The sequence below is a fragment of the Butyrivibrio sp. VCB2006 genome (assembly GCF_000420945.1).
In the GTDB taxonomy this organism is placed as follows: Bacteria; Bacillota; Clostridia; order Lachnospirales; family Lachnospiraceae; genus Butyrivibrio.
The window spans coordinates 1-57,671 of sequence record NZ_ATVX01000011.1 but is presented as its reverse complement, the minus strand read 5'-3'; the positions used below and the strand labels follow the sequence as shown (position 1 = coordinate 57,671).

Annotated in this window: 48 protein-coding genes, 2 tRNA genes, 1 rRNA gene and 1 riboswitch (1 of these 52 running past the window's edge); of the genes, 49 read left to right on the top strand and 2 right to left on the bottom strand. The window is 42.4% G+C overall.

What is annotated here, in order from left to right:
- On the bottom strand, positions 1 to 94 hold the beginning of the coding sequence (locus G613_RS0111585; protein WP_029232796.1) for an SGNH/GDSL hydrolase family protein. It extends 1,166 nt beyond the left edge of the window; 94 of the gene's 1,260 nt are visible here — the first part of the coding sequence; the start codon lies at positions 92 to 94; its stop codon lies off the left edge, out of view.
- A gap of 238 nt (positions 95 to 332) precedes the next feature.
- Between G613_RS0111585 and G613_RS0111580 the strand changes: the two genes are divergently transcribed.
- From G613_RS0111580 to G613_RS0111400, 37 genes are all read left to right on the top strand, one after another.
- On the top strand, positions 333 to 1,922 hold the full coding sequence (locus G613_RS0111580) for an NAD(P)/FAD-dependent oxidoreductase (RefSeq protein WP_035774666.1): 1,590 nt from the start codon (positions 333 to 335) through the stop codon (positions 1,920 to 1,922).
- Between the two features lie 100 nt (positions 1,923 to 2,022).
- Positions 2,023 to 2,961 (top strand): glycosyltransferase family 2 protein, encoded by a 939-nt coding sequence (locus tag G613_RS0111575; RefSeq protein WP_029232794.1) that lies wholly within the window; start codon positions 2,023 to 2,025, stop codon positions 2,959 to 2,961.
- Between the two features lie 16 nt (positions 2,962 to 2,977).
- The gene (locus G613_RS0111570) at positions 2,978 to 4,450 is read left to right on the top strand and encodes an MBOAT family O-acyltransferase (RefSeq protein ID WP_029232793.1); all 1,473 of its coding nucleotides are present in this window, start codon (positions 2,978 to 2,980) and stop codon (positions 4,448 to 4,450) included.
- Between the two features lie 10 nt (positions 4,451 to 4,460).
- Entirely contained in the window at positions 4,461 to 5,954 is a 1,494-nt protein-coding gene (locus G613_RS0111565; protein ID WP_029232792.1) for a hypothetical protein, read from the top strand.
- 105 nt (positions 5,955 to 6,059) lie between these two features.
- Positions 6,060 to 6,686 carry a uridine kinase gene (udk, locus tag G613_RS0111560; protein ID WP_029232791.1) on the top strand — a complete coding sequence of 209 codons (627 nt, stop codon included), beginning with the start codon at positions 6,060 to 6,062 and terminating at the stop codon, positions 6,684 to 6,686.
- A gap of 21 nt (positions 6,687 to 6,707) precedes the next feature.
- Positions 6,708 to 7,916: a DUF6077 domain-containing protein gene (locus G613_RS0111555; protein WP_029232790.1), complete on the top strand. Its 1,209-nt coding sequence runs from the start codon at positions 6,708 to 6,710 to the stop codon at positions 7,914 to 7,916.
- A 46-nt stretch (positions 7,917 to 7,962) separates the two neighbouring features.
- Positions 7,963 to 8,754, top strand: a complete 792-nt coding sequence (locus tag G613_RS0111550; protein WP_029232789.1) for a hypothetical protein — start codon at positions 7,963 to 7,965, stop codon at positions 8,752 to 8,754.
- An 86-nt stretch (positions 8,755 to 8,840) separates the two neighbouring features.
- Positions 8,841 to 9,632 carry a LicD family protein gene (locus tag G613_RS0111545; protein WP_029232788.1) on the top strand — a complete coding sequence of 264 codons (792 nt, stop codon included), beginning with the start codon at positions 8,841 to 8,843 and terminating at the stop codon, positions 9,630 to 9,632.
- Positions 9,632 to 11,440, top strand: coding sequence for an aminotransferase class I/II-fold pyridoxal phosphate-dependent enzyme (locus G613_RS0111540; RefSeq protein WP_029232787.1), 1,809 nt, complete (start codon positions 9,632 to 9,634; stop codon positions 11,438 to 11,440). Before G613_RS0111545 ends, G613_RS0111540 begins: the two co-directional genes overlap by 1 nt.
- A 49-nt stretch (positions 11,441 to 11,489) precedes the next feature.
- The gene (locus G613_RS0111535; protein ID WP_029232786.1) at positions 11,490 to 12,455 is read left to right on the top strand and encodes an ornithine cyclodeaminase; all 966 of its coding nucleotides are present in this window, start codon (positions 11,490 to 11,492) and stop codon (positions 12,453 to 12,455) included.
- 62 nt (positions 12,456 to 12,517) lie between these two features.
- Positions 12,518 to 14,005 carry an MBOAT family O-acyltransferase gene (locus tag G613_RS0111530; RefSeq protein ID WP_029232785.1) on the top strand — a complete coding sequence of 496 codons (1,488 nt, stop codon included), beginning with the start codon at positions 12,518 to 12,520 and terminating at the stop codon, positions 14,003 to 14,005.
- A gap of 36 nt (positions 14,006 to 14,041) precedes the next feature.
- The gene (locus G613_RS0111525; protein WP_029232784.1) at positions 14,042 to 15,166 is read left to right on the top strand and encodes a hypothetical protein; all 1,125 of its coding nucleotides are present in this window, start codon (positions 14,042 to 14,044) and stop codon (positions 15,164 to 15,166) included.
- Positions 15,167 to 15,186: 20 nt separating this feature from the next.
- On the top strand, positions 15,187 to 16,161 hold the full coding sequence (locus G613_RS0111520; protein ID WP_029232783.1) for an SGNH/GDSL hydrolase family protein: 975 nt from the start codon (positions 15,187 to 15,189) through the stop codon (positions 16,159 to 16,161).
- A gap of 70 nt (positions 16,162 to 16,231) precedes the next feature.
- Positions 16,232 to 16,702 carry a hypothetical protein gene (locus G613_RS0111515; protein ID WP_029232782.1) on the top strand — a complete coding sequence of 157 codons (471 nt, stop codon included), beginning with the start codon at positions 16,232 to 16,234 and terminating at the stop codon, positions 16,700 to 16,702.
- Positions 16,695 to 17,039: a hypothetical protein gene (locus tag G613_RS0111510; RefSeq protein WP_029232781.1), complete on the top strand. Its 345-nt coding sequence runs from the start codon at positions 16,695 to 16,697 to the stop codon at positions 17,037 to 17,039. The genes G613_RS0111515 and G613_RS0111510 overlap by 8 nt, the downstream gene beginning before the upstream one ends.
- Before the next feature lie 66 nt (positions 17,040 to 17,105).
- Positions 17,106 to 17,786: a DUF4230 domain-containing protein gene (locus G613_RS0111505; protein ID WP_196805056.1), complete on the top strand. Its 681-nt coding sequence runs from the start codon at positions 17,106 to 17,108 to the stop codon at positions 17,784 to 17,786.
- The gene (locus tag G613_RS0111500; RefSeq protein WP_029232779.1) at positions 17,776 to 18,549 is read left to right on the top strand and encodes a hypothetical protein; all 774 of its coding nucleotides are present in this window, start codon (positions 17,776 to 17,778) and stop codon (positions 18,547 to 18,549) included. The genes G613_RS0111505 and G613_RS0111500 overlap by 11 nt, the downstream gene beginning before the upstream one ends.
- 338 nt (positions 18,550 to 18,887) lie before the next feature.
- Positions 18,888 to 22,454 (top strand): GH25 family lysozyme, encoded by a 3,567-nt coding sequence (locus G613_RS18715; protein WP_029232778.1) that lies wholly within the window; start codon positions 18,888 to 18,890, stop codon positions 22,452 to 22,454.
- A 136-nt stretch (positions 22,455 to 22,590) separates the two neighbouring features.
- Complete coding sequence (rfbB, locus tag G613_RS0111490) at positions 22,591 to 23,676, top strand: dTDP-glucose 4,6-dehydratase (RefSeq protein WP_029232777.1); 1,086 nt, start codon at positions 22,591 to 22,593, stop codon at positions 23,674 to 23,676.
- Between the two features lie 168 nt (positions 23,677 to 23,844).
- Positions 23,845 to 24,714 (top strand): glucose-1-phosphate thymidylyltransferase RfbA, encoded by an 870-nt coding sequence (rfbA, locus tag G613_RS0111485; RefSeq protein ID WP_029232776.1) that lies wholly within the window; start codon positions 23,845 to 23,847, stop codon positions 24,712 to 24,714.
- Positions 24,715 to 24,783: 69 nt separating this feature from the next.
- On the top strand, positions 24,784 to 25,269 hold the full coding sequence (locus G613_RS0111480) for a hypothetical protein (RefSeq protein ID WP_029232775.1): 486 nt from the start codon (positions 24,784 to 24,786) through the stop codon (positions 25,267 to 25,269).
- A gap of 77 nt (positions 25,270 to 25,346) precedes the next feature.
- The gene (gene rfbC / locus G613_RS0111475; RefSeq protein WP_029232774.1) at positions 25,347 to 25,892 is read left to right on the top strand and encodes a dTDP-4-dehydrorhamnose 3,5-epimerase; all 546 of its coding nucleotides are present in this window, start codon (positions 25,347 to 25,349) and stop codon (positions 25,890 to 25,892) included.
- On the top strand, positions 25,889 to 26,890 hold the full coding sequence (locus G613_RS0111470) for an ABC transporter permease (protein ID WP_029232773.1): 1,002 nt from the start codon (positions 25,889 to 25,891) through the stop codon (positions 26,888 to 26,890). Before rfbC ends, G613_RS0111470 begins: the two co-directional genes overlap by 4 nt.
- A gap of 20 nt (positions 26,891 to 26,910) precedes the next feature.
- Positions 26,911 to 28,272, top strand: coding sequence for an ABC transporter ATP-binding protein (locus G613_RS0111465; protein WP_029232772.1), 1,362 nt, complete (start codon positions 26,911 to 26,913; stop codon positions 28,270 to 28,272).
- Positions 28,273 to 28,291: 19 nt separating this feature from the next.
- Positions 28,292 to 30,451, top strand: coding sequence for an SAM-dependent methyltransferase (locus tag G613_RS19210; RefSeq protein WP_029232771.1), 2,160 nt, complete (start codon positions 28,292 to 28,294; stop codon positions 30,449 to 30,451).
- Positions 30,452 to 30,462: 11 nt separating this feature from the next.
- Positions 30,463 to 32,574 carry a glycosyltransferase family 2 protein gene (locus G613_RS0111455; protein ID WP_029232770.1) on the top strand — a complete coding sequence of 704 codons (2,112 nt, stop codon included), beginning with the start codon at positions 30,463 to 30,465 and terminating at the stop codon, positions 32,572 to 32,574.
- Between the two features lie 170 nt (positions 32,575 to 32,744).
- Positions 32,745 to 34,820, top strand: coding sequence for a glycosyltransferase family 2 protein (locus tag G613_RS0111450; RefSeq protein ID WP_029232769.1), 2,076 nt, complete (start codon positions 32,745 to 32,747; stop codon positions 34,818 to 34,820).
- A 194-nt stretch (positions 34,821 to 35,014) separates the two neighbouring features.
- Complete coding sequence (locus G613_RS0111445) at positions 35,015 to 36,754, top strand: phospho-sugar mutase (protein ID WP_029232768.1); 1,740 nt, start codon at positions 35,015 to 35,017, stop codon at positions 36,752 to 36,754.
- Between the two features lie 70 nt (positions 36,755 to 36,824).
- On the top strand, positions 36,825 to 38,270 hold the full coding sequence (locus G613_RS0111440) for a glycosyltransferase family 2 protein (RefSeq protein WP_029232767.1): 1,446 nt from the start codon (positions 36,825 to 36,827) through the stop codon (positions 38,268 to 38,270).
- Entirely contained in the window at positions 38,270 to 39,229 is a 960-nt protein-coding gene (locus tag G613_RS0111435) for a glycosyltransferase family 2 protein (RefSeq protein ID WP_029232766.1), read from the top strand. The genes G613_RS0111440 and G613_RS0111435 overlap by 1 nt, the downstream gene beginning before the upstream one ends.
- 24 nt (positions 39,230 to 39,253) lie before the next feature.
- A complete protein-coding gene (locus tag G613_RS0111430) occupies positions 39,254 to 40,660 on the top strand; it encodes an undecaprenyl-phosphate glucose phosphotransferase (RefSeq protein WP_029232765.1) in 1,407 nt (468 codons plus the stop codon).
- Between the two features lie 103 nt (positions 40,661 to 40,763).
- Positions 40,764 to 42,149: an LCP family protein gene (locus G613_RS0111425; RefSeq protein ID WP_029232764.1), complete on the top strand. Its 1,386-nt coding sequence runs from the start codon at positions 40,764 to 40,766 to the stop codon at positions 42,147 to 42,149.
- A 100-nt stretch (positions 42,150 to 42,249) separates the two neighbouring features.
- Positions 42,250 to 43,179, top strand: a complete 930-nt coding sequence (locus G613_RS0111420) for a glycosyltransferase family 2 protein (protein WP_029232763.1) — start codon at positions 42,250 to 42,252, stop codon at positions 43,177 to 43,179.
- A gap of 57 nt (positions 43,180 to 43,236) precedes the next feature.
- On the top strand, positions 43,237 to 43,890 hold the full coding sequence (locus tag G613_RS0111415; RefSeq protein ID WP_029232762.1) for a GTP pyrophosphokinase: 654 nt from the start codon (positions 43,237 to 43,239) through the stop codon (positions 43,888 to 43,890).
- A gap of 277 nt (positions 43,891 to 44,167) precedes the next feature.
- On the top strand, positions 44,168 to 44,665 hold the full coding sequence (locus tag G613_RS0111410) for a hypothetical protein (protein ID WP_155828080.1): 498 nt from the start codon (positions 44,168 to 44,170) through the stop codon (positions 44,663 to 44,665).
- Between the two features lie 136 nt (positions 44,666 to 44,801).
- Positions 44,802 to 46,301 carry a M23 family metallopeptidase gene (locus G613_RS0111405; protein WP_242826142.1) on the top strand — a complete coding sequence of 500 codons (1,500 nt, stop codon included), beginning with the start codon at positions 44,802 to 44,804 and terminating at the stop codon, positions 46,299 to 46,301.
- A 122-nt stretch (positions 46,302 to 46,423) separates the two neighbouring features.
- Positions 46,424 to 47,713, top strand: coding sequence for a UDP-N-acetylglucosamine 1-carboxyvinyltransferase (locus G613_RS0111400; RefSeq protein WP_029232759.1), 1,290 nt, complete (start codon positions 46,424 to 46,426; stop codon positions 47,711 to 47,713).
- A gap of 50 nt (positions 47,714 to 47,763) precedes the next feature.
- On the opposite strand, the gene G613_RS0111395 is transcribed toward G613_RS0111400, so the two are convergent.
- Positions 47,764 to 48,846, bottom strand: coding sequence for an HD-GYP domain-containing protein (locus G613_RS0111395; RefSeq protein WP_029232758.1), 1,083 nt, complete (start codon positions 48,844 to 48,846; stop codon positions 47,764 to 47,766).
- Positions 48,847 to 48,958: 112 nt separating this feature from the next.
- Positions 48,959 to 49,076: riboswitch (FMN riboswitch) on the top strand.
- A 101-nt stretch (positions 49,077 to 49,177) separates the two neighbouring features.
- Here G613_RS0111395 and G613_RS0111390 point away from each other — a divergent pair.
- From G613_RS0111390 to G613_RS0111335, 12 genes are all read left to right on the top strand, one after another.
- On the top strand, positions 49,178 to 49,954 hold the full coding sequence (locus G613_RS0111390; protein WP_029232757.1) for an ECF transporter S component: 777 nt from the start codon (positions 49,178 to 49,180) through the stop codon (positions 49,952 to 49,954).
- A 232-nt stretch (positions 49,955 to 50,186) separates the two neighbouring features.
- Positions 50,187 to 50,624: a tRNA (adenosine(37)-N6)-threonylcarbamoyltransferase complex ATPase subunit type 1 TsaE gene (gene tsaE / locus G613_RS0111385; protein WP_029232756.1), complete on the top strand. Its 438-nt coding sequence runs from the start codon at positions 50,187 to 50,189 to the stop codon at positions 50,622 to 50,624.
- A 5-nt stretch (positions 50,625 to 50,629) separates the two neighbouring features.
- Complete coding sequence (gene tsaB, locus G613_RS19205; protein ID WP_029232755.1) at positions 50,630 to 51,874, top strand: tRNA (adenosine(37)-N6)-threonylcarbamoyltransferase complex dimerization subunit type 1 TsaB; 1,245 nt, start codon at positions 50,630 to 50,632, stop codon at positions 51,872 to 51,874.
- A 62-nt stretch (positions 51,875 to 51,936) separates the two neighbouring features.
- Complete coding sequence (locus G613_RS0111375) at positions 51,937 to 52,857, top strand: ribonuclease Z (RefSeq protein ID WP_029232754.1); 921 nt, start codon at positions 51,937 to 51,939, stop codon at positions 52,855 to 52,857.
- 65 nt (positions 52,858 to 52,922) lie between these two features.
- Positions 52,923 to 53,489, top strand: a complete 567-nt coding sequence (locus tag G613_RS0111370; protein ID WP_029232753.1) for a DUF6715 family protein — start codon at positions 52,923 to 52,925, stop codon at positions 53,487 to 53,489.
- A 44-nt stretch (positions 53,490 to 53,533) separates the two neighbouring features.
- Entirely contained in the window at positions 53,534 to 54,634 is a 1,101-nt protein-coding gene (gene tsaD / locus G613_RS0111365) for a tRNA (adenosine(37)-N6)-threonylcarbamoyltransferase complex transferase subunit TsaD (RefSeq protein ID WP_051151072.1), read from the top strand.
- A complete protein-coding gene (ispD, locus tag G613_RS0111360; RefSeq protein WP_029232751.1) occupies positions 54,631 to 55,341 on the top strand; it encodes a 2-C-methyl-D-erythritol 4-phosphate cytidylyltransferase in 711 nt (236 codons plus the stop codon). The genes tsaD and ispD overlap by 4 nt, the downstream gene beginning before the upstream one ends.
- A 90-nt stretch (positions 55,342 to 55,431) precedes the next feature.
- Positions 55,432 to 56,499: a glycosyltransferase family 4 protein gene (locus tag G613_RS0111355; RefSeq protein ID WP_242826141.1), complete on the top strand. Its 1,068-nt coding sequence runs from the start codon at positions 55,432 to 55,434 to the stop codon at positions 56,497 to 56,499.
- Complete coding sequence (locus G613_RS18705) at positions 56,492 to 57,016, top strand: acyltransferase (protein ID WP_029232749.1); 525 nt, start codon at positions 56,492 to 56,494, stop codon at positions 57,014 to 57,016. The genes G613_RS0111355 and G613_RS18705 overlap by 8 nt, the downstream gene beginning before the upstream one ends.
- Before the next feature lie 140 nt (positions 57,017 to 57,156).
- Positions 57,157 to 57,242 (top strand) — tRNA-Ser (locus G613_RS0111345).
- 56 nt (positions 57,243 to 57,298) lie between these two features.
- Positions 57,299 to 57,387 (top strand) — tRNA-Ser (locus G613_RS0111340).
- 158 nt (positions 57,388 to 57,545) lie between these two features.
- Positions 57,546 to 57,671, top strand: a 16S ribosomal RNA gene (locus tag G613_RS0111335); the annotation flags it as partial.

Below are 57,671 nucleotides of genomic sequence, written 5' to 3'. Positions count from 1 at the left end.
CCTCTTTGGAGTCGTCCTTGTTAAGACTACAACCTGTTATCATCATGGAAAAGGCCATGGTGACTGCGGTCATCATTATTAGTTTTTTATTCATATAATCAAATCCTCACTTTTCTAAACTACTTGCCATTATAAACACGTATTTTTACAATGTGAAGACTTTGGGGGCAATCTTAAGAAAGTCTTAAAGAATTAACGATATTTCGTCTACGCTACTTGTATTGAAGAAATAGGCCATATAGGATATACTACTATTGTTGTTTATTTGACAAACAAATATGATGCAGATATTAGATGTCTGCACAGAATAATAACAAATCGAGGGAATGAGTATGAAAAAGGCGTTGATAATCGGAGCAGGCCCTGCAGGTCTTACTGCAGCCTATGAATTATTGACCAAGTCTGATGATTATCAGGTTATAGTTTTTGAGGAAACACAGCAGTTTGGTGGTATTTCCAGAACTGTTAATTACAAGGGAAACCGTATGGATATGGGTGGCCACAGATTCTTTTCCAAGGTACCTGAGGTCAACGATTGGTGGCAGAAGATGCTTCCTCTCCAGGGTTCTCCAACATATGATGATATAGTTCTTAATCGCCCTATGAAGATGGCTGAGGGTGGCCCTGATCCTGAGAAGGAAGACAGAGTTATGCTTCGTCGTAACAGGGTTTCAAGAATTTTCTTTGATCGTAAATTCTATGATTATCCTATTTCTCTCAAGGTTGAGACCTTCAAGAACATGGGTCTTGCCAAGACCATAGCATGTGGATTTTCTTACATGGGTGCTATGATCCACAAGAGAGAAGAGAAGTCTCTCGAAGATTTCTACGTTAATAGATTTGGTAAGAAGCTCTACTCCATGTTCTTTGAGTATTACACAGAGAACCTTTGGGGAAGACATCCTTCTGAGATTGATCCTAGCTGGGGTGCTCAGAGAGTTAAGGGTGTTTCCATTATGGAAGTTCTTCGTAATGCTTTCCGCAAGAAGACAGGTAAGCAGGGCGGCAAGGTAGAGACTTCTCTTATCGAGGAGTTCAGCTATCCTAAGCTTGGCCCGGGTCAGCTTTGGGAAGTTACAGCGGAAGAAATCAAGAAGCTTGGCGGAACAATTATTATGAATGCCAAGGTTACCAAGGTCCGCAAGGAAGGCAACCACATTAAGGGTGTTACTTATCTTCAGGATGGCAAGGAGATCGACATTGACGGCGATGTAGTTATCAGCTCAATGCCTGTTAAGGATCTCGTAGCAGGAATGAACGATGTGCCTGCAGATCCTGCAAGAATCGCAGCAGGTCTTCCTTACCGTGATTACATGACTCTTGGAGTTCTTGTTCCTAAGCTTAATCTTCAGAACAAGACAAACATCAAGACTATCGGCAATATCGTTCCTGATAACTGGGTATATGTTCAGGACAGAACAGTTAAGATGGGACGTTTCCAGATTTACAACAACTGGTCACCATACCTTGTTAAGGATCTTGAGCACACTGTATGGGTTGGCCTTGAGTACTTCTGCTTTGAAGGTGACAACATGTGGAACATGACCGAGGATGAGTTTGCCAAGATGGCAATCGATGAGATGGTTACACTTAAGCTCATCAGCGATCCTAAGGAAGTTATTGATTACCACATGGAGCGAGTTAAGAAGGCATATCCTGCTTACTTTGATACCTATGATGAGATGGATAAGCTTGTTGACTATCTCAATACTATTGATAATTTGTACTGCGTTGGACGTAATGGTCAGCACAGATACAACAACATCGACCACTCAATGTGCACATCTTTCGAGGCTGTTAAGAATATCGTAAGCGGCAGCACAGACCGTACTAACGTATGGAATGTTAATACAGAAAAAGAGTATCACGAGAGCGATGAGAACAAATCTGCCGAGACAAATGATGAGGTTGAGGTAGACTAATAATTTGCACGTAATTTTTGAAGCACGCATTCTTTGCGTGCTTCTGTTATGAATAACATTTAGTTCATATATCTAAATGTACAGTTTTGAAAGGTTTTATATGAAAAAAATTAGTATTTTGATTCCATGTTTTAACGAGGTAGAGAACGTTGAGCCTATCTCAGCAGCAGTTGAGAAAGTTCTCAAAGAAAAGCTTTCTGCCTACGACTATGAGATTGTCTTTATCGACAACGCATCAACAGACGGCACAAGAGATAAGATTGAAAATATCTGCGCCGGCAATCCCAAGATTAAGGCAATCTTCAATGTGACCAACTTTGGCCAGTTTAACTCTCCTTTCCACGGAATGTGTAGCCTTGACGGCGACTGCGTAATTCCTATCTGCGCAGACTTCCAGGATCCGGTTGAGCTGATTCCTGTCTTTGTACAGAAATGGGAGCAGGGCCACAAGATTGTAAGTGGAATCAAGTCTTCCAGTAAGGAAAACGGATTTATCTATTTCCTTAGAACCATGTATTACAAGATAATCAAGAACATGTCTAATGTCCGCATGATTGAGCACTTCACAGGCTTTGGACTTTACGACAAGACTTTTATTCAGCTTCTTAGAAAACTTAATGATCCGGTTCCATTCATCAGAGGAATCGTTGCGGAGTACGGCGAAGGCTTCAACATGACAACTGTTGAATATGAGCAGCCACAGCGCCGCGCAGGAAAGACTCACAACAACTTCTACACACTGTACGATGCAGCAATGCTGAGTATTACCTCTTACACTAAGGTGGGATTAAGGCTTTGCACAATTGCAGGTTTTGTATGTGCTCTGATTGATGTTATTGTGGCTTTCGTTTACCTGGTTCTGAAGCTCACACACTGGTACAGCTTCCACGCAGGCTACGCTCCAATGATCATTGGTATGTTCCTTATCGGTGCTATACAGCTCTTTTTCATAGGACTTATGGGTGAGTATATTCTCAACATCAACACCCGTGTAATCGGAAGACCTCTAGTCGTAGAGGAAAAGAGAATCAATTTCTAAGATAAATGGGGGAATTATGCAGGTTACATCATTTGCATTTCTGATTTTTATATTTGCAGTTGCAGCGCTTAACTACTGCCTGCCGCGTAAATTTAGATACATACTGCTTCTTATCGCCAGTTTGGGATTTTACGCAAGTTTGGATATCAAGGGACTGATTGTTCTTGTGATTTCCATACTGACGACCTACGGCGCAGGACTTCTCATGGATAAAGGCACCGCAAATGGTTCAGAATCAGGCAATGGCAAGTCAGGTAATAATCTGATCTTTGTTCTGTGCATCATTGTTAACGTAGGCATGCTTGCAGTTTTCAAATACCTGGGCTTTTTTGCAGGCACTGTATTTGGAATTATGGGAAAAGAAGCGCCGGCTATCAGTATCCTTGCTCCAATCGGTATTTCTTTTTACATTCTTAAGGCTCTGTCCTATCTGATTGATGTAAAAAGAGGCACCATAAAGGCTGAGAGAAACATCGCCAAGTATGCGCTTTACGTATCATTCTTTACCCAGATTATTTCAGGTCCTATCGACAGAGCGGATAACCTGATCCCGCAGTTCAACTATCCTGTAACTGTGGACATGGAGATGCTCAAGGACGGATTTTTACAGATTCTCTGGGGCTATTTCATGAAGCTGGTTCTGGCTGACAGAATGGCGATCTTCGTAGGAAATGTCTATGACAATCCTGTAACAGGCACTATTACCTTCATCGGAACACTTCTTTATACTCTTGAAATATACTGCGATTTTGCAGGTTATTCACATATTGTTATAGGCTCTGCAAGGCTTCTTGGAATCGATGTTATGAACAACTTCGATGCGCCTTACCTTTCAAAATCTATTGCTGAGTTCTGGCGCAGATGGCATATCTCACTTTCAAGCTGGCTCAAGGATTACATCTACATTCCTCTTGGCGGCAACAGAAAGGGAGTAGCCCGTAAGTACCTGAACATCATTATTGTCTTTGCTGTAAGCGGACTGTGGCACGGTGCCAACTGGACCTTTGTGGTTTGGGGACTTCTCCACGGCCTATACCAGATTGTTGGCTTCCTGTTAAAGCCAGTAAGAGATTTTCTTGTTAAGACCTTCAAGGTGGACAGAGAATCCTTTGCCCATGGACTTGTTAAGACAGTTATCACCTTCCTTCTGGTAAATCTTGCATGGGTGTTTTTTAGAGCAGATACCCTGGCTGCAGCCTTCGATGTTATCGGCAAGAGCTTGTCTTTTACCCCTTGGGTTCTGACAAACGGAGAGTTGTTTAAGCACGGCCTTGATCAGGCAAATATGCTGCTTCTTGCAATCGGAGTAGTTATTGTATTTGTTGTGGACCTTATGAGCGTTCGCGGAATCGTAGTAAGGGAAAAGATATTAAGGCAACCCTGGTGGCTTAGATGGATCATTATGATCGTTGCGATTCTGGTTATCGCAGTTTGCGGAATCTGGGGCCCGGGCTACGATGCTTCAAGCTTTATATATCAGCAGTTCTAAAGGGTGAGATATGAAAAAGAAGATTTTAAATCTATTGGTAATAGCACTATTTGTTGCGGTGGTTTCAGGGTGCCTGTATGCTGCGGCAACAGTAGTTCGAAGAAAAGAAAGTAACAATAAATATGCAGACTTTTTTACCCAGGCAGAAAAAGGAAATATTGACGTTCTGTTCATGGGATCATCACACGTCATAAACGGAGTGAATCCTGCAAGCTTGTACAAGGACTACGGCTTTACTTCCTACAACATGGGTGGACACGGCTCTGTAATGCAGGCAACCTACTGGGAGCTGATTGAGGCTCTCGATTATTGCACACCTAAGTGGGTTGTGGTGGATGCCTACATGCTTGAAAAGAACTATCAGTACCTGGATGTGATGAATGAGAACACACCTCAGGAGGATATTGATTCTTCTATAGATCAGCTTCACCTTAATATGGACTGCTGGCCACTTAACAGACTCAAGCTTGCTGCCATTTCAGACCTTATTCAGGATAAAGAGATCAGAAAAGAATTCCTCTTTGACTTTATGGTTTATCACGACAGATGGAACGAACTTACAAGAGAGGACTACGATGTTCTTGCGGGCAAAAACGGCGGCGAAGGCCTCTTTGGCGGAGAGCTTAGATATGAGGTTGAGCTTAAACCTTCAACAAGCCCTGACCCTGCAGAGGGAGAAGTCCTTGCGGAGCACACAGTCGGCCAGGAATATCTTATGAAGATAATTGATGAGTGCCAAAGACGTGGAATTGGCGTTCTTGTTACTTACCTTCCGTTTTGTCCTACCACTGAGGACAAGATTGCGGCTAACAGCGCAGGCGTCACAGCAGGAATGTACGGCGTTCCCTATATTAATATGCTAGATTTGGATATAATAGATGTATATACAGATTTGAACGATACAGGTCATCTCAATGCTCTGGGAGCCAAGAAGGTTACAGACTTTCTGGGCAACTGGCTTTTGGAAAACGCAGATCTTACAGATCACAGAGGGCAGGCCGGATACGAGTACTACGATGAGTGTGCGGCAAGATATGCTGACAACATGAAGAGCGGAGCGGTAAATGCTGATGAGCTCTACACACAGCTTGAGATGCTGTCCTTTGGAGATGTGGGCTCAGTAGTGTACTTTAACCAGGGCTCCAATGCTTTTTCAGATGACGGGGTAAAAGAGCTGGTATCCAAGATGTCAGGCACTGACAAGATTGTGAACACTCAGGGCCCATACATTATGATCAATGATGCGGGTTCAGGAAATGTTTATGAGGCCTGCGGCGAAGAGATGCTGGACGGAGTAGCAACAGCCATGGGCAGCATGGTTTATCAGCCTGTGGAGCAGCGCTTCAGACTTCTTTATGCCAAGGAAAATGAAGAGGTGAATTACCTTTATGATGATGATCATATCTGGTATGACGTTCAGGTAATCACTTATGACAAGAACTCAGGAGAGGTTTTATCACACAAGTATTACAGGTCCTACGGCAGCAAGTACAGACAGGACTAAACATGGAAGACGGCAGCCTATCAATGGGGTATAATGCCAAGGTTGCATATAGGCTGACAAGGATATAGAATAAGAACTTGAATTTTTTGATGAAAGGAAATAGATATGAGCGATAAGGTTTGTATTGTAGGAATTGCAGGAGGAACAGCGTCAGGTAAGACTACCATCGTACGCAGAATCAAGGAGAAGTTTGGAGATGACATTGTAGTAATCAACCATGATTCATACTACAAGGCTCATGATGATCTTTCCTACGAGGACAGATCAAGACTTAACTATGACCATCCGGCATCTTTTGATACAGATCTGATGATTTCTGATGTTATGAAGCTCAAGAACAACCAGGAAATCGATATGCCTGTTTACGACTACACAGTTCACAACAGGTCTGATGCTACAGTTCATGTAGTTCCCAAGAAGGTAATCATCGTTGAGGGTATCCTTATTCTTGAGAATAAAGAGCTTCGTGACCTTATGGATATCAAGGTTTTCGTTGAGACTGATGCAGATGAGAGACTTATGCGTCGTATCCGCCGTGATATGGTAGAAAGAGCAAGATCCATCGATTCAATTCTTACTCAGTATGCTGAGACTGTTAAGCCCATGCATGAGCAGTTTGTAGAGCCAAGTAAGAAGTATGCGGATATCATCATCCCAAGAGGTGGTGAGAACCTTACAGGTATCAGCATCCTTCAGGAGCACCTGAATCTGGTTCTTAATACAGAGAGATAATCAGGAAGGACGGAATTATTATTGCTGGCTGGAATATTAGCGGTATTTAAAATCATATTTTTCATGTTGGTGGTTCCCTTCTGCATAGGAGTGTTGTGTAACAGCATACTTCCTGTAGTCAGAAGAACAATAGGAATCACCTTCATCTTTGGCTACATGGTATATTTTGCTGTGTTTGAAGTCATAGCTATACCATGTATGCTTCACTATGTCTATAATGCCTTCACCTACTGCACCAGGTTCTATTTGGGTATCAGCCTGGCTCTGGCAGTGGCAGGTATAGTCAAAGCTGTAATTTTGCTTAAGAAAGAAGGCTTTGATTATCTGACTCTTTTCCCAGGTGAGACCCATGCAACAGCTCATGAACTCTTAAGCCCAAGGTCAGACCCAAGAATGTTAAAGCTAAGTTATTCTTTGGAGAGCCGCATTTATTGGGGGATTTTCTTTGTGCTCTTAGTTGTTCAGATGATTCTGGCTGTGGTAATGTCAAGTTTTGACGGAGATGACGCTTATTTTGTTGTGGAATCGCTCCTTGCGCAGCAGGCAGATGTTATGAATACGATCCTGCCCTATACCGGAACTTCCACATCTCTTGATATAAGGCATGCCCTTGCAGTTATCACCATGTGGATTGCCTATATGGCAAGAGTATGCGGCGTTCATGCCACAATAATGTCCCATTCTGTAATGCCTCTTCTCATCATTCCATTTGTTTATCTGGTTTATGTTGAGATTGCAAGAGTATTGTTCAGAAGAAGACAGGAAGTTATCCCTGTATTCATGATCATTGTTTCATTCCTTATGATGTTCGGAAATATCTCAATCTATACTCCGGCTACGTTCTTTTTGACCAGAACCTGGCAGGGTAAGGCTATTGTGAACAGCCTGGTATTTCCGCTTATTATGTGGGTCTTTTTATGGATGCTGGAAGACAGCAGGAAAAGACCTATCTTCGGACCTAAGGTTGATAACAACACTGAGTCCTATGAAGAGTACAAGGAACACAAGCTTATCTACAAGATTTCTCCTTGGATTTTCCTGACACTGGTTAATATGTTGTCCGGAGTATGTACTTCCCTGGGAGTTATTTTTGGAACAGGGCTTGTAGCTCTTTTTACACTGGTTCTTTTGTTATTTGAGAGGAATATTCGTGTGATATTGGGGGCTATATGCTGTGTGATTCCAAATGCGCTGTATCTGCTGGTGTATTTGGGACTGTTTCATAGTTGATAAAGCATGTTGATCTGGTTCATATATTAGATTTCGAGAGGTTTGTATGTACGGAATTTTCATGGAGTGCTGGGTTGCCCTTAAGCTCTATGGCGGAAATGGTGCGCTTTTAATAATGCTGATCGCATCCGCTATTTATTTGGTGGCAACAGAAAAAAGCATCAAAAAGAAAATAGTTCTGGGGATAATTCCACTTTTGATCTTGGTGGGATTTCTTTTACCTGTTACAAAGATTGCGTATGTGGCTGCCTTTGACGAGGGGAGTGATACATACTACAGACTTTTGTGGCTGATTCCTACCTATGTTACTATTGCCTTTGCGGCCTGCAAGCTGATCTTTTCACTGAAAAAGAGTATATATCAGAGGATTGCCTTTGTGGCAGTGCTGGCTGTTATCGCGATTTCAGGGTCTCTTGTGTACGCAAACAACAATGTGAAGGTTGCTGAGAATCTGTATCACATTCCTCAGCATGTAATAGATATCTGTGATGAGATTGCTCCGGATGAAGGGGAGGAAAGAGTTCGTGCGGCTATGCCTTCTGAGCTTGTTCACTTTGTAAGACAGTACAGCACAGATATTCTGCTTCCTTTCGGAAGAGAGATGGTTGTTACTCAGTGGGATTACTACAATCCTGTTTATGAGGTAATGGAAAAGCCTGAGATTATTGAGGCTAAGGCTCTTTTGGAAGCAACAAGAGAGACAAAGTGCAGCTATATTGTCCTTTCTGAGGACAGGAAGATTGATGCAGAGTTGTCGGATTTGGGACTTGAGCTTGTAAATACAATCCACGGATATAAGATTTATCGTGACCCTGTGGTGTATTCTGAGGTTGGATAAAAGAATATATCTTGGATAAAAAAGAAGCATACATTGATTAAATCTTTAGAATGAATGCGAACTAAAATAGAAACGAGAAGTAAGTTATGAGAAAAGCAGAATCAATAGAAGAGTTACACGGTATTCTGTACGATATGCTTTTAGAAGTAGATCGGATTTGTAAAGAAAACAATATTAGATATTTCCTGGCCTTTGGCACAGAGATTGGCGCGGTCAGGGATCATGGATTTATTCCATGGGATGATGACATAGACCTTAAGGTTATGAGAGAGGACTATGAAAGCTTCAAGGCAGCCATGAAAAAGAATTTGAAGGCGCCCCTGGAGTTTGTAGAGCCCATCGACAATAAGCCTTATTTTTTTGATTTTGTTCCTAGACTTATCAATACAGAAGTTACACTTAGCGGTGAGGACAAGCTTCAGAATCACCCTGCAGTCGATATCTTTCTGGTGGACCATGTTCCGGCAGATAAGAAGCTTCAGAAGAACATGTATCGCAAACTCAAGATGATACATGCTCTAACTATTTCCAAGAGACGAAGGATTGATTACAAGGATTACAAGGGTATTCAGAAGCTTGGTATCTTTGTGATCAGCACAGTTGGAAAGCTCTTTTCCCTGGAAAAGCTGATAGAGATGTATGACAGGCAGCAGAGGAAATATGAGAAGGAGAAGACACCTTTCCGTTTCACCAGCAATTTTGCCTTCGGAATACAGGCCTTTTACGACTTTGATATTTATGAAAGCGCTACAGAAGTACTTATGGAAAAAGATAAGTTCCCATGCCCGGCAAGGTACGATGAGGAACTTAGGCTTGTTTACGGCGATTACATGACACCCAAGAAGATGGGAATTGTTCATTTTGAGGAGAATGAGTAATGCAGGCGATTATTTTAGCGGCAGGAATGGGCAAGCGCTTAAAAGAGCTTACTCAGAACAATACAAAGTGCATGGTTAAGGTAAATGGAGTTGCCCTTATAGACAGGATGCTCCATCAGATAGAAAAAAAGAACATGTCCAGAATTGTGATTGTTGTGGGCTACGAAGGGGATAAGCTTAAAAGTTATATTAAGACCCTTGGCATTACTACTCCAATCGAGTATATCGACAATCCAATTTATGATAAGACCAACAATATCTATTCACTGTCACTTGCCAGTGACTATCTGGTAAAAGAGGATACGATTCTTTTTGAGTCAGACCTGATTTTTGAAGACGAGGTTTTGGACGTGCTTATAGAAGATCCAAGGGATACCCTTGCTCTTGTTGATAAGTATGAGTCCTGGATGGACGGAACCTGCGTTAAGCTTTCCGAGGACGATAGCATCGAAGCCTTTGTTCCCGGCAAGAAGTTTAAGTTTGATGAGATCAAAGACTACTACAAGACAGTAAATATCTACAAATTCAGCAAGCACTTCTCTGAGACACACTATGTGCCTTTCCTTAAGGCATATCAGTCTGCTCTTGGACAGAATGAGTATTATGAGCAGGTTCTGAGAGTTATCACTATGCTTGATGAGCCTGAGATTAGAGCCAAGAGGCTTGATGGACAGCGCTGGTATGAGATCGATGATATTCAGGATCTTGATATCGCAGAGTCTATTTTTACTCCGGATGAGGATGAGAAGGTAAGACTTCTTCAGAGCAGATACGGCGGATATTGGAGATATCCTAAGCTCATTGATTTCTGCTATCTGGTTAATCCTTATTTTCCTCCTGAGAAGATGAAGGATGAGATAAGGGCTAACTTTGATACGCTTCTTACCGAGTATCCTTCAGGTATGAGGGTAAATAGTCTTCTTGCTGCCAAGAATTTTGGCGTGCATGCTGAGAATATTATTGTAGGAAATGGCGCAGCGGAGCTGATTAAGAGCCTTATGGAGAACTTTGAAGGGAAGGTTGGTTTTATCCGTCCTACCTTTGATGAGTATCCAAACCGTTATGACAGGGCTACTTCTGTGGACTTTGTTCCGGATAATGCGGATTATTCCTACACTGCAGATGATATCATGAACTTCTTTGCGGATAAGGATATCAGCAATCTGGTTGTGGTTAATCCTGACAATCCAAGTGGTAACTATATTCCTAAAAAAGATCTGCTTCGCATTATAGACTGGTGCGGTGACAGGAACATTAAGCTTGTAATAGATGAGTCTTTTGTAGACTTTGCAGATGAGCCTGATAATACGTTGATTTCACAGGCTCTTTTGACAGAGAATAGGCACCTGTATGTTATGAAGAGTATTTCCAAGTCCTACGGTGTTCCGGGACTTCGCCTAGGAATTCTGGCTTCCGGAGACGTAGATGCAATTGCAGCCATGAAAAAAGATGTGGCTATATGGAACATCAACTCTTTTGCAGAGTTCTACATGCAGATTGAGGAGAAGTATAAAAAGGACTATGTGGTTGCTCTTGAGAGATTTAGGAAAGAAAGAGCAAGGTTTGAAAAGGAGCTTTCCGGCATTAAGGGGCTTAGGGTTATTCCATCCCAGGCTAACTTTGTCATGGCAGAGCTTGATGCTGACATTTCTCCCAAGGAGCTTCTTAAAAAGCTCCTGATTAAGCATAATCTTTTGATAAAAGAGCTTACGACCAAGACAAACGGACGTAATTACTTAAGGCTTGCAGTGAGAAATACGGAAGATAATGATGTTCTGATAAAGGCTCTGAGACAAGAACTGCAGTGATTTGGAGTTTCTTGGATTAAATAAGCATTGGTTTAGGGACTGATTGTGGATGAAAATAGTAAGTTTTGAAGATATACAGAACATGAATATTTCGCCGGTTAAGTGTTATGAGTGGGTAAGCGAGATGATTAAAGCCAAGGACAGCGCAGTCCTTCCGCCCAAAACTCATATGAACAGGCCGGGGAATGTCTTTTGCAATGTGATGCCCTCTATGATAGAGACGGCTGATGGCACCATGGGGGGCATTAAGGTTGTGACTCGTTACCCTGAAAGGAAGCCTTCTCTTGATAGTGAGATTCTCCTTATGAACGCTGAATCCGGAGAAGTTCTGGCCCTGATGGATGGTAATTGGATCACTGCCATGAGAACCGGGGCAGTAGCAGCCCATTCCGTGATTACCTTTGGTAAGAGCGGCTTTAAGACTATCGGTATGATAGGCCTTGGAAATGTGGCCCGCGGAAGCCTTCTGGTTCTTGCTTCTGTCCTTACGGATAAGAAGTTATCTGTTAAGCTTCTTCGCTACAAGGATCAGGCTGAAAGCTTCATGGATAGGTTCAAGGATTTCAATAATCTCGAGTTTGAGATTGTGGATTCTGTTCGTGAGTGCATACAAGGGTCAGATGTGGTGATTTCCTGTGCTACTTATTTTGAAAATGACATTGCAGAGGATGAGTGGTTTGACGAGGGCGTTCTTATTGTTCCTGTGCACACCAGAGGATTTACTAACTGCGATCTGTTTTTTGACAAGGTCTTTGCTGATGATACCGGACATGTGGACCACTTTGGAAACTTCTCCAAGTTCAGGTACTACGCTGAGGTCAGTGATGTTGTAAATGGAAAGGCCTGCGGTCGTGAAAGCGACAAAGAGCGTATACTTGCCTATAATATCGGGGTTTCTATCCATGACATAAACTTTGCAGCTCACATTTATAAGGAGCTAAGTGGGAATATGGAAGCTTTTAAGAATCTTTCCGATGCGGATATGAAAGCGCCCACAGATAAGTTCTGGCTGTGACTACGGCCATGAAAGAGCCTGCAGATAAGTTTTGACTGTAACAGTAGTTGGGGGATTAGGATATGGTCTTTAATTCCTATGAATTTGTTTTGATTTTTTTGCCTATATTCCTTCTTGCTTACAATGTTCTTCGCAGCATTGGCAGGAAGAAGGGAAATGCAAGGGTGCTGGTAGATCTTTGTATCATACTGGGATCTTTGTGCTTTTATGCTCTTTTTGGAATGAGAAATCTGGCAATTATATTTATCAGTATTTGTATCAATGTCTGCACAGCAATTCCCATGAGCTTCATGAGAGAGCGGGGGATAGGGATTTCTCTTTTTGGTAGAGAAATCCTGATTCATAAGCTCTGGCTCTCTATTGGCGTGATCCTCAATGTGGTTTTGCTTTTGTTCTTTAAGCTATGGGGAGTATTCCTTCCTATCGCAATCAGCTTTTATACCTTTAATCAGATTTCATACATTGTTGATCTTGAGAGGGGCGATATCGAGAAGTTTGATATTATGAACTATCTGGCTTACATTCTCTTTTTCCCTAAGCTCCTTCAGGGACCGCTTATGGGCTATGGAGATTTTGACAAAGAGGTAAAGGCGGCCTGTGAGAAATCTTTTGACTATGAGATTTTCCTTCGGGCTATGTATCTCTTTTCCATTGGTGTGTTCAAAAAGGTTATTATGGCAGACACCATCGGAAGAGCCGTGGATGCTAACTTTCAGTGGCTTGTGGGCATGGGAAGCATCGAGGCGGTTTTGACAGCGGTATTTTATTCCTTCCAGCTGTACTTTGATTTCAGTGGTTACTGTGACATGGCAGCAGCTGTTTCCATGATGCTTGGAATCGAGCTTCCAATTAACTTTGACTCACCCTACAAGGCTGTTAATATCGTTGATTTCTGGAAGAGATGGCACATTACCCTCACCAGATTTTTTACCAAGTACGTGTATATTCCTCTTGGCGGCAACAGAAAGGGCGAAGTCAGAACCTATATCAATTTCATGATCATCTTCCTTATCAGCGGCTTCTGGCACGGAACCGGCTGGACCTTCATTATATGGGGCGCCATGCACGGTGTGCTGTATGTGATTACCAGGTGGTATGGAAAACATAGAGAAAATGCAAAGATTAATGATGTGAGTGTTGGTGGAGCGATTGTAAAGGGAATCAAGATACTACTTACTTTTATTTATGTAACCGCAGCCTGGGTGTTCTTCAGAGCAGAGACTATAGAAGACGCATTGATCTTGTTCGGGCAGATATTTAAGGGCGGGGTAAGGAGCTTTAGCAATGGTTTTTCCGCAGCCTTTCAGATTGATGAGCTGTGGTACATTCTGAAGGTTACACCTCTTATGAAGCTTAGTAACGCCTGGGAACTGTGTGCCTGGATATTCTTTGCATGTTCCGCAGTTATGATTTTCTTTTTCCCAAATGCGGTTAGACGCTGCAAAGAGGTTAAGCTTGGAATTGGAACAACGCTTCTGACAGTACTTCTGCTGGTATGGAGTATTGTGAGCTTTGGCGGAGTTAGCACGTTCCTGTATATGAACTTCTAAGGTATCAGGAGATGCTTTGGATACGTGGACTTGAATATGAAAGATAATACGGATTTATCAAAAGAAAAATTGAATACTTCTAGTAATAATAGCAGAAAGTACCGTAGGCTCTTTATCTCCTTCTGGGCTATTCTTTTGGCAGCCTTTGTTCTGGTTGGAGGAGTTGTGGTGTATGTGGATCCTTTTTTCCATTATCACAAGCCAATACCGGGATTTCCTTATGTGGTGGATAATCAGCTGAGCCAGAACCCGGGAATGGCAAGGAATATGAACTACGATTCCTGCATTATTGGATCCTCAATGACTGTAAACTTTGATACAGATGATTTCAAAGAGCTGATGGGGCTTGATACCCTGAAGCTTAGCTGCAGCGGGGCCTATCCAAGAGATGACTACAACATGTTATCAATTGTATTTGATCAGACTAGCTATGCCAGAAAGTCCAATCCTGTAGAAGCAGTATTTTTTGCAATTGATATTCCTGTAATGGCGGCAGATATTGATACTGTTAAGTACGAAAGACCCGAGTATCTCTACGATAACAATATCTTCAATGATGTGAAATATGTGCTGAATAAGGATGTTATCATGCAGTACATTTTTAGGCCCATTGTGCAGAGGCAGGGCACGGATTTATCGGAAGCTTATTTTAGCTGGTGGACACCAGATTATTACAATATTCAGTGGGTTATGCATACCTATGAGGAGCCGGAAAAGGTTGAAGAGGAGCTTCCTGCGGATGCAATGCTTGAAGCTACCAAAGAGAATCTTGAGGAGAATATCCTCCCCTTTGTGGAGGAACACCCAGAGACTCAGTTTTATTTCTTTTTCCCTCCATATAGCATTTTGTACTGGCACAATGTGATACAGGAGAATTCTCTTGAAGCAACCTTTGTTCAGTATAGCTACGTGGCATACAGACTTCTTCAGTACGGAAATGTGCATCTGTTTTACTTCCAGAACATGGGTGAAGTTACTGATCTTAATAACTACGCAGACTATTCTCACTACAAGCGTGAGATCAACAGATATATGGTGGAGTGCTTTGCAAGCGGAGAGCACCAGGTTTTCACATCTGAACAGATGCAAATGGAGCTGGATAAGATGCGTGGTATAATAAATGAGTTTGATTTTGAAGATTTGTTTTCTAAGGATTGGTAATTATTGAGGAGAATAAAATTATGAGAAAAGAAGAAAAGAACTTTAGCTTTCAGGATATTCCGGTATGGGTTCACCTTGTTTTTGGTGGAATAATCATAGCAGTTATAGCATTTTCTGTGTTTAAGCTTGTTCGCTGGAACATGGGAACAGCTGAACTTGATACCACTGACACCGGAAGCCAGGAGGTTGAGATTGAGGATCAGGTTTTTCTTTTAACTGATGACAAGAAGGCCGGCCATGAATTCGACGATGAGGAGACTATTCTTTTCCTTGGTAATGATGCTCTGACATATGATTCATCTGAGACAGGAGTAGTAGCCCAGATTGGAAGCAAGCTTGGCGCAACCGTAATCAACTGCGGATTCCCAGGCTCAACTGTGGCTATGAAGAACATCCAGGTTTCTGATGATTACAAGCTGGATGCCTATAGCTTTGTGAACGTGGTTAACAGCATGGTTTCAGGGGATTACAGTTTGATGGATGCCTACTCATCATCTTTTGATGATTATGCTTATACCCAGACGACCTGGGATCTTAAAAATGTTGATATGAACAAGGTTGACACAATTGTTATCTACTATAATGCTCAGGACTATTTGAACATGCGCATTGGAATGAACCCTGACAATGAGTTTGACCCTGTTACCTATAGAGGCGCTCTTAACTCAGGAATCAAGGCTCTTCAGGATGCTTATCCATACATCAGGATTGTGTGTATGTCTTTTACCATGTGCTATGCCTATGATTCAAGCGGCTCAATCGTAAGCGGAGACATGGTGGACTTTGGAAACGGAAGGCTCACTACTTATCGACAGTTTATGCTTGATGTATCAGGTGAGCGTGGTGTAACATTCATAGACAATTACTACGGAACCATCCACGAGGACAACAGTGCAGAGTGGATGCTGGACAATATCCATGTAAATGCGGCCTGCAACGAGCATGTGGCTCAGCACTTCGTGAATGTGATCTATCCGAACGGCACCGGACATTGATAATTTGGTAAAAGAGATTCTGAATATAATACTCTGACAAAAGGAATACGATTGGAAGTAATAATAGAAAATGAGTGATTTGGAAGTTAAGAAAAAGAAAATAGGACTTGTGGATTTATTGCAGTTGCAGGGCGCAGTAGTTGTGTACTCACTTTCGACTGTAGCCGGTAAGCTTGCATCTGACTATGAGTTTTTGTCTTTTAAATACATTTTGTTTTTTGGCCTGGAATTTGTGATCCTTGCTGTGTATGCCATTATCTGGCAGCAGATGATCAAGAAGTTCCAGCTTTCCATTGCCTGTGCTAACAAGGCTCTGACACTGATGTGGTCTATGCTGTGGAATTTTATTATCTTCTCGACGGGAATTACACTGTGGAAGGTTTTGGGAGTCATTCTTGTTATCGTTGGAGTTGTTATCATGAACTCTGATGAAGCCGGGGATGAAGTTGAAAAAGAACCAGCGAATAATGCAGATGCTGATATTGAAACAGTGAATGATATGAGAAATGAGTCAGCAGGAAAGGAGAACGGTAATGTTTAATATATTCTTCTTTCTTATGATTTTGGCTGAACTGGTGGCAGCCAGCTCCCAGATGCTTCTTAAAAAGAGTGCGGGAAAAGAGTATCCATCTTTTATCAGAGAGTACCTTAATGTGCTTGTTATCAGCGGATACGGCCTGCTTGTTGTTTCGATGATCATCACAATTTTTTGCTATGGCGGCCTTGGCTACATGGGAACTGTAGTAATGGAGCCAATTAACTACATTCTTGTAATGATCATGAGCAGGATTTTCTTTAAAGAAAAATTTACAAATAAAAAGATTATTGGTGTGCTGTTTATTATTGCCGGAATCGGAGTTTTCTACGGACTTGGATGAGGTGTAGGTAGTTCATTTTTGAAATTCCATGGATGGAGATAGTATTTTGTTATGGAGGGGAAGCTTATGAAGAATCAGTTATCTCAGACTCGGAATAAAATATATCTTGGAATTATAGTGGTATCCGCCATTGCGATAATAATCCTTGGAGCAGGATACATCGGAGATAGGAAAAGAGCTGACCAGGCCGCAGCGCCTTCGAGTGTTGCCATGAAGGGCAGCAGTGACAAGGTCCTGGTGTCTGTCAGCACGGAGGTGATTGAGGACGGCCTTGAGAATATGGGAGTTCTCATAACCCAGGAGTACTATTTTACTCAGGTTGAGACCTATACCAAGGAGAAAAAGATTCTGAATCTGGTGCCCTCAACTTCGGAGCTGGTGTACAGTTATGACGGCGCGGTTATGGCGGGGATTGATTTTGAACAGATCAAGATCACCAAGGACGAGGAGTCCAAGACTTTGTCTGTGGATATACCACATTCCATAATCCAGGCGGTTACTATAGACAAGGATTCGTTTAAAGTTTTTTCGGAAAAAGATTCTCTGTGGAATCCCATGAAGCTTGAGGATTATAACGATTCTCTTTCTGAGTTTGAGGAGGCTGCCAAGGAGAAAGCCCTTGAAAATGGCATAATCGAAAGGTCTGACGAACAGGCCAGGGCTTTGGTTGAGAATTTTATCGGGAATTTCCCATCAGCAAACGGATATGAGATTAGATTTGTGTGGAGGAATAACTATGAACCTTAAGAAAATTGCCGCAGTTGCAGTACTTTTGTTAGTAGCCGTTATTTCTTTTACCAAAATAGCACCATGGGCAGCAAGCCCCTACAATCATACTCACTCTATTGAAGAGACGGATAGCAAGATCACCACGGTTATGACCCTCTCGGGAGGAGCAGCCGGAACCAGTGCAACGCTATCTCTTTTACCGGGAGATATGTGTACTCCTATCGCGGAGCAGCTTGCGGAACTATCCAAGTACTTCTTGGTGATCCTAAGTGCGCTGTATCTCATGAAGTTCATGATCAGCCTGTCCGGATACATTGCATTTTCTGTGCTGGTGCCTATTGCCTGCCTAATCTGCTGCGGAGCAATTATTTTTGACAAAAAGAACTGGTATCAGATTGCAGGAAAGATTGCTTTTATCGGACTGGTCTTTTTCCTTATTGTTCCTGCCAGTGTTAAGCTGTCCGACATGGTTTATCAGACTCAGGCAGAGAGCGTAAATGCTGCAGTTGAAGAGTACAATGAGTTGGAGATAGAAGGGGATTCCGACAGCGGATTCTTTAACGAGTTCACAACAATTACGACAGACACGGTTGATAAGGTTACTGCATTTTTGAGCAGTCTCCTTGAGTCGCTGGCAGTTATGATAGTAACTTCCTGCGTGATTCCTGTTTTGGTTTTTGTGTTCCTGGTATGGCTGGTGAAGACTATTTTTACAGCCAATGTTCTGACGCTGGATAATGGCGCTATAAATGCGCTTGTAGATAAGCTGAAAAAGAACTGAAGAATACAAATCGCAATTATTGGATGTTTCTTATTGTTTACCGAATAAGAGACATCCACTTTTTATGTGGTCAGCAGGAAAAGAGTTGGATTTAACTTGTTATATTTATTGTGCAGTTTTTAGAAATGAGAATTTGTGATGAGAAGAGGCTTAGGAAGGTTATGATGCCGAACTGAAATGGGGGATATATAGGTAGGTTGTGGATTTAGTGCCAATAGTGGTACAATAGCACTAAATATGGTGTACATTGGGGTTAGTGTGTACACCGGTAAGTTTGAAAAAAGTGTTGTGCATGAAGGAGTTCTTTTGATGGACTCCTGCTATAAAGGGGATTTAGTATGAAGAAGTTATTTGGGCTTAAGGCCAAGGATAAGAGAAACCGCGACAGGTATAGAGAAGAGGTCCTTGATTTGGATAGGGAGTACGACGAGGACGAGTACTACGAGGATGACGAGGAATATCCTGAAGAGGATTACCCTGAGAGAGATTACGCTAATGATGTGAGGGACGATCAGGAAGATGACTATCCGGAAGATGCGGATGATCGTTATGAGGATAGGTATGAAGATGATTATCCCGAGAGAGATTACGCCGACGATGTAAGGGATGATCAGGAAGATGACTATCCGGAAGAAGACGAAATAGACGACAGATACGAGGATGATTACCCGGAAGAGGATTACTCAGATGATGAGTATGGTGAGTATTACTCTGACGAAGACGATTATCCCGGTGATGATTACCCTGAGGATGAAGATGAGGACGCATATTATCCCGGGGATGCCAGATATGAGGGAAGACGCGGCCGCGGCGACAGAAAAGATCGCGGAGAATCCGTTCCTTCCAAGATAATCGGATTTATTGCAAATACATCAGCTACAGAGAGAATCGCAGCTATCTTTGCATTACTAATTTTGGCAGGTGCTATTGCCACTGGTTCGTTTTACGTAAAGGCTATGGGTAACAGGCAGCAGCTTGATTCCTTCACTGAGGTGGGCGCTGATATGGCGGAAGTAACTGTCATTGGACAGGGCGGCCTTATTGCGGTTGCAGATGCAGAGCGTGCAAAAGCTATGGCAGCAGAGCTCGTTTCTGAAGATGCAATGCTTGAGGAGGAAGAAGAGGAAGAAGTTCCGGATGATGCTGAGAATGTGACTATTAAGATGACTCTTACCAGTATCAAGAGTGATATGAAGGTTAAGTTCATCAACTCTCAGACCGGTAAGCTCGTTGCAAACCTGCCTCTTGAGATTGATGTTGAGACTCCTGACGGATCCAAGGTTACCTATAACGACCACGATCAGGACGGAATTATCTACAAAAAAGATATTACTGCCGGCGTTTACAAGATAACTCCCAAGGAGCTTCCTGCCGGCTATGAGAATTATAAGCTTGAGATCAAGACCCAGAGTCTTACTGTTAAGGATCAGGTCGAGATGAAGGCTGTCGATGTCAGCAATGAGGTTAAGAAGGAATCTCAGGTCAACGCCGCTAAGGAAGATACAGCGGTTAAGGCTGAGGTGGAATCACAGCTCAAGGATACGGTTGAGTGGGTTGAAAGTACTAAGACTGCTGTAGGCGAGAGTACTGATGGAACCTATACTTATGAAGAAGTTAAGAAGGATTCCATTCCGGATCCGGGCAGTTCAACGATGGTTGGTGTTAGACCATGGATGTTTATGATGCTTAGTAGTACTACAGATGTTTCTATTGAGGATAATGATACACCGAAATCTTCTGAACCTGGCCAGGATGCAAGCACAGGCGGAAGTTCAAGCGAAAGCTCCAGTGGAAATTCTTCTGAGAGCGGAAATAACGGAGATAACAACGGAGGCGGATCAGGCTCAGGCGATAGCGGCTCCGGATCGGGCGATACACCTAAGCCGGAAAAAGAAAAGCTGTCAATTAACGTATCAAACACAACCATGACAGTAGATGATACTCAGACAGTATCAGCAACAGGAACCTCCAAGAAGATCACTTTTTCATCTGATGATTCAAGTGTTGTATCTGTTTCAGGAGATACACTTACAGCCAAGAAGGCAGGCAGCGCAACAATTACTGCTTCTGCAGATGACTGTGAGTCAGCTGCAGTAACAATTACTGTAAAAGAAAAAGAGAAGGTTAACAGCAAATTCTCTGTTGATGGAAATACAATTACCGTAAAAGCCGGAGCAACTGCATCAATTGGTGCTTCAGCTACAAGTAAGATAACTTACACATCTAAAGACACAGCGATTGCCACAGTTTCAGCAGATGGTGTTGTGACCGGAGTAAAAGAAGGAAGCACCAGTATTTCCCTTAAAGCTGATGGTTATGATGATGCAGTGGTAAATGTTACGGTAAGCAAGGCTGATAAGAAGGACATGAAGGGCGTTTCAGCAAATCCTTCAATGAAAGTTGGAGATTCAACCAAGATTACTGTTACCGAGCCTTCAAAAGTATCATTTAAGTCTGACAATGAAAAGATTGCGACTGTTGCTTCAGACGGTACTGTTAAGGCTATAGCGGAAGGAACTGCAAATATTACTCTTTCTGCAGATGGATATAACGATGCAAAGGTTGTTGTTACCGTTGCTAAGGCCGACGCAAAGACAATGACCATAACACCTGCATCTGTAAATGTGAAGGTTAGCGATACGGTTGCACTTAAGGTAGAAGGACCCAAGAAGGTCACATTCAAGTCTGAGAATGATAAGGTGGCTACAGTATCTTCTGATGGTAAAGTTAAGGGCGTATCTGTAGGAACTACAACAATTAAGGTTACTGCTGACGGCTACGCTGAAGTAGTTGTAAACGTAACGGTTGTTGCTAAGGAAGGTAACAAGGTTCCTATGAAGATTAGCAAGATTACTCTTGTTGAAGGCCAGTCAGTTAAGGTTTCTTCATCAGAAAAGAATCTGGCTATCAAGCTTGAATCTTCCAAGACAGATGTTGCTACCGTTTCAGACACAACTATTACCGGTAAAGCAGCAGGAGAAGCTACAATTAAGGTTACTGCGACCGGTTATGCAGAAAACACAATCGCAGTTACTGTTGTAGCTAAGTCAAAGACCCTCAAGGATAAGGACGGAAATGTTCTTTGGGTTAAGAAGGAAGATGGCAGCTATAGAGAAGCTACATTGGAAGACTATTACAACAAGAACATCAAGTTCTACTTAAGAAAGGCTGCAACAAACTATAAGTACACCGGATGGCAGACTATTGAAGGAAAGACATACTTCTTTGACAAGAACGGTAATTATGTAACAGGTGAGCAGGTTATTCAGGGAGCCAAGTATTCTTTTGGCTCGGACGGAGCCCTTGCAAATAATGCCGGTGGAAGAGGAATTGATGTAAGTAAGTGGAACGGAAACATTGACTGGGCTGCAGTTAAGAATTCCGGAATCAATTTCGTTATCATCAGATGTGGTTACAGAGGATCCTCAGAGGGTGCACTTATCGAAGATCCTACATTCAGAAGAAATATCCAGGGTGCGCAGAATGCAGGCATCAGGGTTGGCGTATATTTCTTTACCCAGGCTGTCAATGAGGTTGAGGCAGTAGAAGAGGCTTCAATGGTTATCAACCTGATTAAGGGCTATAACATTTCATATCCTGTATACCTGGATGTGGAAGCAAGCCATGGCCGTGGCGATGGAATCAGCGCAGCACAGCGAACAGCTAATATCAAGGCTTTCTGTGGAACTATCCAGAATGCCGGATATAAGGCTGGTGTGTACGCTAACAAGACCTGGTTTACAAGCTATATCAACACATCACAGATTACTAATTACAAGATCTGGCTTGCTCAGTATGCTGAAGCTGTAACATACTCAGGCAGCAGATACGATATGTGGCAGTACACTTCCAAGGCAAAAGTAACCGGAATTAATGGTTATGTTGACATGAACATCTGCTACTAATAAAAATGAATCACATAAAACCCAGGAAACAAGCCGAGTAGAGCCAATTATTAAGCTGGACTTCTACTTGACTTGTTCTTGTGGTATACTATGTCAGTAAAATTTTGAAATTTTTTAAATTAACGAGGATAAAATAATGAGAACTTACTTGGTTACAGGTGGAGCTGGCTTCATCGGCTCAAATTACATTAACTATATGTTTAAAAAGTATGACAACGATATCCGTATCATCAACGTTGACGTACTTACATATGCCGGAAATCTTGAGAATCTCCGCGACGTAGAGAACAGAGATAACTACACATTTGTTAAAGCTGATATCTGCGACAGAGATGCTATCAACAAGATCTTCGAGGAGAATGACATCGACAGAGTTGTTCATTTTGCTGCAGAGAGCCATGTTGACAGATCTATCGTTAATCCAGAGGTTTTCGTTCAGACTAACGTTCTTGGAACAGCTACAATGCTTAACGCTGCCAAGAAGGCATGGGAGCTTCCTGACGGAACCTTCAAGGAGGGCAAGAAGTTCCTTCATGTTTCTACAGATGAAGTATACGGCTCACTTGATGATGATCCAAATGCATACTTCTATGAGACAACTCCATATTCACCACACAGCCCATATTCAGCTAGTAAGGCAAGCTCAGATATGCTTGTAAAGGCATACATGGACACATACAAGTTCCCTGCCAACATTACTAACTGTTCCAATAACTATGGACCTTTCCAGTTCCCAGAGAAGCTCATTCCTCTTATCATCAACAACGCTCTTGCAGGTAAGGATCTTCCTGTATACGGCGATGGTAAGAACGTACGTGACTGGCTCTTTGTTGAGGACCATGCTAAGGCTATCGATATGGTTCAGGAAAAGGGCAGACTTTTCGAGACTTACAACGTTGGTGGACACAACGAGAAGCAGAATATCGAGATAGTTAAGACAATCATTGATGTTCTTAAGGAAGAGCTTGATGATTCAGATCCAAGAAAGGCTCATCTTTCATATGACCTTATCAAGTATGTAACAGACAGAAAGGGCCATGACAGAAGATATGCCATCGCTCCAGATAAGATCAAGGCTGAGATCGGCTGGGAGCCTGAGACAATGTTCAACGAAGGTATCCGCAAGACAATCAAGTGGTACTTCGAGAACCAGGAATGGATGGAGCACGTAACAAGCGGCGATTACGAGAAATACTACGAAAAGATGTATGGTAAAAGGTAATAATACAAATTGATTGTGTTTACACAATTATCAATTTGTATTAATTACCTGAACAAACATGAGGAAAAAAGATATGCGAAGAATGAGCATATCGATTTCCGAATGTTTGCAGGATTTCGAAAGCGAAGCGGAGAAATCCGTATCATACAACAATAAGGAGATATACACATGAAGGGTATTATTTTAGCAGGCGGTTCAGGAACAAGGCTTTATCCACTTACAAGAGCAATGTCCAAGCAGATGATGCCGGTTTATGACAAGCCTATGATCTATTATCCACTTTCAACTCTTATGCTTGCAGGAATCAGAGAAGTTCTCATTATCTCTACACCAAGAGACCTTCCTGCATTTAAAGAGCTTTTTGGAAGCGGTGAACAGCTTGGTATGACCTTTGAGTATGCGGTTCAGGAGCAGCCAAGGGGTCTTGCTGATGCATTTATCATCGGAGCTAAGTTTATTGGATCTGATTCAGTTGCACTGGTTCTTGGAGATAACATCTTCTATGGCCAGAGCTTTAGTAAGCTTCTTAGAGAAGTTGCTTCAAGAGAGAGCGGGGCAACTATCTTTGGTTACTACGTAAGAGATCCAAGAGCTTACGGTGTTGTAGAGTTTGACGAGAACGGTAAGGCTATCAGCATTGAAGAAAAGCCTGAGAATCCTAAGAGTAATTACGCAGTTCCTGGTCTTTACTTCTATGACAACAAGGTTGTTGATATCGCAGCCAACGTTAAGCCTTCAGCAAGAGGTGAGATTGAGATCACCAGCATAAACAATGAATATCTTAGAAGAGGCGAGCTTTCTGTAGAGACTATGGGAAGAGGTTTCGCTTGGCTTGATACAGGTAACCACGATTCACTTCTTGATGCATCTGATTTCGTATGTGCATTCCAGAAGAGACAGGGACTTTACATTTCCTGTATCGAGGAGATTGCTTACAAGCGAGGATTCATTGATAAGGAACAGCTCCTTAAGCTGGCTGAGCCTCTCATGAAGACAGACTATGGTAAATACTTAGTAGAAGTTGCTAATGGATTATAATCATGACTTCGTTATTGCCTTGCAGTTAGCATGACAATAACAAACGGGGAGAATGATCAGGGGGTTCATATGGATAAAAAAGTATTCACAATGGCCTTAATGACCATATTTAGCGCTTTTATCCTGGTAGTTGTAATTATTTATGCAACGAATGCTGACAAGATCAACAAGATGCTTGGGAAAAAGAATAGCAGTGCTTCAGTAGAAGTTTCTACTGAGGAAATGTCTATTTCACAGGAAATCTATGGTCAGCAGATTGGCGATGACTTAAAGAGCTTTCTGTACGACGAAGACTTTTTTGATGAAACAGAAAAGGTTCCTGCTGTAGTAGTAATTCAGCAGAATACTCAGAAGGCTGGCAGCTCGGATTCATCAAGCGCGGAGGATAGCTCCGAGGGCGGCCTTGGTATGGCTGTTGTAGGACAGCTTGATAAGCCTGATGCCGCTGCTTCTTTTGGAAGCAGTATGGGACATATGCCTGACGGAGAAGTTCCTCAGGGACCGATTCCCAGTGGGGAAACAATCGGTGGAACACCTGTGGGAAATCCCAAATAAATGGCATCATGATATGCTTATATGCCTGACTCATTTTGGGTCAGGCCAAAAATATATTTATGGAGTTGTAGATTAAAATGGGTAAAATTACAGTTGAAACATGTGAAATTGAGGGACTTAAGGTTATCACACCGCAGGTTTTCGGAGATCCAAGAGGATATTTTGTAGAAACTTACAACAAGAATGATTTCGTAGAAGCAGGAATTACCTGTGAATTCGTACAGGATAATCAGTCTGCCAGCAAGAGAGGCGTTTTGAGAGGCCTTCACTTCCAGAAAGAGTTTCCTCAGGACAAGTTGGTTCGCTGTATAAACGGAGAGGTCTTCGACGTAGCTGTAGACCTTAGAAGAGATAGCAAGACATTCGGTAAGTGGTTTGGAGTTGTTTTATCAGCAGAGAATAAGAAGCAGTTCTTCATTCCAAAGGGCTTTGCTCATGGATTCCTGGTACTGTCTGATTATGCTGAATTTGCATATAAGTGCTCTGATTTTTATCATCCAAATGATGAGGGTGGCCTTATCTGGAACGATCCTGATATTGGTGTAGAATGGCCTCTTCAGGAAGGCGTTGAGCTCATCTTCTCAGACAAGGATACAAAATGGGGAGGAATCAAACAGTTTTGAATAAAGGGTTAAGAAAACTTCCCAAGCGCACTGGCTTGGGCATTTTCTATGTATTGGCGCTTGCGCTTGCGCTGGTACTGGTATTGCATAATAACCCGCTTGCAGATCCGCATACGGAGTTTCTCAAAAAGGTGTGCGGATGTGTTCTGATTGGAGTGAGTTGTATTCTGGGATTTGCCTGGTATGAAAAACTTACAGTTTTACCGGTGGAACTATTTCATTCCAGAAAGCTCATTAAGAGATTATCAATCAACGATTTCAAAAAGAGATATGCGGGATCATATATGGGAATAGTGTGGGCACTGGCACAGCCGGTGGTCACTGTTGTCATGTACTATATTGTATTTGACGTTATCTTCCAATCAAGAGCTCAGGCTGTTTCAGGAGGCATCGAGATGCCGTACGTTCTTTTCCTGACAGCAGGTCTTGTTCCATGGTTCTTTTTCACAGAAGCACTGACAAATGGAACCACATCACTTTTGGAGTATAACTATCTGGTAAAAAAGGTTCTTTTCAAGATCAGTATTCTTCCAATCGTTAAGATCATTGCAGCGATGTTCATACACGTATTCTTTATCTGTGTAATGATGATCATTGCCTGTGTATACGGATACTATCCGAATATTTACTGGATTCAGTTTATTTACTACATTGGATGCGAGTTTATTCTGGTACTGTCTCTTAGCTATGCAACATGTGCAATTGTTGTTTTCTTCAGAGACCTTTTACAGATCATAAACATCGGCCTTCAGCTGTTCCAGTGGTTTACACCGATATTGTGGAATATCAATATTGTTCCTGATGACTACAAATGGATAATCAAGCTTAATCCTATGGCCTATATTGTGGAGGGCTACAGAAACACAATCATGGGTGACACTTGGTTCTTTGAGCACTTTTATTCATCAACATATTTCTGGCTCTTTGTTGTAGCATCATTTAGCATTGGAACACTAATATTCAAACGATCAAAACCTCACTTTGCTGATGTTTTGTAATTGCGTCCGCGGAGATATAAATGGAAAAAGACATAGCGATTGAGGTTAAAAACCTCACTAAATCCTATAAATTATATGACAAGCCAATGGACAGACTCAAAGATTCTCTCGGCCTTTCCGGTAAAAAGAGATTCAAAGAGCATCTTGCTCTTAACAATGTGAGTTTATCTGTTAAAAAGGGCGAAACCGTGGGTATTATCGGAACAAACGGCTCCGGCAAGTCCACAATCCTCAAGATCATCACAGGAGTTTTGTCACCTACATCCGGCGAAGTTAATGTAGACGGCCATATTTCAGCTCTTTTGGAGCTGGGTGCCGGCTTTAATATGGAATATAACGGAATTGACAACATTTACCTTAACGGTATGATGATTGGCTTTTCCGAGGAAGAGATTACTAAGAGGCTTGATGCAATCCTTGAGTTTGCTGATATCGGAGATTATGTATATCAGCCTTGCAAGACTTATTCAAGCGGTATGTTCGTAAGACTTGCTTTCGCGGTTGCTATCAATATTGATCCTGAGATTCTTATTGTTGATGAGGCTCTTTCTGTTGGAGACGTATTCTTCCAGGCTAAGTGCTATCACAAGTTTGAAGAGTTCAAGAAGCAGGGAAAGACTATTCTTTTCGTATCCCATGATCTGTCCAGTATCAGTAAGTACTGTGATAGGGCAATCCTTCTGAACCAGGGTGTTCTCCTTGGAGAGGGCACTCCCAAGAAAATGATCGACATTTACAAACAGGTTCTTGTTGGTCAGTACCCACTTCCAACAGGTGGCGACGTGGAGAATCTTCTTGATGATGAGCAGATAAGGGATGCTGCTGCCAAGGCAGATGAGAAGGCTAACTCCAAGGTTAAAGGAGACAAAGACTTAGATAAAAAGAATTCCAAATCCCAGGCAGAAGACAAGGCTATGGGTGAGAATCCTGATACTCTCGAGTATGGAGACGGCGCAGCAACAATAGATGAATTCTATGTAACAGACGCAAATGGCCTCAGAGCCAGTTCCATTATTAAGGGAACTGACTTTACGGTTCACATGAGAGTTAAGTTTAACAAGGATGTTGCAGCACCTATTTTTGCCTTTACCTTCAAGAACATTCTTGGTATCGAGATTACAGGTACCAATTCTATGGTTGAAAAGGCATTTCTTGAGCCCGTCAAGGCCGGAGATGTAAAAGATATTTCTTTTACCCAGAATATGTCACTTCAGGGGGGCGAATATCTTATAAGCTTTGGCGTAACAGGTTTTGAGCAGAATGATTTTACTGTATATCACAGATTGTACGATGCTCTCAACATCACCGTTGTCTCCGACAAGAACACAGTTGGATACTACGACATGAATTCTACATGTAAGGTAGAAGACGCAAGTAAATAAGTTCGCGAGGAACGAGCACATGCAGGAAGAAATCAAGATTGGCAAGGTAACACTTAATTTCAAGCATTATTCAGGGGTTGATCTTTATAGTGACGGAGCTATAGAGAATGACCTTCTTGATATTGTCAAAAAATATAAAAAAGAAGAGTATCCCAAGGTAATTGAAGAGAGAGGCAACTGGCCTATTCTCTATCATTTGTCTGAGCAAAGAGCCAATATCGTTGAGTGGATCCCTATGGAAAAGGGTGCCAAGGTATTGGAGGTTGGCTCAGGATGTGGTGCGATTACCGGAATGCTGGCCCAGAAGGCGGGACAGGTTGTAGCTTGTGATCTTTCAAGGAGACGTTCTGAGATCAATGCTACAAGAAATCAGGACTGCGACAATGTTACTATTCATATCGGTAACTTTAGAGACGTGGAGCCGGACCTTCCCAAGGATTTCGACTATATCTTTTTGATTGGCGTATTTGAGTATGCCCAGGGGTATATCGGAACAGAGAATCCCTACGAGAAGTTCCTTAGAATGATGAATCGCCATCTCAAAAAGGGCGGAAGAATCGTTATCGCCATTGAGAACAGACTTGGACTTAAGTATCTGGCAGGATGCGCAGAGGATCACCTTGGAACCTACTTTACAGGAATTGAAGGTTATTCAGCGGATAGTGTTGCCAAGACCTTTACAAGAAACGGTCTTATCAATATTTTCAAGAAATGTGGCATGAAGGAGTATCACTTCTACTATCCATATCCTGATTACAAGCTGATGACTCTTTTACACTCGGATTATTATCTTCCGGGATTTGGAGAGCTTCAGGACAACGTCAGAAACTATGACCGCGATCGAATGGTTCTCTTTAATGAGAAGCATGCCTACGAGGATCTGGTAAAAGATGGAATGTATCCGGATTTTGCCAACTCTTTTGAGGTAATTATCGGTCCCGGTTTTGATACTATTTACAGTAAATACAGCAATGACAGAGTTGATGAATTTAAGATAAGAACTGACATTGCAATCAGCAGAACAGGTAGAAAGATCATCAAAAAGTTCCCTCTTACCGAGGCTGCCAAAGAGCATGTTTTCGGCATGAGAGATGCTTACGAGGGTCTTGTTGAGAAGTACAGAGGCGGTGATCTGGAGGTCAATGACTGTCAGCTTGATGAAAAAGCAGGATGTGCCATTTTCTCTTTTGTCAATGGAGTGCCACTGGCATCGCTCCTTGATGAGTGCATTGATAAGGATGATATGGACGGCTTCAATGCTCTTTTGAATGAGTACATCCGAAGAGTTAATTACAAGCCGGATTATCCGGTGTCTGATTATGACCTTATTTTCTCAAATATTATGGTTAACGGTCCTATTTGGACTATAATAGATTATGAGTGGACCTATGGTAAGTGCATTCCTGCCAAGGAACAGGTGTGGAGAGCGCTGTATTGCTATGGATTAGAAGATAGGAAAAGAGAAAAGTTTGATCCAAAGCCTATTTTCGACAAGCTTAATATATCGGAAGAAAACATCAAGGTACTACTTGATGAGGAATATGCTTTCCAGAAATACGTGACCGGAAATCGTAAGTCAATGGTTGAAATCTGGAAGGAAATTGGCAGAAAGGTTATAGTGCCCAAGGAAATGGTTCATCCAACCCAGGGTGCAAGACCTGACGACTGTATTCAGATATATCTGGACGAGGGCGGGGGCTTTTCTGAGGATGATTCAATCTTCCCGGAGGAGCAGTATGATGAGAAGAATACTGTAAGCCTTGATATCAGAGTCGATGCCAATTGCAGAACTGTTCGAATCGATCCGGCTTTTGCACCGTGTATGGTCACACTTGTTAGTGCCACATGGAATGGGGAAGCATTTGCTGATAATGTGTCAGATGTTTCAATTCATCCGGTTAACGGTAATTGGATTTCTGATGATTCAATGATCTTTAATACAGATGATCCTAATATCGAGTTTGGCTTAACTTCAGACAAACTCAGCGTCCAGGAGAGAAATCATCTGTGTATCAAGATGATAATGACTCTTTTACCAAGAAATGCAGCGCAGGCTGTAGTTGAGACCCTGGATGTGGAGGAAGAAAAGCCACAGCCCAAGGATAATATCATCAAGAAGATTGGTAAAAAGATTGTTCAAAAGCGTGAGGAGCGCTACTACAGAGACGAAGAGGAGTGACGGTTGGGGATATGCTAAAGGACGTAGCTAAGTCAGTTCTTGTAGGAAAAAGAGTAAGGAAATACAACAAGATAGTAAGTGCTAAGTCTTCTGCCTATGACAAGTGGCAGCATGCCTTAGAAAAAGAGTCGGTTATAGAAGCAACGGCTCCTATTAGCTATGAAACTTTAGAGACTGGGGAGGTCGTGCCCCATAAGCTTCCCGAGCCCAAGGTGAAGGTTGTTCCCTATGCCAAGGTGTGGGAATTATCTGATTCCAAGAACGATGAGAATGTAGTATATCTTTTTGTAAGTCCTAAGGGTAAGCTTACAAAGAGAGCAACAGAGGTTGTTAAGCAGTACTTTATAGCGCATCCTGAACACAATGTAGTATATGGTGATGAGGACGAGTATGGTAAGGTTGGCAAGTACATTCATCCTTTCTTTAAGCCGGACTGGTCACCGGACTCTTATCTTAACGCGTTTTACATTGGCAGCTTTTTTGCATGCAGGTCTCAGACCTTGCATGAGGCTGGCAGTGAATATGATAATGCTGTCAGAATGCTTGGCGGCACTTCCAATAAAAAAAACTCACCTGAACAGGTGGGACTTGAAGCATCCTTGCTTTCAGCGGATGTTCTTTTCTGCATGCTGGCGATTCATGAACATGCCTTTGCAAAAAGAACCGGATTGGAATTTCCTATTGGACATATCAGGGAGGTTCTATTCCACAGAAACCCTGAGCAGGATGTTTTTTATGGCAGAAACTTCCATAACTCCAGACATATGCTGCTGAAGCCTACTACGGTCAGCATTGTGATTCCAAGTAAGGATCATCCTGAAGTTTTGAGGAGATGCCTTGAGTCTATAGTAGAGACTACCAGTGAAAAAGATAATATCACCTATGACATAGTTGTTCTTGATAATGGTTCAGAGGCCAAGAACCGCGTAAGATACGGTGTTTTCATCGGCAAGATTCCTGTTAAGAACGGGCTGACCAAGATCAATTATCTGTATAAGCTTGAGGAGTTTAATTTCTCAGCTATGTGCAATAAGGGTGCCAAGAACACCAGGGGAGATTATCTTCTTTTCCTGAATGATGATATTGAGTGTGTCAAGGAAGGATGGCTTCGTGAGATGGTTTCTCAGGCACAGCTCAAGCATGTGGGAGCTGTTGGAGCCAAGCTTATTTACCCTGATACGGATCTTATTCAGCACGCAGGTATTGCCAATGTCAGACGCGGCCCTGTACACAAGCTTCAGAAGATGCACGATAACAAGAGCCATTACTTTGGCTATAACAGAGGTATTCACAACAATATCGGTGTTACTGCAGCATGCCTTCTTATCAGCAGAAAGAAGTTTAATGACATCGGAGGCTTTCCGGAGGAGCTTAAGGTTGCATTCAATGACGTTGATTTCTGCTATAGCGTTTTTGAGAAGGGCTATTACAACGTATGTTGTAACCACATTTATCTGAAACATCACGAGTCTCTTTCAAGAGGCCTTGATAATATGGATCCCAAGAAGATGGAAAGACTTGCCGTTGAGGGTGATACTCTCATGAGAAGGCATGTACATCTTTACAATGTGGATCCTTTCTATAGTCCACATCTTACTGAGGATGAGACTATTTCTGCGATTATTCCGAGAGAGGACTACACTCCTGTGGAGGATATCGCATATTCAAACGTATCGATCCACGACAAAGGCATTCGCGGAGCCAGAGAGGATCAGTGTCTTAGAGTTGGCTGTGAGTACAACGGCACCATGGACAACTGGCTTTACGGCGTCACGGCTGAGGGCAATGAGGAGGGTTACTTCCTTAAGGGCTACAGCTTTGTTATCGGATCTGATAATGCTCTTTTCGAGAAAAAGCTTTTGCTTAGAAAAGTTGAGAGAAATGAGGGCGGAGCAGGACCTGTGGACAGCAAGGTTTACAGCTTCCCTATTTATACCTGGTACAGACCTGACATAAGGGTAAGGCTTCAGGATCAGGTTAATGTGGACCTTACAGGTTACAAACTCAAGATCAGAAAGGGACTGCTTGTTCCGGGATATTACCAGATAGGAATGCTTGCAGTCGATAAGACCAGCAGACTTAAACTGGTGAACTGGGTTCCGAACATATTGATAATAAAATAATCAAGGTCATACATTGTTCTGCTAGCAGAAAACAATGTATGACTTTGAGAATTAAACACGTATGAGGAAGGAGTAATTTACGAAGTAAATTAGCAAATTTCGAATATGTGTCAGATTGCGACAACGTAGTGAAGCAATCTGTATTATCAAATAAAGAAAAGGATATAGATATGAGTGAAAAGGATTACAAGTCAGCCTATGAGCGCGAGAAATTAAAGAGCGCTGACCTGGCTGAGCGAATTGCAGAACTGGAGGATAAGAACCAGGAGCTGCAGTTCAAATTGGATAGAATTAAGAATAACCCAATCTGGAAGGCAAGTACTCCCGCCAGAAATACTATGCACTGGGTTATCAGACAGAGGGACAGAATTAAAAATCAGGGCTCTCTTCGCGGTGTCATTGCCAAGATCAAGTACAAGCAGATTGAGAAAAAGGCCATGACCCACTATGGTACAGAGAGTTTTCCAAGCCCTGAGACAAGAGCAGAGCAGGAAAATGCTGTATTTGAGAAGATGCCACTTATTTCAATTCTAGTACCTTTGTACAACACTCCTGAGAAATTCCTTAGGGATATGATTGAATCTGTGCTTGCCCAGACCTACAGCAACTGGCAGCTTTGCCTTGCGGATGGTTCAGATGCTGAGCATGTTGAGCTGGTTAGTAGGATTGTAAGAGAGTATCAGGAAAAAGAAAAGGATTTTAAAGCTGATTCAGCAAACGGCGCAGTCAGAAATGGCGGCAGGATCTGCTACATGAAGCTTGAAAAAAATGAAGGAATTTCAGGAAACACCAACCACTGTCTTGAGATGGCTTATGGTGAGTATATAGGTCTTTTTGACCATGATGATATTCTTCATCCTGAAGTTCTGTACTGGTATGTTAAGGCTATTAACGAGGAGAAGGCTGATTACATCTACTGTGATGAGACCACCTTCAAGGGTGATGACATCAACAAGATGATAACCATGCACTTTAAGCCTGATTACGCAATTGATAACCTCAGAGCCAATAACTATATTTGTCATTTCAGTGTTTTCAAGAGAACACTTCTTGATGGTACAGAGCTCTTTAGAACAAAGTTTGACGGAAGCCAGGATCACGACATGATTCTCCGCCTTACTGACAGAGCTGAGCATATCGTTCATGTACCTAAGCTCTTGTATTACTGGAGATCCCATGCGGGAAGCGTTGCATCTGATATCAATGCTAAGCCTTATGCTATTGATGCGGCTAAGGGCGCGGTTGCAGATCATCTTCGCAGACATGGCTATGATCATTTCAAGATTACTAGTACAAGAGCCTTTGAGACAATCTTCAAGATTACCTATGAGGTAATGGGAACACCTAAGATTTCTATTGTGATTCCTAACTGTGAACATGCAGAGGACCTCAAGAGATGCATCACTTCAATCTATGAGAAGTCTGTATACGATAACTACGAGATCATCGTGGTAGAAAACGGTAGCACAGGTTCAGAAATCAAGGGATACTACGAGGAACTTAGGACCGGATCGTTAAAAGATATTGTTAAGGTTGTGGACTTCTACGAAGGCGGGGCACATCTTAATCCGGATGGAAGCAAGCCCTCTTTTAACTATTCAGCAGTTGTTAATTACGGCGTTGCTCATAGTGACGGCGAATACATTATTCTTCTTAATAATGATACACAGGTTATTACTGTTAACTGGATGGAAGAGCTTCTTATGTATGCCCAGAGAAAAGATGTGGGCGCTGTAGGTGGAAAGCTCTACTTTCCGGATCGTAAGATCCAGCACGCAGGCGTTGTTCTTAAGCTTGGAGCTCACAGAACAGCAGGACATTCTCATTACGGCCAGGCCGGAATGAACCTGGGATATATGGGAAGACTGTGCTACGCTCAGGACGTAAGTGCTGTTACAGGTGCCTGCCTCATGGTCAGTCGTGCCAAGTATGACGAGGTTGGAGGCTTTGACGAGGGCTTTGAAGTATCTTTAAATGACGTGGATTTCTGCCTGAAGCTTAGAGAAAAAGGATATCTTAATGTCTTTACTCCATTTGCAGAGTTGTTCCACTATGAATCTCTTTCCCGTGGCCTCGATCTTGAAGGCAAGAATGCAGAGCGCTATGAGAAGGAATCAGAGCACTTCCGCACCAAGTGGAAAGAAGTGCTTGATAAGGGTGATCCTTACTACAATCCAAACTTCTCTCTTGATAGAAGTGATTTCAGCCTGAATGTTGAGGGCTATTCAAGCCTTAGGAACCAGTAATTGATAGATATAGTCAGTTGTTGCAGGGATGCAGCAGCTGACTTTTTTCATAGTCGCAAGCGGCTATGAAACAAGAAGTTTACGATGTTGTTCTTGGTATTTAGCGTGTCCAATGATGCTTAACTATGTTATAATAAGGATTGTATGAGGCCTAGAGTTGGTCTTATATACATGATGACGAGGAGGAAACTATAATGAGTGATGCTCAGAAACAGCTTGAATATTGGCTTAATGATTCTTACTTTGATGATGAGACTAAGCAGGAACTTATGTCCATCAGAAATGATGAGGCAGAGGTAGAGGATAGATTTTACAGAGAACTTGAATTTGGTACAGGTGGTCTTCGTGGTGTTATCGGAGCAGGTACCAACAGAATGAATAAATACACAGTTCGTAAGGCTACACAGGGCCTTGCAAACTACATCAAGAAAAACGGTGGCCCGGATGCAGCTAAAAAGGGTGTAGCTATTTCTTATGACTGCAGAAGATTTTCTCCTGAGTTTGCAGATGAGACAGCTCTTTGCCTTGCAGCTAACGGAATTAAGGCTTACGTAAGTGATATTTTACGTCCTACACCGGAGCTTTCATTTGCTCTTAGAGAATTTGGATGTATCGCAGGTGTTATGGTTACAGCTTCTCATAACCCACCTGAGTACAATGGATACAAGGTATACTGGCAGGATGGTGCACAGGTTACACCTCCTCACGATACAGGTATTATCTCAGAGGTAGTTGCAATCACGGATTACCATGATGTTAAGACCATGTCCAAAGAGGATGCTATTGCAGCAGGCCTTTATGTTTCCTTTGGTGAGGAAATCGACGACAAGTACATGGTTGAACTCAAGAAACAGATCATCCACAAGGATGTCATCGACGAGATGGCTGATAAGTTCACCATCGTTTATTCACCATTCCATGGAACAGGTAATCTTCCTGTAAGACGAGTTCTCAAGGAACTTGGCTTCAAGAATGTTTTCGTAGTTCCTGAGCAGGAGCTTCCTGATCCAGATTTTACAACTCTTGCATATCCTAACCCTGAGGATCCTAAGGCTTTTGAGCTTGCTCTTAAGCTTGCCAAGGAGAAGGATGCAGACATCGTTCTTGCAACAGATCCTGATGCTGACAGACTTGGTATCTATGCAAAAGATAATAAGACCGGCGAATACGTAGCATTTACAGGAAATATGTCCGGTATGCTTATTGGGGATTATATTCTTCGTGAGAGACAGGCTACAGGTACAATGCCTGAGAATCCAGCTTTTGTAACAACAATCGTTACAACAAACATGGCTAAGGCTGTTGCTGAGAAGTATGGTCTTCACTATATTGAAGTTCTTACAGGCTTTAAGTACATCGGTGAGCAGATTAAGCTCTTTGAAGAGAATGGTCAGTCCCACAACTATGTATTTGGTCTTGAGGAGTCCTATGGATGTCTTGCAGGAACTCACGCAAGAGACAAGGACGCTGTCGTTGCAGTTATGATGCTGTGCGAGCTTGCAGCTTTCTACAAGAAGCAGGGCAAGAGCGTATGGGATGCAATGATTGATATGTATGAGAAGTACGGCTATTACAAGGAAGGCCAGTACTCAATTACCATGAAGGGTAAAGAGGGTGCTGAGCAGATTGCAGCTCTTATGGACAGACTCCGCAGCAATCCGCCTAAGGAATTTGGTTCATTCAAGGTTGAGGAGTTTAGAGATTACAAGACAGGTAAGACTCTGGATATGGCTACAGGCAAAGAAGGCCAGACAGGACTTCCTACTTCAAACGTTCTGTACTTTGCTCTTGATAATGACGCATGGTGCTGCGCTAGACCTTCAGGAACAGAGCCTAAGATTAAGTTTTACATGGGCGTTAAGGGAACAAACCTTGAGGACGCTGACAAGCTCCAGAACGAGCTTACAGATGCTGTTAAAGCAGTAATCGGCTGAAATGATCAAGGTAAATCCTGACATATCCTGATGTCAGAAATATTACTAAAATGATTTAGGACGATAATATATGGGAATCAAGAATGCGGTCCAAAAGACAATTGCATATCAGAAACGCAATGGAACAAGGGCCGCATTTTTTGCTGCCCTTGAACGTGTTTCAGACAATATTCATGATAAGTATCAGTATGTGCCTTTATCAGAGGAGGTACTGCTGGAGCAAAAGCGGGAGTACAAGCTCCTGGCTGAAGCGGGGAACTGCGTAAGATTTAGTATAGTAGTTCCTCTTTTTAATACTCCGGAAAAGTATCTGAAGGAGATGATCGAATCTGTAATTAATCAGACCTATGGTGACTGGGAACTGGTTTTGGCGGATGCGTCCATGAATACCTCGGATATAGCGCTGGAGTATGCCAAGGAGGATCCGAGGATCAAGTATTATCATTTGGATAAAAATGGCGGAATCTCGGAGAATACCAACAGAGGAATCGAGAAAGCAACCGGGGATTATATAGGTCTTTTGGATCATGATGATCTGCTTACTCCGGACGCATTGTATGAAGTCTCAAGGGTGATCAGAAAGAGCATGAAACAGAACAGGCTCTCAAGATATCAGGATTGCCCAATAAGGCTTATTTATTCTGACGAAGACAAATTTGATGGCAACAAGTATTATGAACATCATGCCAAGCCATCTTTTAATATGGACTATTTGATGTCCAACAATTATATCTGTCATTTCGCAGTTATGAGGGCTGATGTTATAAAAAGACTGAAGCTCCGCGCTGCATTTGATGGGGCGCAGGACTTTGATCTGTTCCTTAGGGCAACGGCAGAAGCAACTTTGGAAATGCCCATGGCAGCAGGACAGATTGTTCACATCAGCAAGGTTTTGTATCACTGGAGATGCCACAAGGATTCAACGGCAGCTAACCCTGCAAGTAAGACCTATGCTTACGATGCAGGAAAAAAGGCACTGGCTGATCTCATGAAGAGATACAAAATAGAGGCCGAAGTTGAGATGCTTCAGCACCTGGGATTTTACCGTATCAACTATATTCCGGACATTTTTGCAGGCAGGAAAGATGTGGGCTGTGTGGGTGGTAAGGTCTTGAATAAAAAAGGCAGAATTGTTGGCGGCGCATACACTAAGGATAAAAACCTTATGTATGCTAACCTCCCGGAGGGCTATAGCGGCGGCCTTCAGCATAGGGCTGTGCTTCAGCAGGACTGCGCAGCGGTTGATTTGAGATGTATTTCTGTAAGACCTGAACTTATTCCGCTCTACGAACAGGTTACAGGGATTAAGTATGTGGATGCATACGGAGAAGCTATTGCCATGGCGAAGATTGCTTCTGAGTCAGGTAAACGTGGTACTACTCAGGCTGCAGATGAGAGATTTAAATCTCTTGACCAGCAGGAAATAGTGAATCTTAGCTTCAAGTTATGCGAGGAAATCAAGAAAAAAGGCTACAGGATCGTGTGGGATCCAAGGGCTGTACAGAGGATTAGCTGATGAGAACTGTAGCGGTTATTATTCCGAATTTCAATGGCAAAAAATATTTGGCTGACTGTCTAAGGAGCCTTAGAAAACAGACCTTCAAGGATTTTGAGGTAATACTGGTAGACAATGGCTCCGAGGATGGAAGTGTTTCTTTTGTCCAAAAAGAATTTCCTGAGGCCAGAATTATTGATCTATCCGAGAATACAGGATTTGCCAATGCTGTAAATGTAGGGATCAAGGAAACTTCCGCCAAATATGTATTTTTATTAAATAATGACACTATCTGCGACGAGAGTGCGATTGAGGCTTTGGTTAAGGTTATGGACAAGAAGCCTTCTGTTTTCAGCGCTCAGGCCAAGATGCTCCAGATAAAGGAACCACATCTTATCGATGATGCAGGAGATTATTACTGCGCCCTTGGCTGGGCATTTGCGCCTTCCAAGGATAAAGACAATAGCAAGTACGCAAGAAGAGTAAATATTACCAGTGCCTGCGCCGGAGCGGCAATGTACAGGCGGGAAGTATTCGAGGAAATCGGATACTTTGATGAGGCGCATTTTTGCTATCTTGAAGATGTGGATGTGGGCTATAGAGCCAGACTCTTTGGATATAATAACGTGATGGAACCGGGGGCAATTGTTTATCACGTGGGAAGCGGCAGTAGTGGTTCAAGGCACAATGCATTTAAGGTTGAACTGACTGCGGCTAATAATTTATACTTTATCTATAAAAACTTAAGTGCCTTTCAGATAATTATTAACCTTCCATTAATTCTGATAGGTGTTATAATTAAGCATGTTTTCTATGTGAGAAAAGGGTTGGGGAAGTCTCATGTCAAGGGACTTTCTAAAGGTTTTTCCAAGATTTTTACTAATTCGGATAAAAGAGTCACCTTTGGCGGCAGGCAGATTGCAAACAGCTTTTTGCTGCAGCTGGAGCTATGGGCTAACTGTATAAGACGCTTGCAGTAAGCCGCTGACTTGAGGCATTTATAGATGATCAAAGACAACCAGACACATTTGAATAGGGCGCATGTGGTTGTGGACGGGCTTATTGTTGCCGGTTCTTACATGCTGTCTTACTATATCAAGTTCGAATCATTTCTCGGCGACAGAAATCCTGCGGGCCACCTTTCCATGTGGACCTACTTTTCTGCGCTGTATTTTTTGGTGCCTGGATTTCTTTTCCTGTATTATCTTGTAGACCTCTACACATCGAGGCGGGCTCTTAAGCTATGGGATGAATTCATAGACATTGTCCAAGCCAATGTGGTGGGCGTGATCGGGTTCTACGTTGTACTGTTCATGTTAAAGCAGAACGACTTCTCACGAACCATGATCGCGATTTTTGCAATTATTAATGTTGTGCTTACAACGGTAGCTCACGGAATGCTCCGTAAGTTCCTTAGATATATTAGGAAAAAAGGCTATAATATCAAGCACATTTTGCTTGTTGGATATTCAAGGGCAGCTGAAGGGTACATTAGCAGAATTCTGGAGAATCCCCAGTGGGGCTATGATATTGTAGGTATTTTGGATGATTTTGTTCCGATTGAAACCAGCTACCATGGTGTAAGAGTTGTTGGTAAGATCAATCAGCTCGGAGATTTCCTGGCAGGCGGCAGTTACGATGAGATAACAATCACACTTCCGCTGAATGATTACGACAGACTGGAAGAGCTTGTTTCGCAGTGCGAAAAATCCGGTGTCCATACCAAGTTCATTCCGGATTATCAATCTCTTTTCCCAAGTAATCCGTACACTGAGGATGTTCAGGGACTTCCTGTTATTAATATCAGGTATGTGCCTTTGACTAATTCTTTTAACAACTTGTCCAAAAGAGTGGTTGATATCATCGGATCTTTGTTTGCAATCATCTTGTTCTCGCCTGTAATGCTGGCTGCAGCGATCGCGGTCAAGGCTACAAGTAAGGGACCTATAATTTATAAGCAGGAGAGAATCGGGCTTAACGGCGAGCCATTTATGATGTATAAGTTCAGAACCATGAAGGTTCAGACGGAGGCCGAGGAAAAGAAGGGCTGGACAACCAAGAACGATCCGAGAGTTACCAAGGTGGGAGCGCTTCTTCGTAAGACAAGTATCGATGAGATGCCTCAGTTCTTTAATATACTATTTGGAAAGATGAGCCTTGTGGGACCAAGACCTGAGAGACCTCAGTTTGTTGAAAAGTTCAAGGAACAGATTCCAAGATATATGGTTAAGCATCAGGTTCGTCCGGGACTTACAGGATGGGCGCAGATCAATGGTTACAGAGGTGATACTTCTATTAGAAAGAGAATTGACTACGATATTTACTATATCGAGAACTGGTCAATGTCCTTTGATCTTAGGATAATCCTTGGTACCATCAGGTATGGATTTGTGAATAAAAATGCATATTAAGTGTTATAAACATTTCTTGTATATTTTAAATAATTGTGGCACAATGTATGGTGGTGTGAAGTTTTCACGCCACCTTATTTGTTTTAGTTGGAGGAGTATTGTAATGGGAAATCGTGACGACGAGTACTATGACAGAGAAGATAGAAGACCATCCCGAAACTCTAGGGATGATGCTAGAAGAGATAACAGACGTAGTGATGACAGATACAGAGATGATTACTACGAGGATGATTATGACGATTATGATGATAGACCTGTAAGGAGAAGATCCTCAGAGGATTCATCAAGAAGTTCTTCAGGTAGCAGGAACAGCTCCAGAAGCAGTTCAGGCAGAAGTGCTTCACACAGCTCTTCAAGAAGCAGCTCATCAAGAAGTTCATCATCCAGAAGTTCTTCTTCTAAATCAGGAAGAGGAAATGGCGGATCCAGAGGCGGCAAGAAGAAAAAGAATCAGAAACTTGGAATTATCCTTGTTATAGCTGAGGTTGCTGTTGCATGTATCCTTTTGTTTGTTGCTTATCAGGTGTTCTTCAAGGTAGATGTTACCAAGGTTGGTAAGGTTAACATGAACGAAGAGGTTATCAGTAAGAGTATCAATGATACTGTTGCCGAGAACCAGGAGATGAAGGGGTATACCAATATTGCCCTGTTCGGTGTTGACTCTCGTGAAGGCGAGCTTACCAAGAAGACCAGAACAGATACAATCATTATCGCTTCAATCAACAATGATAACGGCGATGTTAAGCTTTGCTCAGTATATCGTGATACATATCTTAACCTCAGTAACGATGAGTACACCAAGTGTAACGCAGCTTACGCCGAGGGTGGTCCTGAGCAGGCGATTTCAATGCTTAATATGAACCTTGATATGGATATCGAGGATTTCATTACTATTGGTTTCAGAGGACTTACTGATGTAGTTGATGCTCTTGGCGGAGTACCTATCGAGGTTACAGATGCTGAGATTTCTCACCTTAACAACTACCAGGCTACAATGGCTCAGGAACTCAAGATGGATTACACACCGGTTCAGAGCGCTGGACTTCAGACTCTTAACGGCCTTCAGGCTACAGCTTACTGCCGTATCAGATATACTGCAGGTGATGACTTCAAGCGTGCTGAGAGACAGAGAACAGTTCTTATGGCTTGTCTTGACAGAGCTAAGGGCATGAGCTATTCACAGCTTGAGACAGTTGCTAACAAGGCATTTGGTGAGACTTATACATCACTGGACCTTTCCGAGATACTTGACCTTCTCAAGAATATTGCTAATTACGAAGTTGTAGATAACAACGGATTCCCAGAAGAGACAATGCGTGCAACAGGCACAATTGGTAAGAAGGGTAGCTGCGTTGTAGCTGTTGATCTTGAGTCAAATGTTAAGTGGCTTCACCAGTTCCTTTTCGAGGATTCTGAGTATACAGTATCTGAGGATGTTAAGAAGTACAGCGAGAAGATTAAATCAGATACAAGTTCTTATTTGAATTAACGAGATTTATTTTGTATTTATTGATAAAATATAAGGGGCTGGGTTTATAAATACCCTGCCCCTTTATACTTGCGCAGTGTTTGCAATTTATGGAGATTATATGAAGACGGTAGATGTTATTATACCAACCTACAAACCGGATATATCACTTTTTAGACTTATTGATGATCTTGAGAGACAGAGCCTTAGGCCTGAGCATATCATTATCATGAATACAGAGGAGTCTTACTGGACTGAGCTTATTAAGACAAGCGGTGAGAATCCTTTGGATAAATATGACAATATTATTTTAAGACACGTAACTAGAAAAGAGTTTGATCATGGCGAAACCAGAAATCAGGGTGTAGCTCTTTCAACGGCAGAGTGTTTCCTTATGATGACTCAGGATGCATTTCCTAAGGACAAAATGCTGATTTCAAGTCTGGCCAAGGTTTTAGAGGGTGATGTGGCTGCAGCTTATGCAAGGCAGTATCCCAAGACAGACTGCAATCTTGCAGAGCGTTATTCCAGAAAATTCAACTATCCTAACGAGCCTATGAAGAAGACTCAGGCGGATGTTGGAAGACTTGGTATTAAGACCTATTTTTGCTCAAATGTATGTGCTATGTACAGGCGCGACATTTATAATGAGATTGGTGGATTTACTCATAAGACTATTTTTAACGAGGACATGGTTTTTGCGGGTAATGCTTGTCAGAAGGGTTATGCAATCTACTATGTCCCTGAGGCCGGAGTAATTCATTCACATAATTATTCCTGTGCTCAGCAGTTTCATCGTAACTTTGACCTTGGAGTTTCTCAGACAGACCATCCGGAAATTTTCGGCGGCATCAGCTCTGAGTCTGAGGGTAAAAAAATGGTGGGACAGACAATTCAGCATTTCAGACATATTGGTAAGGCATATCTGATTCCGCATTACATAATAATGTGTGGCTGTAGATTCATGGGATACAAGCTTGGAAGAAATTACAAGAAACTTCCTAAGGGGCTTATCATGGCTTGCACTATGAACAAGGAATACTGGAAGTAACTTCTTTATCGGGGATAGTAGCAATTGCTACGTTGTATTGGAATTTGAGAGGGTAATATGGAGCTGGATCTTGCAGGAAGTAACATTAAGATTTCTGACGACATTAACACTTGGGAGGAAGTAAACCTCCTTTATAACTCTGCGCTCAAGCAGATCACAACTAAGATTGAGATTTTAAATGACGAGTTTCAGGAGGTGCACAGATATAATCCTATCGAGCACACCAAGGCAAGACTTAAGTCTCCTGAGAGCATCGTCAAGAAGCTCAAAAGAAATGGCTACGAGTCAACAATAGTTAATATGGTGCGCTACGTCAATGATATTGCGGGCGTGCGTATCATATGTTCTTTTACGTCTGATATTTACAAGATTGCAGAGATGATCAGCAATCAGAAGGATATTCAGGTCCTTACAGTCAAGGACTATATTATGAATCCCAAGCCAAGTGGATATAGGAGCTATCATATGATAGTGTCTCTTCCTGTTTATTTGTCTGACAGGATTGTTAATGTTAAGGTGGAGATTCAGATCAGAACAGTAGCGATGGATTTCTGGGCTTCTCTGGAGCATAAGATTCAGTACAAGTTTGAGGGAAAGGCTCCTACACATATTAATTCGGAGCTTCACGAATGTGCCAAGATGGTGGCAAGTCTCGATGCGAGAATGCTGAGCCTTAATGAAGAGATTCTGGCAATCAGTAATGGGAAATGAGGGGGATATTTTTCCCCTAACATGAGGAGTGGGTAGACACGGTTTCCCGCACCTACCCTATTATGAAAAAATCTATCTTTCGTTTGTCAGATGCCGTATTCCTTACGGCTATGTAAATACTATACAAGCTAATTATTAACAAATTATGAACAAAGAATGAACGGATAGTAAAATCATACAATAAAATATAAAGTAAGAGTATAAACTTGTTAACATTGCATAAAAACTGTATGATTGTATTGTTTGTTATTTAAGTATACGTTGGGAGGAATGACAGGTGGAGAATTTTATGAACAGACTGGCTGAGAAGATCAGCGCACAGGACATTATCAGGGCTAATTCACAGGCAGAGGCTGCTGAGACACAGCGTATCAAGCAGGAAGCAGAGCAGTACAGACTTCAGCTTGAAGAAATCAAGCACTCATCACAGGAGTATAAGGCAATCCTTGAGGAGATGAGAAACGACGCAGGGGATTATAAAAACCAGCTTCAGGATATGAAGGAGGATTCAAAGGCCTTCAGGGCTAAGCTTGAAGAGAGTGATACCAAGATCCATGATGTTGGAGTTCAGGTATATAGAAATGTCCAGGCTGTTATTGAAAAGAGCCAGGACAAGAACAAAGAAGAAATTAAGGATATTCAGAACAGACTTGAGACTCTTCAGGTCGCTGTAGAGACCAAGAATAATGCGCTTTTACCACTTACAATCATAACTATGCTTTTGGTAATTGCAGATTTGGTATTTAACATTCTGCGTTTTCTTGGTATTATCTAAAGAACGGCGTTTTTTGTTCTTAATATGTTAGAAAGATTTTTTATATATGGGTTTGAGTAATACTGTTTTTAGAAACAAGATTAAAATATGGTTTTTGCACTCAGCATTGGTAGTTATTACGGTATGGATTTTATTCATGCCAAGTTTTGTTAAGTTCCAGAAGGGCGGCAACAATATTTTTAAGGTTGTACTTAATGGCGTCGAGGTAGGAACTGTGGAGTCAAGGGACGAGGCTTACAAGGCTCTCAGACTTGCCAGAAAGGCTATCACTGACAGCACAGATGAGCTTACTCTTGCTACCTCAAACATTTCTGTAGAGGGCAGCAATGTTCTCTGGGGAACGGTTGAATCACCTGCTCAGGTTGCCGACAAAATGGAAGCTGTTCTTAATAATAGTAAGAAGAGCACACTTAACAGAGCTTATTCCATCAAGATCAATGAATTTGCGGTTAACCTTGCCAGTATTGATGACGTTATGGAGCTTCTTGATACAGCTCTTTCTAATTTTGATACTGAAGATCAGTATGACGTTAAGCTTGTTCTTGATCCAAGTAGAGAAGTGAACGTTCTCACAACTATGGTTCAGAGCAAGGAAGAAGCTCAGAGGGAAGAAAAACAGGCCAGCATAGGTATGCCTGAAGCCGGTTTTATCAGTACCATTTCAGATATAGTTAATGCTGCCACACCTCTTGCTTACGACAAGGAATTCAGCGACTATGATCTTGGACTTAAGTCAATTGATTTTGGCGATAAGGTTGAGATTGTTGAAAGTTACCTTCCTGAGGACGAGATTACAGATTTGTCCCTTGCTATAGATGAGGTAACCAAGGATAAAGAGACCAATCAGATTTACGAGGTTAAATCAGGAGATACCCTTAGTTCTATCGCTCTTGAGTATAACCTTACTGTTGATGATCTTATTGCAATGAACGAATCTCTTGAGGATGAGTTCACAAGAATCCGTACTGAGGACGAACTTATTGTTACAGTTCCTGAGCCGGAGCTTTCTGTTGTATATACCATTGAGGAATACTACGAGGAAGACTATGAGGCAGAGGTTGAGTATGTAGACAATAATTCCTGGTATACAACTCAGTCCAAGGTTCTCCAGGAGCCTTCAGCGGGACATCGTAAAGTAGTTGCGCTGGTTTCATATACAGATAATAGCGAAGTTTCAAGAGAAATAGAAAAAGAAGAAGTAACCTATCAGGCAGTTCCCAAGATCGTTGAGAGGGGAACAATTGTGCCTCCAACCTATATCAAGCCTATTTCAGGTGGTAGATTGTCTTCCGGATTTGGTAGAAGAAGCGCACCTACGAAGGGCGCAAGTACTTATCATAAGGGTGTAGACTGGGCTACTCCGGTTGGTACAGCTGTTGTTGCATCATCCTCCGGTACAGTAACACGTGCCGGTTGGGGAAGCGGATACGGATACTGTGTATATATCAAGCATGCTGACGGCAGGGAGACCAGATATGGTCACCTTTCCAAGGTGCTTGTTTCTGTGGGACAGAAGGTTTCACAGGGACAGAAGATTGCTTTGTCCGGAAACACCGGTGTTTCCACAGGTCCGCACCTTCACTTTGAGATTCTTATCAACGGATCTCAGGTTAATCCGCTCAATTATTTGAATTAAATCGAAATAAGTTGTATGCTTTTTAAGGGACTTTCTTAACAAGTTTTACAAATGAAAATGTTTGTGATATAAATATTGTTTGTTCGATTATAAATAGTAGCAATGCAACAGAGAGGTTGCTTATGGAAAAGTACGTAATCAAGGGCGGTAATCCACTTGTAGGTGAAGTGGAGATTGGTGGCGCCAAGAACGCAGCACTTGCTATTTTAGCGGCTGCTACCATGACAGATGAGACCGTCTATATAGATAATATGCCTGATGAATCAGACACAAATGCGATGCTTCAGGCTATAGCCAGTACAGGTGCTTTTGTTGGCCGAGTAGACAGACATTCAGTCAAGATCAACGCCTCACAGGTTCACAACTTTACAATAGAAGATTATATCAAGAAGATCCGTGCTTCATATTATTTGCTCGGAGCTTTTCTTGGCAAATACAAGCAGGCCGGAGTAGTTCTTCCAAGCGGATGTAACATCGGACTTCGTCCTATCGACCAGCATATTAAGGGATTCACAGCCCTGGGTGCACAGGTAACTATTGAGCATGGAATCATTGATGCTCATGCTGATGCACTGGTTGGAAGCCATATTTATCTCGATGTAGTCAGCGTTGGAGCTACTATCAATATTATGATGGCAGCTGCTATGGCTGAAGGTAAGACTATCATTGAGAATGCGGCCAAGGAGCCCCATGTAGTAGATTTCGCCAATTTCCTTAACAGTATGGGTGCCAATATTAAGGGCGCAGGTACTGATGTTATCAGAATTAAGGGTGTTGAGAAGCTTCACGGCACAGAATACACAATTATTCCAGATCAGATTGAGGCCGGAACCTTTATGCTTGCTGCAGCAGCAACAAAGGGCGATATTACAGTTAAAAATGTTATTCCCAAGCATTTGGAGTCGATTAGTGCCAAGCTTATTGAGATGGGATGTCAGGTTCATGAATCCGATGATGCAGTAAGAGTTGTTGCTACCAGAAGACTTCAGAACACACATGTTAAGACTCTTCCATATCCGGGTTATCCTACAGATATGCAGCCACAGATCACAGTGGCATTGGGACTTGCAAGTGGTATCAGTATTGTAACAGAGAGTATTTTTGAGAATAGATTCAAATATGTAGATGAGCTCACCAGAATGGGAGCCAGCATCAAGGTAGAGGGCAGCACCGCTATTATCGAGGGTGTGGACACCTACACCGGAGCTGTTGTATCTGCACCTGACCTTAGAGCAGGAGCTGCACTTGTAATAGCAGCGTTAACTGCGGAAGGTTATTCTACAGTCGAGGATATCAAGTATATCGAGAGAGGCTATGAGGATTTTGATCAGAAACTTAGAGACCTTGGAGCTATCATCGAGAAGGTTGATTCAGAGCGAGACGAACAGAAATTCAAGATGAAACATGCATAAAGAAATCCTGCTTTCAGAACTAGCTGACAGCAGGACTTTTTTATGGGTTTTTATAGTATTTCTTTTATATAGACACCGGTGCACTTACTGAGGTCTATATAATCATTTCCAATCTTGATAGTTGGCTTGGTAAGGAAAGTTTTGTTTATGAAAACTATCTCACCAACTTCCCCTGTATTAAGTTGAACTGTGGATAACAGGTAAGTGTTTACGATATTCTGAAGAAAGCATATGATCATCTCGGGATCGTATTTCTGCAGGCCTTCATCCTCGAAATTTTGAAGAGCAATAAAAGGACAAAGTGGCTTCCTGTAATATCTTGCACTTGTCATGGCGTCGTAAACATCAGTGATAGCCACAATCTTGGCATACTTATCGATCTGAGGACCCTGAGTCTGATATGGATAGCCGGTTCCGTCACATCTTTCGTGATGCATAAGAGCGGCGTTTTTGACGTGGATGCTAATGTCAAGCTTATTAAGCACTTCGTATCCCTTAAGAGGATGTGTCCTCATAATGTCCAATTCGTAAGGATCGAGCTTGGCGGGCTTGGTTACAATCTTTTCCGGAATGCATATTTTTCCTATATCATGGAAAAGACCTGACATGGTCGCAAGCTCTATCTCTTCATCGCTCCATTTAAGCCACTGTGCAAGTATATTGGAGGCAAGGGCTACGTTTATGCAGTGGGTATAGGTAGCATCGTCGTAATCCCTGAGGTTGTGGAGCATGTTAAAAACATCAGAGGTGGTTCTGCCCTTTTGCAGAAGAGCATAAACCGGAGCCAGTAAACGCTTTGTATCTACACTTGCATTGCCTGCAACAATATCATTTATCTCATCTTCAAATTTCTTAGCACAGGTTTCAAAGGCTTGTTTAAACTCTTTGAATTCCTGTGAACGTTTGATTCGCTCGGAAGATGTGAGTCCCTGTCCATCAGAAGCATCTGAAATAATGTGATCGATTTCGTCATCTTCGATATCAACTTCATAAATCGAATAGAAGGTGAGCTTTGCAATGTCGGCTTCATCAAGGATGGTACCTTGATTCAATATGGTATTAAGATTTTCTGTGACTACTTTTGAGGCAAGTACCATGCCGGGCAGTAGTTCTTTTGTAGAAATCTTCTTCATGTTTGCTCCGTTATTACGTTGAAATGTATACGGCTAGATATTTTCATTATATTTTAGCTATTTTGTGTTGACAAGTAGACTAAGAAAAGTCTAATATAAATTTTATAAAATATAAATTCTTCGGGGCAGGGTGTAATTCCCAACCGGCGGTATAGTCCGCGACCCACTTAGGTGGCTGATTTGGTGCGATTCCAAAACCGACAGTAAAGTCTGGATGAGAGAAGAATGCGCAATATTTATTTTTGTGGTAGCCCCAGGTCTAGGTATGTGCCTTGCTTGGAGCTTTTTCTTTTCCCTTGAATTCCAAACCCGATGGAGAAAAGGAGAAAACATGAAAGAAACACAGACACTATTTGACACAATTAAGGGGAACATGGGGACATTCGTAGCACTGATCCTTCTTGTTGTCGCAGCAATCGCTATCACAGTGGTAGCAGAGAAAATCGCGAGCAAGAAAGAAAAAGAGCTTAACGGCCGAACAGAGGCGATGTTTAGCATCAGAAGAGTAGCAATTATCGGAGTATTCTCCGCTATATCATTTGTACTTATGTTACTTGAGTTCCCACTTCCATTTGCACCATCTTTTTACAAGTTCGATTTCAGCGATATGCCTGCGCTGATCGGCGGTTTTGCTGCCGGCCCTATGGTTGCGGTTATGATTGAGTTCATCAAGGTAGCACTCAATATTCTGCTTCAGGGAACAACTTCCGGATTTGTAGGCGAGATTGCAAACTTCGTAGTAGGCGCAGCATTTGTTGTTCCTGCAACTATTATTTACAGATTTAAGAAGACACGTAAGACTGCTCTTATCAGCTGTGTAGTTGGTACACTTTGCATCGCAGTAGTTGGTTCACTTCTCAATGCATTCTTCCTTCTTCCTGCATATGCTATTATGTTTGGAAGCGGAATCGATGTATTTGTACAGATGGGTGCAGCTATCAATCCCGCAATTTCAAACGTATTTACATTCTGCCTGTTTGCAGTAGCACCATTCAACCTTGTAAAGGGACTTGCTGATTCTGCGATCACATTCCTTGTATACAAGCAGCTTAGCCCAATTCTCAAGGCTGACCAGATGGTTGCCTCCAAAAAGGTAGCTAAGGCTTGAAACAATTATATGAGGTAGATTGAAATGCTTGTTTTCGTCTACGCAATGGTTTTCTAAAATTCAAAAATGAGGAGAGGCCTCCTTTCAGCGTTATTCATAACAGTCGGCCTCGCCTCATTTTTTTATTTTGAAAATCAAACTGCTCGTCCAAGAACTGCACATTTCCATCTGCCTCATATATTTGTTTTATGCTATACTACAAGAGGGAAATTGGTTTTTGGAGAGGCGTTCAATGGAAATAGTTACAAAACATGAGACATTTAGTGCTCAGGAAACTTTTGAGATAGGTAAGAGAATTGGCGAGAATGCCCAGCCGGGAATGGTTTATACGCTAGTAGGAGACCTGGGGGTTGGTAAGACCGTTCTGACGCAGGGTGTAGCACGGGGCCTTGGAATTACAGGGCCGGTCAGCAGCCCGACTTTTACCATTTTGCAGGTTTATGACGAGGGCCGCATTCCTTTTTATCATTTTGATGTATACAGGATCGGCGATGTGAGCGAAATGGATGAGATAGGCTATGAAGATTATTTCTATGGAGACGGCATTTGCTTTGTTGAGTGGGCCAATCTGATAGAGGAGCTTCTGCCTGAACACTATACAGAGATTGTTATTGAGAAGAATCTGGAAAAGGGCTTTGATTATCGCCTTATTACCATGACCAAGAAGTGAGAATTATGAAGATATTAGGAATTGATACATCAGGACTGGTTGGAACTGTGGCAATTGCCGACGGCGATATGCTTGTTTCTCAGTTTTCCATTCAGTACAAAACAACACATTCAGAGATTTTGATGCCGATGATGGATGATATCAGGGAAAAGATTAACCTGGATCTGTCCACTATCGATGCTATAGCTGTGGCTAAAGGCCCCGGCTCTTTTACGGGACTTCGTATTGGAAGTGCAACAGCCAAAGGATTGGCGCTTGCTCTTGATAAGCCTATTATTCCGATACCTACCGTTGATGCTATCGCATACAACCTATACGGCGTTGAGAAGATAATATGTCCCATGATGGATGCCAAGAGAAAACAGGTATACACAGGTCTTTACACCTTTGTACCCAATACTCCCGAAGGCAAGTACTTTGAGCGCACTTTTGACATGCAGGTGATCCATGAGCAGTTCGCTACATCTGTCGAGGATATTGTTAGCAGGATCAACGAAATCGGTAAGCCTGTAGTTCTTTTGGGAGATGGAATCCCGGCTTATCACGATGAACTTGAGAGACTTCTTAAGGTGCCTTATTCAATTGCACCTATGCACCAGAACAGACAGAGCGGAGCAGCACTTGTTGCCCTTGCCATGCATTATGCCAAGGAAGGCCGCATGATTTCGTCAGATGAGTTTGCGCCTGATTATCTCAGGCTTTCACAGGCTGAGAGAGAGGCCAAGGAAAAAGATGGCGCAGGAAACAGCGCTGACGACAGAGAAAAGAGAAAGCTTGAGAATAGAAAGACTCCCGGAATCGTAAGGATTAGGGAGATGACAGCTGAAGATATTGATGATGCAGCTTCTTTGGAAAAAGAAAATCTTGGCAAGGAAGCATGGAACAGAAAGCAGCTGATTGATGCTCTTACCAGGGACGATACCATTTATCTTGTGGCAGAAAAGGCGGGAAGAGTTGTTGGAGTTTGCGGAGTTCAGAATGTTTCAGGTGACGGCGAAGTGACCAATGTATCTGTAGCAAGAGATTGCAGAGGAGAGGGCATTGGCTACAAGATGGTCAAGCAGCTTCTTGAGAGAGGAAGAGGCATCGGAATAAAGAACTACACCTTGGAAGTCAGAGCCGGCAATGAGTTTGCGATACGACTTTATGAAAGGCTTGGCTTTAAGAGTGAGGGACTTAGACCAGGTTTTTATGATGAGCCCAAGGAAGATGCGGCTATTTATTGGAAACGAGCTGAGTTAAGTGAATGATGCTGTGACGGAAGTAGTTTGAGCTTGCAGCAATTGATTTATGATAAAAGGATTTTGATTATATGATAGATGTTTGTTTGCTTGGAACAGGCGGAATGATGCCTCTTCCAAACCGTTTTCTCACATCTCTTATGGTGAGATATAACGGAAAGTGTGTACTTATAGACTGTGGAGAAGCTACCCAGATTGCCATGAAAAAGAAGGGTATCAGCTCCAAGCCTATTGATGTTATTTGTTTTACACATTTCCATGCGGATCACGTAAGTGGTCTTCCGGGAATGCTTCTTACCATGGGAAACGCAGAGAGGACGGAGCCTCTTTTGATCGTTGGACCTAAGGGCGTTGAGAGAATCGTTAATGCTCTCAGAGTTATCGCTCCTGAGCTTCCCTTTGAGATTAAGTTCAAAGAGATCACCACCGATGAGGAGACCTTTGAAATAGAGGGAATGCCCGGATTTTCTATTACAGCATTTAAGGTTAATCACAATATTACTTGCTATGGCTACAGCTGCTCTCTTAAGAGGCAGGGCAAGTTTAATGTGGAAGCAGCTACGGCAGCGGGAATTGACAGAAGATACTGGAATGGCCTTCAGAAAGGTGAAACCTTCACTTTAGAAGACGGCAGAGTTATTACTCCCGATATGGTTCTTGGGGATGCCAGAAAGGGAATCAAGCTTACATATACTACTGATTCAAGGCCTACCGACAGCATTGTAAGGAATGCGGCTGATTCAGATCTTTTTATCTGCGAGGGAATGTACGGCGAGCCTGACAAGCAGGCTAAGGCCAGAGAATATAAGCACATGACCTTCTATGAGGCAGCTAAGATGGCCAAGGATGCCGGGGTAAAAGAGATGTGGCTTACTCATTACAGCCCATCACTTGTAAATCCTGCAGAGTACCTGCCGGATGCCAAGAGGATTTTTGCTAACACAAAAGCTGCTAAAGATGGACGCAGCATTGAACTTAGATTTGAGGACTAAACTTTATGAGGGCGTGGCTGGGATTTCTTTTACCAATTAAGTGATCCCGCCGGAAAAGAGGGGAAATGGAAGAAAGTACAAAGTCTGCAATAATCAAGTCAATTGTTCTTGTGGTACTGGGAGCGATATTTATTGGTGGAATATTCCTTGTGGTACTTAGGAGTAAAAAGGCCAGCGACTCTGAAAACTATGTTCTTACTGTAGTTGATGAGATCACAACCACTAATCTGGATAAGAGCTATCCGGCAGATCCTAAAATGGTTGTTGAAATGTATGGCAAGATAATGCAGACGCTGTATAAGGAAACCTATACTGATGAGCAGGAGGACAGAATGATCAATGTCCTTGCGGGGCTGATGGACGACGAACTTATGGCAAATCAGACGAATTTCCATAAGTCCATCAAGGATGAGGTTAAACAGCGCAAAGAAAACGACTATTCCATTTCTGTTTATCAGGTTCAGCGCATTGATCTCGAGGCTAAGGTTGACGGGAGAAATGCGTGCACTGTTGACTGCTACTTTTATTTGAGGCAGGGAACGGGTGGTATACCTATAATTTATCAGTTTGTTTTGCGCCAGGATGACACCAGAAGGTGGAAGATTCTTGGTTGGCAGCCTAAAGAGGAATAATAATGAATATAGAAAAGAATGTTGAGGATGACGGCGTCATCTTTATGTCTATAAAGGATGGAGTAGAGAATAAAGAAAAGAATTCTCCTGAGGTAAACGAAGATGTTCTTATTCTTGCAATTGAAAGCTCCTGTGATGAAACAGCGGCAGCAGTTGTGAGAAACGGAAGGGAAGTTCTCTCTAATATTATCTCTTCACAGATAGCACTTCATACAATTTATGGCGGTGTCGTTCCTGAAATTGCATCCAGAAAGCACGTAGAAAAAATGAATGGCTGCATAAGAGCAGCTCTTTCTGAGGCTGGTGTAACACTCGGTGACATAGATGCTGTGGCTGTGACCTATGGACCGGGGCTTGTTGGAGCTCTTTTAGTTGGAGTATCCGAGGCAAAAGCGATTTCTTTTGCTACAGGTAAGCCACTTATCGGAGTTCACCATATCGAGGGACATATCAGCGCTAATTTTATTGAGAATAAGGATCTGGAACCACCATTTGTCTGCCTTGTAGTATCAGGCGGTCACTCTCATCTTGTGGTTGTAAAAGACTACGGCGAGTACGAGATTATTGGACAGACCAGAGATGACGCGGCAGGAGAAGCTTTTGACAAGGTGGCAAGAGCTATCGGTCTTGGATATCCCGGAGGACCTAAGATTGATAAGGCTGCCAAGGAGGGAAATCCTGATGCTTTCACATTCCCTCAGGCCAAGATTGGTGACGCGGAATACGATTTTTCTTTTAGCGGATTAAAATCTTCAGTACTTAACTATATAAATCAGGCTAAGATGCAGGGACAGGAGCTTAATCAGGCTGATGTTGCGGCATCTTTCCAGAAAGCTGTCGTTGAGGTTTTGGTTTCTCATGCTATCAAAGCCTGCAAGGAATATGGCTACAACAAGCTTGCAATTGCAGGAGGAGTTGCGTCTAATTCCGGACTTCGTGAGCTTATGGAAAAAGAATGTGAGGCAAATAAGATTAATTTCTATAGGCCATCTCCGGTTCTTTGCACAGATAATGCGGCAATGATCGGGGCAGCGGCTTATTATGAGTACAAAAAGGGCGTGAGATTCGGGCTTGATATGAATGCGGTTCCCAATCTTCCATTGGGAGACAGAGAACGAAGATTCCACGGGAGAAGCAGGGCATGAAGACAGTAGCGATTGTTCTGGCTGCAGGAAGCGGCAGCAGAATGAACTCTGATGTTAAAAAACAATACATGGAAATAGGGGGTAAACCCTTAATTTACTATTCTCTACGGGCTTTTGAAGAGAGTATTATTGATGATATTGTTCTTGTGGTTTCCAGAGGCGATATTGATTACGTAAGACGTGAGATAGTAGAGAAATTCGGATTTGATAAGGTTACGGCTATTGTGGAAGGTGGGCTGGCTCGATATCATAGCGTAAGACGTGGCCTGGAAGCAGCAGCTCCTGACTGCGACTACGCTTTTATTCACGACGGAGCCAGACCGTTTGTTAATGACGAGATTATTATGAGGGCTCTTCATGCTGTAAAGGAGCATGGCGCCTGCGTTGTCGGCATGCCTGTTAAGGATACCATCAAGATCTCCGATGACAAGGGATTTGCAAGTCAGACCCCGGACAGGGCCCATACGTGGATGATCCAGACTCCACAGGTCTTTTCCTATAAAATGATTTTGGAACTGTACCAGAGACTTGACAGGGAAGAAGGGGAACTAATGGCTAAGGGTGTTAATATTACCGATGATGCCATGGTTGTGGAATACTTCACCGACAAGAAGGTCAAGCTGGTGGAAGGCTCCTATACAAACATCAAGATTACAACACCGGATGATATTCCGGCTGCTGAGGCGATTTTAAGGTCTGTGAAATAAGTAGATTTTATTGAGATTTGTGGATTGGGGAAGTTTAGGGGACTTAAACTTACGTAAGTATTTATGGAAAAAAATAAGCGAAGAGTTTGCATGATCGTCCAACAAAAGGATGTTAAAGGCGGCATTGCAGCAGTAACTAATGGATATTACGACAGTAAAATAGAGACTGATTACGATATCAGGTATGTAGAGTCTTATTGTGACACCTCAAAATTCAAGATGGTCATGAAGGCTCTTGGAGCATACAGGGAGTTTGGAAGGGTATTAAGGGATTTTAAACCGGAACTTATACACATACATTCTTCTTTCGGAGGAAGCTTCTACAGGATGCAGCCTTTTATTTACATGGCTGGGAAAAGAGGTATCCCCATCCTGGACCATTGTCACGGAGCTGACTTCGAGACTTTTTATGTTCGGGCATCTGATAAAAAGAAAGCCAGAATAGGTGAAGTATTTGGCAAATTTTCTAAAGTAATCGTCCTTTCAGAGGAGTGGAAGGAAAGATTACAGGCTTTTTTACCTGACGATAAACTTGTGGTAATAAACAATTACTGTAAGCCGAGACCTAAAGAAGAAGTTCAAAGTCTGCTGGGAACCAGATTTGAAAAGCAGCAGATTCTTTTTCTGGGAGAACTTGGCCAGCGCAAGGGCGGATATGACTTTGCCGGGATAGTGGAGAATGTTGACAAAAGATATCCTGGTGCAAGGTTTGTTTTTGCGGGAAGCGGATCAAAAGAAGATGAAGACAGGATTAAAAAAGCTCTTTCGGAAAAAGGTCTTATGGAGAAGTGCCTTTTCCCCGGATGGGTTAGGGGTGAGCAAAAGGATAAGCTTCTGATGGAATCATCTCTTTTTATGCTTCCGTCTTATCAGGAAGGCCTTCCGATGGCGATTTTGGATGCTATGGCTTATGGCCTGCCGGTGGTGTCAACAGAGGTTGGTGGAATCCCTCAGCTTATTGAAAATGGTAAAAGCGGATTTCTTGCTAAGCCGGGGGATTGCAAGGCTATTGCTGATGGCATATGCAGAATACTGGATAAAAGAGATGATTACGGCGCTATGTCTAATGAAAGCTACCGGATTGCCAGGGATGAATTCGGCTTTGATGCTCATTTGTCAAAACTTGAAGCTGTTTATGAAGAAATATTGAATGATTAAAAGGGGTAAAAAGATGCGGTCGCCTTTTTTGTATGCTAAAAATCTTTTGGCAGTAGTATGTAAAAAAATCCGATATGGTAAGAAATTCTCAGCAGGAATGATCCAGACCTTTGACCATCTTCATACTGAAATATATGGGAAAGGAGAAATAAGGCTTGGTTCATATAACCAGAACAGGGGGAACCTTTATCTGGTTGCACAGGATGGGAAGCTTAAAATCGGTGATCATTGTTTCTTTAATACCGGTTGCTGCCTTACTGCAATGGAAGAGATTGTTATAGGCGATAATTGCAAATTTGGAAACAATCTGGTCGTGGTAGATCATGATCATAATTACAAAAAAGATATGGCAAACGAGTTTATTTCGTCTCCAATTGTGATTGGAAACAACGTTTGGGTTGGTGCAAACGTAACAATACTAAGAGGAACAACAATCGGCGATGATTGCGTTATTGGTGCGGGTTCCGTCGTGAAAGGCACTGTTGAGCCTAAATCAAAAATCGTTCAAAAAAGATGAAAATATAATTTTTTTAAAAAAAGTTAAAAAACATGCTTGACATGTATGTGGGGCTTTGTTAATATATATCTTGCGCTGCGGTGAGCGCCACAAACACTCACACGGAGCAGTACTTATTTGAAATATAAATAAGACAACTCGGAGCGATATCGAAGCGGTCATAACGAGGCGGTCTTGAAAACCGTTTGGCGGCAACGCCACAAGGGTTCGAATCCCTTTCGCTCCGCTTAATTATGAACACGCTGCTATACAGCAATATAATTATTGTTAATCAACTATTTTGCAGAAGTACTCAAGTGGTTGAAGAGACACCCCTGGAAAGGGTGCAGGTCGTTAATAGCGGCGCGAGGGTTCAAATCCCTCCTTCTGCGTTGCCTTATGCAACTAGTAAGGCTCATAATTATCAGAACCTTGACAAATAAACAGTAATGCAACCCTGAAAAATTCCAAGAGAATTATTCAGAACAAAAATTAGTAAATAACGGACAGAACAAAAGCCAAGCTTGAGTTTTGGTCAGATCAAACTTTTAAACGTGAGAGTTCGATCCTGGCTCAGGATGAACGCTGGCGGCGTGCCTAACACATGCAAGTCGAACGGAGATTTAACGCTGATGAGGCTTCGGCGGATTCTTGTTAAATCTTAGTGGCGGACGGG

Bases quoted from the DNA above. Each gene is read 5' to 3' on its own strand.
- udk (WP_029232791.1), top strand. From the start codon at position 6,060: ATGAGCGATAAGGTTTGTATTGTAGGAATTGCAGGAGGAACAGCGTCA.
- G613_RS0111395 (WP_029232758.1), bottom strand. From the start codon at position 48,846: ATGAAGAAGATTTCTACAAAAGAACTACTGCCCGGCATGGTACTTGCC.
- G613_RS0111520 (WP_029232783.1), top strand. From the start codon at position 15,187: ATGAGAAAAGAAGAAAAGAACTTTAGCTTTCAGGATATTCCGGTATGG.
- rfbC (WP_029232774.1), top strand. From the start codon at position 25,347: ATGGGTAAAATTACAGTTGAAACATGTGAAATTGAGGGACTTAAGGTT.
- G613_RS0111525 (WP_029232784.1), top strand. From the start codon at position 14,042: ATGAAAGATAATACGGATTTATCAAAAGAAAAATTGAATACTTCTAGT.
- G613_RS0111500 (WP_029232779.1), top strand. From the start codon at position 17,776: ATGAACCTTAAGAAAATTGCCGCAGTTGCAGTACTTTTGTTAGTAGCC.
- tsaD (WP_051151072.1), top strand. From the start codon at position 53,534: ATGTCTATAAAGGATGGAGTAGAGAATAAAGAAAAGAATTCTCCTGAG.
- G613_RS0111405 (WP_242826142.1), top strand. From the start codon at position 44,802: ATGCCAAGTTTTGTTAAGTTCCAGAAGGGCGGCAACAATATTTTTAAG.
- G613_RS0111540 (WP_029232787.1), top strand. From the start codon at position 9,632: ATGCAGGCGATTATTTTAGCGGCAGGAATGGGCAAGCGCTTAAAAGAG.
- G613_RS18705 (WP_029232749.1), top strand. From the start codon at position 56,492: ATGATTAAAAGGGGTAAAAAGATGCGGTCGCCTTTTTTGTATGCTAAA.
- G613_RS0111535 (WP_029232786.1), top strand. From the start codon at position 11,490: ATGAAAATAGTAAGTTTTGAAGATATACAGAACATGAATATTTCGCCG.
- G613_RS0111545 (WP_029232788.1), top strand. From the start codon at position 8,841: ATGAGAAAAGCAGAATCAATAGAAGAGTTACACGGTATTCTGTACGAT.
- G613_RS0111420 (WP_029232763.1), top strand. From the start codon at position 42,250: ATGAAGACGGTAGATGTTATTATACCAACCTACAAACCGGATATATCA.
- rfbA (WP_029232776.1), top strand. From the start codon at position 23,845: ATGAAGGGTATTATTTTAGCAGGCGGTTCAGGAACAAGGCTTTATCCA.
- G613_RS0111505 (WP_196805056.1), top strand. From the start codon at position 17,106: ATGAAGAATCAGTTATCTCAGACTCGGAATAAAATATATCTTGGAATT.
- G613_RS0111375 (WP_029232754.1), top strand. From the start codon at position 51,937: ATGATAGATGTTTGTTTGCTTGGAACAGGCGGAATGATGCCTCTTCCA.
- G613_RS0111355 (WP_242826141.1), top strand. From the start codon at position 55,432: ATGATCGTCCAACAAAAGGATGTTAAAGGCGGCATTGCAGCAGTAACT.
- G613_RS0111440 (WP_029232767.1), top strand. From the start codon at position 36,825: ATGGGAATCAAGAATGCGGTCCAAAAGACAATTGCATATCAGAAACGC.
- G613_RS0111570 (WP_029232793.1), top strand. From the start codon at position 2,978: ATGCAGGTTACATCATTTGCATTTCTGATTTTTATATTTGCAGTTGCA.
- G613_RS0111450 (WP_029232769.1), top strand. From the start codon at position 32,745: ATGAGTGAAAAGGATTACAAGTCAGCCTATGAGCGCGAGAAATTAAAG.
- G613_RS0111415 (WP_029232762.1), top strand. From the start codon at position 43,237: ATGGAGCTGGATCTTGCAGGAAGTAACATTAAGATTTCTGACGACATT.
- G613_RS0111455 (WP_029232770.1), top strand. From the start codon at position 30,463: ATGCTAAAGGACGTAGCTAAGTCAGTTCTTGTAGGAAAAAGAGTAAGG.
- G613_RS0111370 (WP_029232753.1), top strand. From the start codon at position 52,923: ATGGAAGAAAGTACAAAGTCTGCAATAATCAAGTCAATTGTTCTTGTG.
- G613_RS0111425 (WP_029232764.1), top strand. From the start codon at position 40,764: ATGGGAAATCGTGACGACGAGTACTATGACAGAGAAGATAGAAGACCA.
- G613_RS18715 (WP_029232778.1), top strand. From the start codon at position 18,888: ATGAAGAAGTTATTTGGGCTTAAGGCCAAGGATAAGAGAAACCGCGAC.
- G613_RS0111480 (WP_029232775.1), top strand. From the start codon at position 24,784: ATGGATAAAAAAGTATTCACAATGGCCTTAATGACCATATTTAGCGCT.
- G613_RS0111390 (WP_029232757.1), top strand. From the start codon at position 49,178: ATGAAAGAAACACAGACACTATTTGACACAATTAAGGGGAACATGGGG.
- G613_RS19210 (WP_029232771.1), top strand. From the start codon at position 28,292: ATGCAGGAAGAAATCAAGATTGGCAAGGTAACACTTAATTTCAAGCAT.
- G613_RS0111580 (WP_035774666.1), top strand. From the start codon at position 333: ATGAAAAAGGCGTTGATAATCGGAGCAGGCCCTGCAGGTCTTACTGCA.
- G613_RS0111430 (WP_029232765.1), top strand. From the start codon at position 39,254: ATGATCAAAGACAACCAGACACATTTGAATAGGGCGCATGTGGTTGTG.
- G613_RS0111465 (WP_029232772.1), top strand. From the start codon at position 26,911: ATGGAAAAAGACATAGCGATTGAGGTTAAAAACCTCACTAAATCCTAT.
- ispD (WP_029232751.1), top strand. From the start codon at position 54,631: ATGAAGACAGTAGCGATTGTTCTGGCTGCAGGAAGCGGCAGCAGAATG.
- tsaE (WP_029232756.1), top strand. From the start codon at position 50,187: ATGGAAATAGTTACAAAACATGAGACATTTAGTGCTCAGGAAACTTTT.
- G613_RS0111445 (WP_029232768.1), top strand. From the start codon at position 35,015: ATGAGTGATGCTCAGAAACAGCTTGAATATTGGCTTAATGATTCTTAC.
- rfbB (WP_029232777.1), top strand. From the start codon at position 22,591: ATGAGAACTTACTTGGTTACAGGTGGAGCTGGCTTCATCGGCTCAAAT.
- G613_RS0111515 (WP_029232782.1), top strand. From the start codon at position 16,232: ATGAGTGATTTGGAAGTTAAGAAAAAGAAAATAGGACTTGTGGATTTA.
- G613_RS0111510 (WP_029232781.1), top strand. From the start codon at position 16,695: ATGTTTAATATATTCTTCTTTCTTATGATTTTGGCTGAACTGGTGGCA.
- tsaB (WP_029232755.1), top strand. From the start codon at position 50,630: ATGAAGATATTAGGAATTGATACATCAGGACTGGTTGGAACTGTGGCA.
- G613_RS0111400 (WP_029232759.1), top strand. From the start codon at position 46,424: ATGGAAAAGTACGTAATCAAGGGCGGTAATCCACTTGTAGGTGAAGTG.
- G613_RS0111530 (WP_029232785.1), top strand. From the start codon at position 12,518: ATGGTCTTTAATTCCTATGAATTTGTTTTGATTTTTTTGCCTATATTC.
- G613_RS0111575 (WP_029232794.1), top strand. From the start codon at position 2,023: ATGAAAAAAATTAGTATTTTGATTCCATGTTTTAACGAGGTAGAGAAC.
- G613_RS0111435 (WP_029232766.1), top strand. From the start codon at position 38,270: ATGAGAACTGTAGCGGTTATTATTCCGAATTTCAATGGCAAAAAATAT.
- G613_RS0111565 (WP_029232792.1), top strand. From the start codon at position 4,461: ATGAAAAAGAAGATTTTAAATCTATTGGTAATAGCACTATTTGTTGCG.
- G613_RS0111550 (WP_029232789.1), top strand. From the start codon at position 7,963: ATGTACGGAATTTTCATGGAGTGCTGGGTTGCCCTTAAGCTCTATGGC.